Source organism: Lapidilactobacillus bayanensis, assembly GCF_003946695.1.
GTDB classification, from domain to species: domain Bacteria; phylum Bacillota; class Bacilli; order Lactobacillales; family Lactobacillaceae; genus Lapidilactobacillus; species Lapidilactobacillus bayanensis.
On record NZ_RHOX01000007.1, the window covers coordinates 1 to 57,671 of the forward strand.

The window sequence follows — 57,671 nt, forward strand, 5'->3', positions numbered from 1 at the left end:
CACAGCACGCCCCGTTTCGATCAAAGCCGAAACGGGGCGTGTTTACTTTCAATGACGGTCGATTATTAACTGCTTACCTATCATGGTAGTGCGTTACATAAAATCCCACCACACTCCGGTAGTAAAAAAGGATCGGCGCAAGAATTCTGCGCCAATCCCTTGAACTTATTATGATGTGCTCAACAGTCATTATGCTTGCAAAACCAGTTGGCGCGCGACAATCACACCGCGTTTGACTGTCAAACGAACTTGGTCTTGCTCACTAGCAATTAGGTCAACCAAGATGTGATCACCGCCAATTTTAATTTCTTGAGTTTCCTGACCATTTTGACTAATTGCTAAAACTGTCCCAACTTCTGTTTTAGCCGGATCAAGCTTAATCAACAATTTTTGATCGGCATGTGTTGACGTATATGTGTAAGAAACATACTCACCTTCATGCAACCGAATCTGATATTCGTCTAAATAAACATCAAACGTATAAGCTGATGGTCGCTTAGCCTCTGGTTCTAAGATCTCAATGTTCGTTCCTTGACGATACTTGGCAAAATTATTTCGAGTAACCGTTGCGTGATAACTAACGGGATCCGTGTCAAAACAAGTCGCCGATTCAGCAAACGGTGCTCGACGCAAGATGTGACAATCGACATCGTGATTTTGCTGACAGTTCGCAAATTTTAGATTCTCTAACAACTCTGCTAGAACTGCTTGAATCGTTTGTTGCTTTGGTTGATCACCTTTGACAACATAATCAACCAATAATTGCCAATTCTCGGGACGACGAATCGTCACACCACCATTATTCTTGCCCATTTTTTTATAAGGCCAGAAATGATAACTCACTTGATATTGCTCACAAAGCTTCGTCATGCCGGAATACCAAGTATTGATGTTCTCGCCAGTTTCGCCTAACCATAGCGGAACGTTGAACTGTTTTGAAACTTTCAAGAATTCAGCAAATGTCGCTTCACTCGGTAAAACACCATAGCGGTGGAAGTGAATCACATAGTTATCATCATACTGCTGATTGAAAACACTTGGATCACTGGCCCAATGATAACCTTCCAGTGAAAACATATGCCGAGTATCAACTTTTCGAATCATTGCAATTGCTTCAGTATAGAACTGACTCAGCTTGGGTAACAAGTAATCAAAATCCTGTAACGAACCAGTTCTAGGGCGAATCGGTTCATTTAATAAATCATAGCCCGCCACTGCAGGTTCATCTGCATAACGTTGCGCGATAAATTGCCATAAGTTAAGTGCTTGCCGCCAATATTCAGGAACCATATATAAGTTGGGCACGTCGCCGACGGAATCATCAATATTTGCACCAGTTTGACCACCAGGTGCACCATGCATATCGAGCCAAACATACAAGTCATGTTCCTTCGACCATTTAATTGCTCGATCTAACAAATAAAAGTTCGTCTCGTCAATCTGACCAGCCGCTGTTAAGAATAAGCGCGCATTAAACGGAATGCGAATCGAATTGTAACCTTGTTGATGAATATACTGAGCATCTGCTTCAGTGAAGTAATGTTCGCGATATTGTTTCCAGAATGATTCAGCGGCATCTGCACCAATTAATTCTGCAATCGTTTGTTCAATACGGCGTGGTCGATCAAACTTTTGACCATGCATCGTCCACATGTAACCTTCTGTTAAAAGCCAATTACCAATCCCCCAACCTTTCATGAGAATCGGTTGATCTTGTTCATTAACAATTTGTCGGCCCTTAGTGTGTAAAAAACTTGTGATCAAAATAGCACCTCCAACTTATGCTTTATGGAAAATCTGATATACGGCACCAATCAGACCAGCATTATTTAACAACTTCGCAGGTTTAACGGGGGCAATTGCCACATCTTTAACATCATGAATACTACGATGCCGCGTTTCCAAGTCTTGAATAGCAGCTTGCAAATTCGAGTTGAATTCATCATTCACACTAATACCGCCACCAATTAGAATCACTTCTGGATCAAAACTAGCCGTTAAATCTAAAATGCCGGTTGCCAAATCGTAATAGAAGCGATTTAAAATCGTATCTGCCAACAATTCACCTTGATGCGCAGCTTCAAAAATAACCCGGGCGTCTTTGATTGGTTCAAAAGTTGGCTCGACTTGTTGCTTTGCAAGCGTGTATTGGTGACAAAGACCACCGACAACTGCACTGGTTGCATTTAACGAACTTTCCTCAATATCACCCGTTAACTTATAATCCTTCGTTACCATCCAACCAAATTCGCCGGCCATACCATGAGCGCCACGATAAACCTGACCATTGATGATGATGCCACCGCCGAAACCAGTGCCAATGACTAAACATAAATAATTATCAATGCCAATTGCAGCACCTAGCCAATGTTCAGCAATTGCGGCAGCATTCGCGTCATTCTCGACAGAGACAACTAAATCTGTTCGTTTCTCTAACTCGTGCTTCAAATTAACACCATACATGCAACGAATGGCACCGGCCGTTAATAAGTAGCCATCCTTTTGAACAATTCCCGGCGTGCAGACGCCAATCGCTTCAATCGGATATAAATTCTGGTATTGTTTGACAACATCGGCCAGTAGATTGATAAACTGATCACGGTCTCTGGGTGTGTCAACTGCTGATTGAACAGCAATCTTACCAGTTTCGTCGACAACACCATGTTTAATTGTTGTCCCACCAATATCAAATCCAACGTAATATTTCATTATCCTATTTACTCCTTAGCCGAAGCTTCGTATTTATTAAAAACATATTTGAACATGTAACTATTAATCAATCCAGTAGCTCCAAAGGCAGTAAACAACCATAAGAAAAATAACTTAGGAATAAATACTGGAAAGAAGACAAGTAATGCAACTGTCACGATAAAAACGGCAATGCTGATTGCGGCATTATGGATGCTTAAGACAACGGCGTTTCTAAGATACTCAGACCAAGTGTTCTCGAAGCGAGCAATGAGTGGATATAAATACTCGGTTCCAAAAATCAGCACTGTCGCCAACCCTAAGACGATCCAAAGTCCCACGGTAAAATTCAAACGTTGAAAAGCAAAGGCTAGACCGAATACACTGGCAAACACAACCACAGTGATGCCATATATTTGAGTGGAAATCTTAAAGTTATTCTTAAACGCCCGTTTATAATCCGCCCATAAGAACACTTCATCGCCGTTTGCAATTTTTAAACAACAGCTATACATGGCGGTTAAGGAAGCCCCAATCGTAATGATGGGAATTGAACTGATCAAGAATAAAACATTAACGACAATCACCTGATAGATTGTGGTCATAAAAGCAAATACCGAACCGTTCATCGAAAATATATTCTTCATCGTTCAAACTCCCTTTATTCTTCATTGACTAAATCGTAATTACGAAGATAGCCAGAGACAACGCCTCTGGCTACATCGTGAGTCAGATCTCGCTAAAACAGTCTGACAATCTTTTAATTAATCTTGCCCTAACTTCTTCATGTTCGCTTTGATATTATCATTGCGAGTCTTGTTGATATCTGTAATATTGTTATCTTTTTGGAATTTCTTATATTTAGCAAGTGTATCATCAAATGACTTCTTGTCCTTTGAACGAATCAAGCTAACCATTGTTGTACTCCAGTTCGTTTGAATGGCGCTTAAAGCACGTGCTTCTTGTGTACCAGGATTTGGCGCAATATTTTCAATCTTGAATTGAGGCTTCAAGTACTTCTTACCCCAATCTTGCATTTGCCAAACTGCTTTAACATAAGAATCTTTGTTCAAAGCCTTGTAACGGTCATGACCGAAGAGAATGAATTCACCAATACGATACTTCTTGTTAAATTCTTGTGGGTGATTAAGTTGTAAGTCTTTAGCAAATGGTGTCCATTTAACCATACCATCAGCATCTTGAGTATACATCTTACCCTTTTCACCAAAGTTAGTTAACATTTGACCCTTATCGCTTAAGAGATATTCAAAGACTTGAATTGCTTTAGCAGGGTGCTTCGTCTTGTTAGAAATGTAGTTAATCAACCAACCAGAAATACCGGCTTGAGAAAGTGTTGGTTCGCGACCAACGGTACTTTGAATACCATCAATGGCAACATACTCACCTTTAGAATCTTTACTTGCCCAATCCTGTAAGTTAGTACCATGGTTAACATCAGAACCCATCATCATTGTTGCGTAGTTACCATTAGCAACTTTTTCGTTGAAGGTATCAGCATCATCAGTGAAGCTATCATCTGAAATATTACCAGCAGCATGTACTTGACGGAATGCGTCTAACCACTTGATGTAATCTGAGTCAGTATCACGATCATAATATTTATTTGCTTTAGTTGTGATCGGTACACCTAACATATCTTGAACAACGTTTTGTAATGAACTGTTACCACCACTGAAGTCATTGAAACCAAATGGTGTTAACTTAGGATATTTAGCTTTAATAGCAGCCATTCCTTTAACGAAACCTTCTGGCGTCGTAAAGTCCTGTTTGCCAATACCAGCTAAAACATCTTTACGGATGATGAAAGCATCACGAGGTAAAATCTTGCCACTGTTGTAATCTGCTGCAGTGTTTGAGTAGTTTGGATAAGCGTATGTCTTACCATCAATCTTGTACCAGTTCAAAGTATCTTTACGTGCAACTTTAAAGAAATATGGATCGTATTTATTAGCTAAATCTTGTAAAGGATAAGCCCATTGGTTAGCTGTCCGCGCAACTTTAGAGTTAGGATCGCCAATTGTAACCAAGTCTGGCATATTACCACTGGCAAAGTAAGTATTTAACTTCGTATCATCGCCGGTGACAAACTTGATATTAACGTTAAGGTCCTTTTTAATTTGCTTAGTAATCTCATCCTTACCAAATGACTTTTCCCACCAGTCGGCATTGACATACCAAGTTAAGGTCGTCATCTTAGTCTTATCTTTCTTCCAAGCTGGTGTATCCTTTGAAACTTTATACGTTGCTTTTGGCAAACCTGACTTGTCAGCTGAACCGCTGTCCTTTGAGCCGTTGCCACAGCCCGCTAATAATGCGACAGAACCCAGTGTAACTAATGCAGTCGCCAATCCTCTAAACATAGTGCCCTTCTTCATACTGTAACTCTCCCTTTCGTTTCCGAAGATTTTGAAACCTGTCACTGCCCTGAAAAAAAGTATTGCGTGTTACTATTTTTATTCCTTTACTGCACCAAGCATTGTTCCTGTAACGAAATACTTCTGCACAAAAGGATATAAAATCAAAATAGGAAGCATTGTAACGACGATTGTTGCCAATTGCACCCCCTTTGAAGTGGTTGTGATTGCAACTTGGGCGTTCAACCCATTTGATGCCGCAGCTTGAGCTTTAATGATGATGTCGTATAAACGCATCTGCAATGGATACAACGCTTCATTCGTGACATACAGTTTAGTTGTCATGAAGTCGTTCCACTGCCAAACACCATGGAATAATCCGATCGTTGCTAAAGATGGTTTAGATAATGGCACGATGATTGAGAAGAATACGCGCCAATCACTTGCACCGTCCATCTTAGCTGACTCTTCCAGTGAGTTTGGAATATCACGGAAGAAGTTCATCAAAATAACCATATCGTAATAACTAAACATTGCTGGTAGAATATAAACCCAAAATGAATTTAAGAGGCCTAATGATTTAATCAATAAGTAAGTTGGAATCATACCACCAGAGAAGAACATAGTGATGATGCCCATTGCTGAGTAAAGTTTACGTCCCTTCAAATCGCGTTTGCTCAATGCATAAGCAACGATTGAGCAAAGGAACAAGTGAAAGACAACGCCGACGACGGTTTTGGCAACAGAGATAAACATGGCTTGCCAAATTCCTTTATCACTAAAAACACTGATGTAGTTTGCTAGTGAAAGTTTGTTAGGCCAGAAAATGAATGGACCAGAATTCATGCCGGCAAATGATGAAATCACGACGTTCCACATCGGGATCAAAATGATTAGAGCGAACAGCGTCATTAGGACCACGTTGACAACGTCGAAAATCTTGTTGCCACGAGTTGACTTAACTTTTGTCGTTTTATTACTTGATTTTGAAATTTCCATTGTTCGACTCCCCTCCTACAATACCGATTGATTATCGTTTAATTTTTTAGTAATGGTGTTGGTGATGATCAACAAGATAACTGAAATGATCGAAACACCTAAACCAACGGCAGTTGCATAAGAGAAATCGCCTTGTGTCAAACCAACACGATAAACATATGAGTTAATAACCTCAGCTTTAGGTTGGTTTTGTGAGTTCATCAAAACTAATGTTTGATCCAAGTTAGAATTGAATAAGCCAGATACTGAAAGAATTAAGTTCAGTGAAATGATGCTGCTCATTTCTGGAATGGTAATGCTCCAGATTTGCCGGATTTTAGAAGCACCATCCATTTCAGCAGCTTCATAATAAGTTGGATCAATCTTAGACATCGTTGCCAGATATAAGATGGTGCCCCAACCTGCTTCCTTCCAAACATCGGACAGTGAAGCAATACTCCAATAACTTGATGCGTTTAAGATGTGGTTATCATTAGCGGCAATCCCAAAGAGACGCAAGACCTGATTTAACATACCGTTTGATGACAACCAAGTAATCAACATACCACCTAAAATAATCCAAGAAAGGAAATGGGGTAAGTAAGTAATCGTTTGGACTAATTTCTTAAATGGTGTCCACTTCAGTTCAAAAATTAAAATAGCTAAAATAATTGGTAAGAAGAATTCGATTGTTAATTTGATGGCACTAATACCAATCGTGTTTTGAACTGATTGCCAGAAATACTTATCTTTCATAATGATTTGGAAATTTTGTAAGCCGACCCAAGGTGATGAACTAATCGTGCTCGTAACTGAATAGCTCTTAAACGCCAAGGTCAAACCGTAAATAGGAATAAAGTTGAAAATAATCATTAGAATGATACCTGGCAAAACCATGGTTTGTAACTGCCATTGTCTTCCCCAAGCCTTGCCCCATTCTTTGATTCGCGTTCCTATCGGTAATTTCCGTGGTTTGTTAATCTCCATCTATGATCCCTCCACAATTTAAAAACGTTTTTATTTTTTAGTAAAACAACAAGTAAACATTAACTTGGAATGTTACTAGTTGATTTACGAATCACTAGTTCCCCCGGCAATACTTGACTCGGAATATCTTGTTCACCTTGCAATAAAGAAAGTAAGATCTCAACTGCACCGCGAGCCTGAGCCATGATTGGGTTGCGAATCGTTGTCAGTGGTGGATTGAAATACTCCGCGACATCAATATCATCGAACCCTACGACGCTAATATCTTCCGGCACATTTAAACCTTCGTGACGCAAAGCTTTAATTGCACCAATGGCACTCGTATCATTACCAGCAACAAAAGCAGTTGGTAACTCATATCCCCGTAAACGTGCTACTCGCAAGAATGATAGAATTGCATTATATGATGCTTCTTCCTCAAACATACCGGCCAAACGATTGTGTGGTTCAAATACTAGACCATGATCATTCAAGGCCTGTTTCAACCCGGCAAATCGTAACTCACTATCATAAACATCATCATAACCAGCAATATAAGCAATGTTACGGTGACCTAAGTTGATCAAATAATTACCAATCGCACGTCCAGCACCCTGAGAATCAAAGACAATGCTGCTTGTCGAACCATCGGAAATCTTACGATCAAGGAAAACACTAGAGATCCGTTCGTTGTTGAACTGCTCGATGTCATCATCATTAATAATTGTATCAAACAACAATGCCCCATCGACTAGCCGACCACGGATGGTATTCATGATTTTGTCACGATCACTAGAAATAAAAACGTTTAGACCATAACCATTCTTCTCACTGAAATTTGCTAAGGCATCAATCAAGATTGAAAAATAAGGACCAGTTACGCTAGAAGTAAAAAAACCAAGTGTCTGTGTTGAACCCGACTTCAATTGTTTACCCATCAAATTAGGTGAATAATCCAGTCTCTTTGCGGCTTCAAGGATTTTGTTCTTCGTTGTCTCCTTGACAACATCAACACCGTTTAACGCCTTGGAAACAGTCGCAATAGAGTAGCCTGATTCACGTGCAACATCTTTGATTGTAACTTTTGCCATGACGTCCTTCTTTCTGAAACGCTTTCATATATCTAAATTAACACATATTTTTTGAGAATGCAATACTTTTTTAAAAACGTTTTTATTTTTCTGCTTTTTCGTTTGAAACACGTTCGTTATCGTCATTTGCTGAGCCTAATCAACTCATTTCAGCAACGCAAAATATAGCGATAACTGAAGCCCAATTGTTGAATAAACATGTTGCCTTATTTAGCCAGATACGTGATTAACTCGGGCGACGCAATTGTGCACTAACAGCTTAAACCTTTCTCTTAAAATAATCCAAAATAAAAAGGAAACGAGATTTTTATCTCGATTCCTTTTTGATTAACTTAATTTATTTACTTACTTTAAAGACTAAAGTGAGTTAGAAGCACCACGGTAGATGACACCACGACGTGAATCAACGGTGATTAACTCGCCATCTTTAACAAGAGTAGTTGCATCAGCAGCGCCGACAACAACAGGAATTCCCATTGCAATACCAACAACTGCAGCATGTGATGTTAAGCCACCTGTTTCGACGACAATTGCACTTGCTTTTTCGATTGCTGGTAAGTAATCCTTATCAGTTGTCTTCACAACAAGAATACTGCCTTCAGTAGCTTTGTCAACTGCTTCTTTAGCACTATTAGCAACAACAGCCTTGCCGACAACAGTTTCATCGCCAACACCTTGACCTTGAACTAACTTAGAACCAATTAATTGGATCTTCATTAAGTTGGTTGTACCTGTTTCACCAACAGGAACACCAGCAACGATTAAGATCAAGTCGCCCTCTTTAGCGAAACCAAGATCTTGTGCTTTTTGCGCAGCAACTTCAAACATTTCGTCAGTTGATTCTGGCTTGTCAGCCAATACTGGTGTAACGCCCCAGTTAATTGTTAAGCTACGTTGTACTTTCTCATCGAAAGTAACAGCTAAGATGTTAGCATTAGGACGATATTTAGAAATCATGCGTGCTGAGTAGCCTGATGAAGTAGCAACAACGATTGCACTGACATGTAATTCTTCGGCAGTACGAACAACAGATTCGCCAATTGATTCAGTGGCATTGGAACCTTTATATTCTTCGAAACGTTGTAATGCTAATGTGTTGCGCTTCTTCATTTCTTCTTCAGTACGTTCGTCAATCAAGGCCATTGTCCGAACAGCTTCTACTGGGTAGTCGCCGTTTGCACTTTCGCCAGAAAGCATTGTTGCATCAGTACCATCTAAGACGGAGTTAGCAACGTCAGTAACTTCGGCACGTGTAGGACGTGGGTTTTCTTGCATTGAGTCAAGCATTTGTGTTGCAGTAATAACAGGCATGCCTAAAGCGTTGCACTTTTGGATCAAAGCTTTTTGAACAAAAGGAACGTTTTCGAATGGAATTTCGACACCCATGTCACCACGAGCAACCATCAAGCCATCAGAAACCTTAAGAATTTCATCGATATTGTCGATACCTTCTTGAGATTCGATCTTAGGGAAAATTTTAACGTTTGTTGAGTTCTTTTCTTCAAGGATTTCGCGAATATCGAGAACGTCTTGTGCCTTACGAACAAAACTTGCAGAAATGAAGTTAATGTCGTTATCACAGCCAAAACGAATATCGTCAGCGTCTTTTTCAGTGATACCTGGGAGACGAATTTCAACGCCAGGAGCGTTAACACCCTTCTTAGATCCAATTAGACCTTCGTTTTGAACTTCAGTAACTAATTCCTTGTTAGCTTCATCTTTGCCCGTGATCTTAAGGTCTACTAAACCATCATCGATCAAGACATGTCCACCAACATGTGTATCATCATAAAGGCCAGGATAAGTAACAGCAATCTTTTCTGGGTTACCAATTACAGTAGGGTCCATTGAAATGCGAACGACATCACCGATCTTGGCTTCAAACTTGCCGCCTTCTTGATCAGTTGTTCGGATTTCAGCACCTTTAGTATCAAGCACGATACCGACTAATTTGCCAGTAATCTTTTCAGCTTCGCGAACCATATTCATTCGGCCTAAATGTTCTTCATGATCACCATGAGAGAAGTTAAAGCGGAATACATTAGCGCCAGCCTCAATTAACTTAACGATAATATCTGTAGAATTACTTGCAGGTCCAAGTGTTGAAACAATCTTGGTCTTTTTCATGAAAAAAAACGCTCCTCACATATTTTTTTAAACGACAATTCAATGTCATTTTAACATAATAAAAACACAACAACTAGTTTTTAGTGGCTTAATCTTTTTGATTGAACTTATTGTTGATATCATAAAGACTTAAATCAGCATGATGTTTCTCATCGAATAAATCTTCCATTGCATGTTCAGTAACTTGGTTGTTCTCAATACCGATGGCCAAACCACCCTTACCTGCTAACAACAATTCGACGGCATAGTTACCCATCTTGCTTGCCATAACGCGATCACGAGCAGTTGGTGAACCACCACGTTGAACATGACCAATAGTTGTTGCACGTGAATCAAAATCACCATGCTTGTCTAATTCGGTCTTGAATTCTTGAGCACTCATCACACCTTCAGCAATGACGATAACAGCATTATCATGACCTGCTTCGCGATAAGCTTCGAGTTGTTTAGCAATCGCATCAATATCGTACTTCTTCTCAGGTACGATAATTGCTTCCGCACCGGTTGCAACGCCAGCCCACAAAGCTAAGTCACCAGCACCGCGACCCATCACTTCAACAACAAAGACGCGTTGATGACTGGTTGCCGTATCACGAATCTTATCGATGGCGTCAACAGCCGTTGTTAAAGCTGTGTCAAAGCCAATCGTGAAGTCAGTATAAGGAATATCATTATCAATCGTTCCTGGTAAACCGACGGCGTTGTAACCATGCTCTGTCAAACGCAAAGCACCATGATAAGAACCATCGCCACCAACAACAACCAATGCTTCGATACCAAACTTCTTCAGTTGTTCAATTCCCTTCAACTGTCCTTCAACTTGGGCAAATTCAGGGTAACGAGCAGAGTACAAGAATGTACCCCCACGCGAGATTTTGTCGGCCAAAATCTCACGCGTCAATGGAAAAATATCGCCTGCAACTAAGCCGGCATAACCATAATTAATCCCGTAAACTTCGAGACCTTCATCAAATGCACGTAGCGCAACGGCACGAACAGCAGCGTTCATACCTGGAGCATCGCCGCCACTTGTTAAAATACCGATCTTTTTCATTTTTTTCACCTCAGATTAATCATATCTCATTGTTAAGCACTACTCATAACCAACAGCTAACCAATAGCCGACAATAATCAACTAATCGTATTTTCTTTACTTTCATTGAGCTATACCAATTAAATTGTTCACTTAACTAACTCAACGTCGATAAGAGATGGCCTGTAACGGTTATGTGTCGGGCTCAACCTGACCATAACAATACTACCACCTTTACAGAAAATTGTCTGCTAATATTAACATTAAAAATAATTTTCAGAAAAAAACACAGTAAAATCACTGTTTTGCGACAACATTTTCAGAACCTAACAATGTCGCGAGTTGAGCAATCAACTCACCGTTCACCTGCACTTGATAACGCTGTGCTAATTTGATCGACCGTTGATCAGCCACAAAATGAATAATGACTGGTGAAAGACCCTGATGTGCCAGTAAAACAGTTTGCAGCTGTTCCTGAATTTTGGCTTGATCTTTCTCAGCGGTAATTTGCAAATATAAGGTTGCCACTTGTTGGTCCGGTTGTGCCGCCATAATCACATCGGCAATAAAACCCGGTTTCTGTCCCCGATCATGTCGTTGATCCAATTTACCCTTGACCAAAATCACCTTTCCTGCTTCTAACAATGACTGTGCTTGATGAAAGGTGCGCGGGAAAACAGTGATTTCAACCTCGTCGGTTAAATCCTCGGCGCTGACAAAAGCCATTTGCTCACCGCGCTTCGTTCGAATCACTTTGACATGGTGAAGATAGACTAATAAATTAGCTGGTTGTTGCGTCAAGCGCTGCACTGTGGTCACATGTTCACGATTGAAAGTTTGCTGATAACCAGAAAGCGGATGTCCAGAAACATAAGCACCTAATAATTCTTTCTCTAATTCTAAACGCTCTTGATTTGAATAGTCAGCGACTTGTTCGACTTTAGGTGCCAACACATCAAATAGTGGCACGCTATCGCCTGAAAGCTGTAGACTCTCAATTAAATTCTCCAGGTTAGCAACGACTTGCTTGCGATTCTCATCAAAACTGTCGAAGCAGCCCACTTTAGCCAGCGTGATTATCGGTTCTAATTTCAAAAAACGCGATGTTTGTCGCTTCAAAAAGTCATTCAGATTCTTGTAACGGCCGTTGGCTTGACGCTCATCAAGTAAAGCACGAACGAAATCGCGCCGGATCCCTTTAATGACCTCAAAGCCAAAACGAACCACATGATGATTCAATGTAAAAGTCGTTTGACTTAAATTAATATCAGGACCAGCAACTTCGATTTTACGATTACGTAACTCTTGCAAGTAAGCTGCGGTTTTACGCTCATTATTCAAATTAGCATTCAATAACGACAAGAAAAACTCAGCAGGAAAATGCACTTTTAAATAAGCCAACCAAAAGGCGATCATACTATAAGCAACTGCGTGCGATTTATTAAACCCATAATTAGCAAAGCGTTCAATATAATCATAAACAGTCATGGCAACGGATACGGAGTAACCTTGTTTTTGCGCACCAGCGATAAAACTTGCACGAGCATTATCAAGATCGGCTTTTTTCTTCTTACTAACAGCACGACGTAAAATATCGGCCTGACCCATCGAAAAGCCGCCCATCTCCACGGCTACTTGCATCACTTGCTCTTGATAAACAAGCACGCCATAGGTATCGCCTAATACATCCGCTAACTCAGGAATGGGGTAAGCAACTTTTCCCTGACCATTCTTACGCGCAATAAAGGTGGGAATATTCTCCATTGGGCCGGGACGGTATAAAGCATTCGTGGCCACAATATCGCGAAATTCAGTCGGTTTAAGCTTGATTAGCACATTGCGAATACCATCAGATTCGAATTGGAAGACACCATCTGTATCCCCTTTTTGGAACAATTGCAGCGTCTGCGAATCTTCCAAGTCAATCTTCCTCGGATCAAACGCCTTTAATTCGGGATAATGCGTTCGAATAGCTTGAACGGTTTGATCGAGAATGGTTAAATTACGCAAGCCCAAAAAGTCCATCTTCAACAGACCCAGTGCCTCAACATCGCCCTTGGGCAACTGAGTTAGTTTAATTCCCTCACCGCCATTTTGCATCGGAACAGTATCTGTGAGTGGTTTTTCGCCCAGAACAATTCCAGCAGCATGGGTTGAATAATGCCGTGGTAGTCCCTCAATCGCCAATGCCGTTTTGAAAAGTAATTGATTCAAATCACTAGCTGCAACCAGATTTTTAAGGCCTTCAGACTTCTGGTAAGCTTCTCGTAAGGTGATATTCAATTGGCTGGGAATGGCTTTCGACCAATCACTCATTTCATTCTGCATTAAATTAAACGTTCGTCCCACATCACGCAAGGCTTGTTTGGCTGCCATCGTGCCAAAAGTAATAATTTGGGCCATATGAGTGTCGCCATAACGTTCATGCATATACTGAATTAGTTCATCGCGCCGATTATCAGGAATATCTAAGTCAATATCCGGCATGCTAACGCGATCGGGATTTAAGAAACGTTCAAACAACAAGTGATATTTCAACGGGTCAACCTCAGTAATACCTAATGTATACGCAACTAACGAGCCCGCGGCCGAACCACGACCGGGACCAGTCATAATTTTTTGCTGATGTGCATAACGAATCACATCCCAAACAATCAGGAAATAGTCGGCAAAACCCATTGCACCGATCACTTTTAACTCGTAATCTAAGCGCTCCTGATATTCTGGTGTTGCTTGTCCTGCTAGGCGTCTCTTCAAACCGGCTTGAGCTAGACTCCGTAAATAAGCCGCTGCATTCGTTCCCTCAGGTACCGCAAAGTGCGGCAATTGAGCACGTTTGAATTCAAGTTCGACCTGGCACCGATCGGCAATCGTCGCCGTCAGCGCTGCAGCATCACTTAACCCTGCTCTGGCAAAGCGCTCCGAAACTTGCTCCGGTGTTTCCAAATAAAACGTGCCCTGTTGCTTAGCCCGCAGCTCTGGTGTGTCAATTTGGCTTCCCGAATCAATTGCTGCCAGAACTTCATTCGTAAAGGCATCGTCAGCATGCAAGTAACGCACATCATCTAGCGCCACCAACGCATAATCCAACTCGGTTGCTAGATCAGCGATTTGTTGCTGCAACGTTCGCGATGATTGACGAGTGGAAATACCCATGTAAAATTGCGGCGCGTCATCTGGCAGTTGTTGTTGTAATTTAACATGCCAAGCCTGACGTTCTGCAGCATCTGCCAATAAAAGTGCCGCCGTTTCGCCAGTTTTTGGTGGCATAATCACAATCAGATGCGCTAAAAGCGGCGCAACCTCCGACCAGCTTAATTGATCTTGCGTCATTTTTAGCGAAGAAATTCTGAACAAGTCATGATAACCTTGATTATCTTGAGCCAACAGAATCAGCTCGTACTGATGATCAGCAGCCATGAGTCCAGATAACTGCAACGTTAAACCAATAATTGGCTTAATCTGTGCGGCTTTTGCAGCACGATAGAAATGAACGACACCGTACATTGTGTTTAAATCCGTTAACGCTAAGGCGTCGTAACCCATTTCCTGTGCTTGTTTAACTAAATCGTCAATTTTATTCGAGCTTTGCAATAAGCTAAAACAACTGCGCACCTGCAAATTAACAAACGTCATGAACTCGCCTCCCCATATTATTTATTATAGCAGAAGCCGATTAACGACGGTTATTAAATACCTGCGAATCCCGATGAAGGAACCGATTTATTTTTGCAACATTATCAAAGTACACAATACTCCGTTAACCAGCAGAAGCAGGTTAACTTGCACAACCATCTCAATTCAAGATAATTAATTTTTTAACGCTGTTTAATCATTTACGATCCAGAGAAGCTCGTCAAAAGTTTTCAGTAAGTTTATTGGCTGTTCAATGGAATTTATGCTAAAATCATTGTGAATGTGAAAGAAGGTTTGACCGTGAAACGTGTAATTGTCGTAATTTGGGCGATCATTCTCGGAATCGTTGCCGGATTCATCGGTGCTAAATTGGATCAAAATGCAGTCAACATTGGTTTAAGTGTGGTTGTTTTTGCCATTTTTGGTTTAATTCTTAATTTCGTACCGGAAATCATGAGAGGCACTGAACCAGCTAGTCATGATCAGGATGAATCAAAGCAGCATTAAAATAAGTGCCAGATGTTGATAATAAACATCTAACACTTATTTTTTTACGCTCTTTCTATGGGTCATTTTGAATTGTGGTTCTTCGTGCCTACGGGAAATACGCTGATGGAACGCTACGAGTATTGATTTGAGCCGAATGAAATTTAGTTCGTCTTGAATGTGAGCTTCGCTATAAGTGCTAAGTCCCAAAACTGTTATCCTGTGGTCCTTCGTGCCTACGAGAAATACGCTGGTGGAACGCTGCGAGCTTGACCGCGATTTCCCTCCGGCACTGACGAAAGTGCGTTAGTACAACTAAACTTCAAATTTGTACTTCTCAAAATTAGAAGCAGTCCAACCACTCGTCAATTCAGCGCTTGCGCAAAGGTTGCCCTCTCGCTTGTTTAGTGGTGGAAAATAAATACCGCTCAGTAGTGACATTAATGTTGGCAATTTATTGCTTACATTAAGGCTCGTATTTAAGACGAATTGCGCTTCATTCGGCTTAAATCGACGCCCACTACGTTCCAGCGACAAGTATTTATTTCCCGCCACGATACCCCGCACGTTGCATCTGCAACCTTTGCGCAAGTGCGGAGAACAGCAACAAAACAGTTTTAGTAACCACTATCCTAATCAAACAGTGTCCACCACGTTCCAGCGACTAGTATTTATTTTCCACCACGGTACCCCGCACGTTTCGTATTCAACCTTTGCGCAAGCGCGAAGAACCACAACATAACAGTTTTTATAAGCTAGCACATTAAAGCAGGCCTAATTTAGCAAAGAGCACACAAAAACACCCATTCGTAAAAAATCGAATGGGTGTTTTCGTCGATTCAAATCAGTCATTCAACAAATTCAAATCAGTTTTATTTAATTGTTGCTTGTAAAACTTCTTCATCTGCGGCAACTTGACGACCAGCTTTTTCAGCCTTCAAATATGAAACAGCAGCCATATTGGTAATGACAACCAACATTGTTGGCATCTTGCCTGCGTCTCTAATTGCTGCCAAATCAACATCAGCTAAAGCGTCGCCATGTTCAACGACTTGGCCTTCAGTGACATGAAGATCAAATGGTTTGCCTTCAAGTTCAACGGTATCTAAGCCCATATGAACCAATACTTCTAAACCATTGCTTGTCTTAATACCTAAGGCATGCTTAGTTGGGAAGATTGTTGTGATTTCGCCACTAACTGGTGCCACAATTCGGCCGCTAGTTGGTTCAATTGCAAAACCATCACCGATCATCTTTTGAGCAAAAGTTGGATCGCTAACAGCTTCAATATCTAACAATTCACCATCAACCACGCTGTAGAATGTATCAATTGCACCGGAGTTAACATTAGCAACTGGTTCTGCAGGTGCAACAGGTGCACTAGTTTCATTACTTTCAGCGATTGGTGCTTTGGTTGTATATAATTTAGTCAAAGCATCGGCGGTGAATTGAACTTCAGTCCCAATGATAATTTGTAAATTAGTTGCATCTAAGACGTTCAAGCCAATTGCACCAGCAGCTTTAATCGCATTTTGATTGATTGTGCTAGTATCCTTTAATTGCAAACGTAAACGAGTTGTACAATTGTCAATATTTGTAATATTGTCACTACCACCAATTGCAGCATAAACCTTCTTGGCTTGGATCATATATTTGTCATCAGAAGCATCTGTAGCAATTTCAATATCATCAGCGCTGTTATCAGTATCTACTTCACGACCTGGTGTCATCAAGTGGAATTTCTTAATGGCAAAGTCGAAGCCGAAGTAGTAAATAACTGCCATCACTAAACCTTGAACAATTAACATGTAAGGTTGGTTGGCAATTGGATTCTTGAAGCTTAACGCGAAGTCAACTAAACCAGCACTAAATGCGAATCCGGCAGTCCAATGCATGAATGCTGCAAAGGCAAGTGATAAACCAGTGAAGAGTGCATGGATCACATAAAGTGGCCAAGCAACGAACATGAATGAGAATTCCAAAGGTTCAGTAACACCCGTGAAGAATGAAGCAAAAGCACCAGCTAACATCAATGAAGCCGTTACCTTCTTCTTATCAGGACGAGCATTGCGATAGATTGCATAAGCACCAGCTGGTAAACCGAACATCATGACTGGGAAGAAACCAGCTTGATACATACCAGTAACACCTTTAGGACCTTGAGAAGCAATAAACTTACCAATATCATTAATACCAGCAACATCAAACCAGAACACTGAGTTCAAAGCTTGGTGTAAACCTGTTGGAATCAATAAACGGTTGAAGAATCCATAGATACCAGCACCAACGGCACCCATACCAACGAAAGTCTTACCAAAAGCAACTAATGCTTCATAAACTGGCGGCCAAACGAACAACAAAATGATCGTAACGCCTAACATGACCAACGATGCCAAAATTGGCACTAAGCGCTTACCACTAAAGAATGAAAAGGCCATTGGTAATTTCGTTTCATGAAAGCGGTTATATAATGCTGCAGCAATTAAGCCAGCAATAATACCGATAAAAACATTTCCAGCAATATGACTAAATGCTGGATCAACTGCTGTTTCTTTGATTCCTTTCAAAGTAGCAACAGATGCAGGAGCTAAAATTGAAACAGGAACAAAGTAAGCAACGACACCAGCTAATGCAGCTGAGCCATCCTTGTCCTTAGACATGCCCAATGCTAAACCAACGGCGAACAATAAGGCTAATTGGCCCAGAATTGCGTTACCGCCTGCTTGTAAGAATGCAGAAACAGCATCTGGATGAGCTGAAGCCCACCAGTTACCAATACCTACAAGCAATGAGGCCGCAGGTAAAACTGCTACAGGAAGTTGCAAAGAACGTCCCATTCGTTGAAGATATGACTTCATTGTAGAAAACACCCCTATAAATATAATTTTATTGCCTAACAAATATACCGCTATAATAATCACAATGCAACTATATCAAGGGTTCCAGCGATTGGTCTATACTGATTTTGTCAATAGATAATGCGCTTTCTTGATTTAAATTTTTTTGGTCTAGTCAAAGGGTATAGACCAATTACAAGAGATCATGAGCTCAGCAAAAAAAAGCCTCAACATGTGCGTATAACCTGTGTTAATCCAATAATAACAGTCAATTATCAGATCAATCAGCATTCTCGCCTTGTTGAAACGTCTTTTATTTCAGAACAACATTACCTAAAGCACACCGCAATTCTTGCGCTATTTATTGACGCTTAATTATTTAACGACTTTAAAATTATTTTCTGTTTCAGCAGTAACAACCGGATGTTTTTGTAAGTAATCTGCAATAATCTCAGTCATATCTTCAGTCACTTCACGGACAATCTTGTCAGCGGTAAACATTTGATAATTACCACCACCAACTGCCCGATATTGATTAACGACAACTTCTAGCTCATCATCAGGTGCGATAGCACGACCTTGATAAGTTAATTCAGTAATTCGTTGACCTATAGGCTGCGAAACATTGATCACATAATTAATACCCGCATACATATCGTAGTTATAATGCTGCGGTTTAGGCTTTTCAAACTTAGGATTAACCCCAATGGCGCCACTAGCATCTAGCGTAAAATAATTAGCGGTTTGCTCCAAAGCGGCTCGTAAATCGGCGCCTGTCAGTTTGACAACAGCTAAGGTATTCGGATAAATATAATTAGTCAAAACAGATCTGAAGGTAATTGTTTGACCAAAACCTTGACCATCATTGTTAAACAAAGCGGTCCCAGAGATTTTGGTGTTTGTTGCGGCACGCTGCACATCTTGAACGAATTGAATATAAGGATGGGGCTTTGTTCTTACGACAAAAGGATCCGTGATTGTTAAATCACCCGTGGTTGTGCCTAATGGTTGATCCAACCAATCTTCAACATTTTCGTTATCCAGAACTAATGCTGGTGTTAAATCTTCATCAGGCGATGCTGCGGCAGTGCTCAACAACTCTGCACTAGCGGCCGTCACCTTTTTAGCGTCATCGAGCGTTAATGTCATCTTGCCCACGTAAGCAGCTTTAGAACCAGGCTGTGTTATAGGAATACCTTGATGGACGGTGGCAATTTCACGATGCTGATGCCCTGTCACTAACGCATCGATTCCCGGCACCATCGTTAAAAGCTCATAACCTTCGTTCTCACCAGTCAAAGCTTCAGTCGGCTGGCCACTCTCAATGTCCCGTTCAAAGCCACCATGATAAGCGACAACCACCACATCAGCCTGTTGCCGCAACTCAGGCACATACTTTTGCGCCGCTGCTAAGGCCGACGTGAATTTCAAACCGGCAAGATGTTCCGGCGACTCCCAATGCGGAATATATTGCGTCGTTAGACCTAAAACGGCAACGTTCAAGCCAGCTAAATTAATTATTTCGTAAGGCGCACCAAAGGCTGGCGTGCCATCCTCATTCAAAATATTGGCACACAAGAAATGCCGTGTGCTGTATTTAATCGCATTGGTTAAGTAATCTTTTCCGTAATTGAATTCATGGTTACCAACAATTCCCACTTGGTAAGGAATACTATTATAAACAGAAGTCATCCCGAAATATTGTTGGGCGATTTTAGCTTGATAGTACGCAAAAGCCGACCCTTGCAAAAAGTCGCCGTTCTCAATCATTAGAACTGGACCATCAGCCTGGGCTTGTTCAGTCTTTAAAATTGTGGCTGCTCTCGTCAAACCAAATTTAGCATTCAACTGGCGATCACGATAATCGGTTGGTAATAAATAACCGTGAGTATCGCTTGTAGATAAGATTGTTAATTTCAAAATTACCCCTCTTTTGTGTCTTGTTGTGTTTCTAATTTGGCCAATAATTTTAAGACAATAATCCGTTGGACAACAGTACTACAAGCGAGTTTAACCAAGTTACTTGCTTCGACAACCACATTGTCTTTTGTCGCTTGGCTAATCACAACTTCTTGTTGGAAATCACTAATGACATCATGAATGGTCTTCAAGAAAATCGTCACGAAATAGTCATAGCCCTGTCCTTTAGCCTTCGACTGCGTAATTAAAACAAAGGCCGCTTTAATATCAGAAATAGCGAAAACACTTTTCAAAATCGCAATCACGACTAAACTCGCAATCTGTTCTTGACCATATTTCTTCTTCGTCGGTGGCGCTAATAATCCCGACTTGACATAGTTGTTGATCATCGCTGGCGTCACTGCATCAAACTCTAATGGTTCCAACATCTGATTAATATAGCTCACCACTTGGTCCATATAAAGATCAAACTTAGGCAATTCACTCCAACGAGGCAATGATAAAAGTTGAATCTGCTTTAAATAGTCCGTAAATTGTTTGTTTTCCATTTGAGACACCTCACTATAAACATTGTAGCACATCATCAACAATACTAGATAAAGATAACTTATTTCTTTTTTGTGCTCGAAATGAGGCAATAATACAAGTCAATATGATAATCAGGCTTAATTGCAAAACTCCCGTGTTTTCTTAATGCTCATTGTAAAGCTGACTTTCTATGTGAACTCGTTGAAACGTGCTGCAAAGCAACTGCTGGTACGTAATTTAAGTGAAAATCTTGTTGCGTTGATACGCACCAATCTTTCCACTTAACTTAATACCAGCAACCCATTGCTTCTCCGCACTCTGAATTTGAAACGTGCTGCAAAAGTCTGACAATTCCGCTTAAGCCGACTTTCTCCGCGCTCTATTTTGAAACGTGCTCAAGGCAACTGGGTGTCATGTATTTAAGCGTGAATCTTGCTGCATTGACATGCATCAATCTTCCCGTTTAAATACAAACACCCAACCCGTTGCCTTTCGCACTCTGATTTGAAACATGCTGCAAAGCGCAGTTAGTTCCGGTTAAGTTAAGCCAGTTTAAATCTTAAAACCAAGATTTCAACTGGCTCGAACTTAATCCTCACTAACTACCCGCGCTTCTCCGCACTTTTTTGCCCACAAAAAAAGCTGAACAAAATGTTCAGCTCTCATTTGCGCAAATGAGATTAATCCGTTAGGTTATTTAGCTTCTTGTTCTTCTTCTTTTTTAAGAACTTGAGCACCCTTGTAAAAGCCCTTTGGTGAAACATGATGGCTCAAACGGTATTCGCCATTAGCAGCATCGAATTGCAAATTTGGTGTTTGTAATTTAATATGTCCGCGGCGTTGGCGTTTCTTTTGCTTTGAAGTACGACGTGCAGGTACAGCCATGTTAAAAACTCCTTTTCGAATAACTCGTTATTTCAGTTAACGCAACTTAAAAGCCCGAAAACTTTTTTGTTCACCTAACTATAATACTATCAATGCTTAGGTAACGCAAGGGAAATCTTTGTCATTCCGAGAATGACGATGACCAATTGGCCGAGAAAATCAGTTGTCTATCAAACCAGCTTACTTTGGCGTCTGATCATTTTGCAAGAGTGTTAATTTTTCTTGCAAATCACTGATTGTCTTTGACTGCGATTCAATCTGAGATTGAGTATCAGCTTTAACCTTGGCAACGGCCAGATCAACTTGTTCTTGTTGACTCTGAACGGCAGCATCTAAATCCTTTTGTAACTTTTTAGTTTGCCGTTTCAAACTGACTGTTGTTCCGGTTGACAATAAAGCCGCAATCACAGCACCTAAAACTAAGGAAATCAATAAAATTAAAATCAATGGTAATTCAACTTTGGTAAAACCAAAGTTAATTGCAATTGTCTCCACGTTCATAATGGCGAAGATAACCACGATCAAAGCCAAAACTAACCCTAATATGAAGCCCGTTTGCTTTTTCATTATTTGTCACCCCACTATTTTTGATTACCAATCGTACTAGCAAGAAAGTCACCGAGCTTCGGTGCAAGTGGATACAATCTAGCCGCTACTTCCATAAACCAAGGCGCGTTAATCTCACGGACTGATTGACCAAAACTGGCAACGATTCTAATCGCTAACTTTTCTGGATCCAGAGACAACCAAGCCATTTTTTGCAGATATTGAGCTCCAGAATCGGCAACATTAAAGAATTCCGTATTAACTGGTCCAGGATTAACCGTCGTCACCTTAACACCCAATGGCTTCAATTCCAATCGTAACGAATTCGAAAAAGCAATCACAGCCGCCTTAGTTGCTGCATATACAGCTGATTTGGGCGTCTGAATTTTACCAGCCATCGAGCCAATATTGACAATATGTCCCTTAGTTGCAAACAACATTGGTGCTAACATTCTGGTTAACAGCATCATACCAAAGACATTAACCCGAAACATTTGCTCGATGCGTTTAACCGGAATCTCGGCAAAAGTTTCAAAGTCGCCGAAACCAGCCGCATTAACTAACACATCAACTCGGTTTGTTTCTGCTTGGATCTGGGCAACAGCGTGCTCTAACTCGGCCATCTGACTCACGTCAACTTGAATGGCCGTGGCCTGCGCCAAAGACAGATTGGCACATTCCGTGCGAACTTCCTCTAATAATTCCAACCGGCGTGCTAGTAGAAATACTCGCGCACCACGACTAGCAGCTTCTAAGGCAATATCGCGACCAATTCCTGATGAAGCACCAGTAATGACCACTACCTTGCCTCTTAAAGTTCGATAATCATTTACCATGATTTTACTCACTCCTTAATTGCGTTAGGCAACGGAATCTCAACAACATCAAAGTCATTAACAACCCGACTATTAGGAAAAATTTCTTGTGCTTCTGTTTGTAATTGACGCGCAGCCCGACCGAGATAGCGAGCCGAGATATGGGTCATCAATAATAACTGACAATTGGCCAAGCGTGCGATTTGGGCAGCTTGAGTCGAAGTCGAATGATAATACTGACGAGCTAATTTACTTTCGTGCTGGCCAAAGGTACTCTCATGAACTAAGACATCCGCGTCTTGTGCCAGTTTAATCGTATTATCTGTCTTACGCGTATCACCCATAATGGCCACGATTCGACCAGGTCGACTAGGTGCAACGTAATCTGCTCCATGTAAAACACGGCCATCTGCCAAAGTGACATCGGCACCTGCCTTTAATTTACCATAGATTGGCCCAGAAGGAACCTGTTCAGCTAATAATTTATCAACTAATAATTCACCAGAAAAGTCAGCCTCTTGAATGCGATAACCATAACTATCAATTCGATGGTCCAATTTCAATTCAGTTACCGTCATGTTTTGATCTTTAAAAATCACACCAGGTTCGGTAATTTCGTGATAATTGATCCGATAACTTAACCGCGTCCCGGTCACTGACAAGGATGTTTGGACATACCTTTTAATCCCAACTGGTCCATATAGATCAATGGCAGTATCACCACCCTGATTAGAACGACTAGTCAAGAAACCAGGCAAACCAAAAATATGATCGCCATGCAAGTGGGTGATAAATATTTTGGTAACTTTACGTGGCTTGATCGTTGTGCGCAGAATTTGTTGTTGCGTGCCCTCACCACAATCAAATAACCAAATCTCGTTACGCTCTGCTAATAGTTTTAAGGCAATACTTGTTACGTTACGATTCCGTGCTGGTACGCCAGCGCCTGTTCCAAGAAATTCAATTTCCATTAACTGCTCTCACCTTCATCGTTAAATACATTAATGCTGATCTTTTAATAAGTCTGACAAAACCGCCTTAGCTACGAACGTTGTGTAATGTGGCGAACCCTTCGGATTAGGATGGACATGATCATTAGAAAACCAAGATGGATGTTTCTTAGCGTAGTGATACCAATCAATAACGGTCAAATTAGGATATTTCTTAGCCGCCGCCGCTAATTTCTGATTGACCTCATTTTGCCAAGAACGCGTTGGCACGTATGCATTAATCCAAAAGACCTTGCGTTTGGGTCCAAATTTAGCCATCATTTTAGCTAAATCACTTGCTGGAAAGTCGCCGTTCGTTCCTAAACCGACCAGAACGACATCCGCTAAAGCACCTTTATTAGCCGTCTGATCAATAATCGGTAGCGTTTGATATAACTGGCGACTCACATCTGCATCTAAATACATATTAGGAAAAATACGCTTATAACCTTCAGCACTGCCTAACATGACCGAATCACCAATACCGGTAATTGGTAAACTTTTAGCCAGCTTCAATTCATCATTAGTTAAACCTAGCTTACGTAAATCAGCATCACTGGAATCACTGCCAATTTGGGCATCTCGAATCGAATTAGAACGACTAATCGACAAGCTGTATGACTTATCCGACTTGGCCTTTGCACTTTGCGACTTAGCTGCCTTCATCTTGGCAATCAATTCTGAGTTTTGTTTGGCAGTTTTTTTCTTGTTAGCTTTAATTGTGGTGGCAACTCCAGATTTATTAGCATTATCGTTGGTCACGCCAAATGCCGTTAAAACGCCGACAGAGCCCGTTAAGAAAATTAGCACTAAGATGCCCACCATCACCCGATACTGCGTTAAAACCCAAGAATTTTTGCGTAAAAAGAGCCATTTAAACATGTCCTTAATATCTTGCCAACTTAAACGACCCAAATTCGTCTCAATGATTCGATAGGACAACTCACTAATTAATAGAATTAAAGCAACTTCAACAACTGGATAAAGAACCTGATGATCAGCGATATCCGTAAATCGAGTTTCAAAGAAAATCATGACCGGAAATTGATACAAATAAATCCCGTAACTCCGCGAACCTAACCACTTGAAAACTGGGTTGGTGAACAATCGATTCCAATCCGAACCCGGATGCGCCACAGCAGCGATTAAAAGCATCACAAAAACACTGAATAGCAACATACCGCCACGATACAAAAAGGCGGATTGGGCACTGGACACTAATAAAAGGATCAACATTCCTAATAAACCAACTACGCCCATCCCGTCAAGAAAGTAACGCACCTGTTGATTAACTGCCTGCTTAAGACGATTGCTGGGCCAAACAATGGCTAAGGCACACCCTAATAAGATCGAGAACATCCGCGTATCTGTACCGTAATAAATCCGACTCGGATCGGCATTAGGTGCATATAAAACGGCCATTAAAACTGCCGACAATACTGTTAATCCCAAAGTTACGCCTAACAAGGTGCCACGCTTACGCTTCAAACGAATCAACAAAATGAGCAACAAAGGCCACAATAAGTAGAATTGGCCTTCAATCGACAATGTCCACAAATGGGTAAATGGCGATTCGTTATTGGCAAAACGCTCAAAATAGGATTGACCGTTGGCAATTTGCCACCAATTATAGAGATAAAGTAAATTGGTTGCGACAATTTGTTGCAAATGATAGAGCAAATTACGTTGAAATAAGACAATGTAAGCTGACGTGGTCAATAACATCGTCAGTAAAGTTGGATAAAGACGCTTGATCCGCCTTAACCAAAAGCTTTTGTAGTCGAAAGTTCCTGTTTCAGTCTCATCAATCAGTAAATGATCCGTAATTAAATAGCCCGAAATGACCATAAAAATGGGGACACCAAGAAATCCACCTTTGAAAATACCAGGATTCAAATGATACAGAATCACCGCGATCACACCGATTGCTCGTAAGCCATCAAATCCAGTGATGTAACGTTTTTTTGTTCTTCCTTTAGTTTTAACTGGTTGTTGCATGATTTGCTCCCTGATTCTAACCGTTAATTAATTGCGGTATTATTCCACGAAGTCAAAGCTGAAATCAGCGATGACAATCGTATCCCCATTTTCAGCGCCGGCATCCCGTAATGCCGTTTCAATACCCCAGTTTTGTAATGCCCGAGCAAAGCGCATAATACCATCTTGGTGATCTAGATTGGTCATCTTAACGAACCGCTCAATTCGTTCACCAGTCACGGTAAATTCATGATCGTCAGTTTGACTAATCTCAAAGTCTTGATGTGACTCATCATAGTTATAAGTCACATCATCAGTGGCTACTGGCGTTGTTAAGACCGCCTTTGGTGTGCGATCAAGAACATCAGCGGTCTTCTGTAACAGCCCTTGCACGCCGTCGTGAGTCACGCTGGAAATTGGCAAAATCGTCACTTCATGATCCAGATTAGTGGTCACTTGCGCCTTAAACTCGGCCAAACGTTCAGCAGCACCATCAATGTCCATCTTCGTTGGCACAATAATTTCTGGACGCGTCAAAAGACCTTCGTCATATTGTTCCAATTCGTGACGAATTTGTTGATAATCATCCCATGGTTCACGCCCGTTCTCTGGATCCATATCGATTAAATGCAAGATAACTCGCGTCCGTTCAATATGACGCAAGAATTGAATTCCTAAACCGACACCTTGAGCAGCCCCAGTAATTAACCCTGGCAAATCAGCCATTACATAATCGCGACCATCATTTAACTGAACCATTCCTAAATTAGGAACTAAGGTTGTGAATTGATACGCGGCAATCTTAGGTTTTGCGGAAGTTGCCACAGATAATAAGGTTGATTTACCCACGGATGGGAAGCCAACTAAGCCAACATCTGCCAAAATTTTTAATTCTAGTTGTAACGTTAATTCTTGCCCGGGTTCACCGTTTTCAGCAATTTCTGGTGCCGTATTTCGTGAGGTTTTGAAATGAATATTACCCCGACCACCACGGCCACCATGTGCGACGATCAATTCTTGACCATCTTCCACTAAGTCACCTAGAAAGGCACCAGTTTCAAAATTAGTCACGCTGGTCCCGGTTGGCACTTTAATATACGTATTCTCCGCACCACGACCGTACATTCCTTTAATTTGTCCGTTTTGACCAGGATCGGCTTTAAAATGCCGCCGGTAACGGAAATCTAATAACGTTCGGACACCTTCATCGGCAACCAAAATAACATCGCCGCCGTGACCGCCATCACCGCCAGAAGGACCACCCATTGGCACGAACTTCTCATGACGAAAAGCAACCGAACCATCGCCGCCCTTACCAGATTTCACTTCAATTCTAATTTGATCGACAAACATTGTTGTCCTCCTGAATTTCTTCTTTATTCTCAAGTGTCTTTAATTGGATAAAATTTCTAAAAATTAAGTCATCATTCTGAAAAGTTCAAAAGTAAAAAGTTCATTCACTATGATAACAAATTTTCAGGTAAAAATCTTAAATTAACCTGTAATCAAACAAATAAGTTTTTACTAAGTGCTCATTAAGAAATTCAGAACACCAACTAAATTCTAACGCACTTCGTCAAAAAGCAGCGCTAAAAAATGAAGGTTTGAATTTAATTGACTGTTTTTGAAAGGTTATGATAGATTTTGCTTGTTTTTATTTTTGAGAGCGTTTATAATCATTGACGAGGTGAAGTAAATGTTAACTGCACAGCGTTATCAAATTATTTTGCAGGCCCTGAATCAAGAAGGAATTTGCAAACTCAATGAACTGGTGCACCTAACCGACGCATCAGAGTCAACGATTCGGCGCGACTTGGATGAGCTGGAAGCACAAGGACTGCTGGAACGAATTCACGGTGGTGCGCAATCAATCACACACTTAACCGTCGACTTAGCCCAGAACGATCGTGAACAACTCAATCGCAGTGAAAAAGAAATTATTGCTAAATATGCCGTCGAAAATTTCGTTAAAGATGAGCAAGTTATTTATTTAGACGCTGGAACGACTGTCCAAGAGATTATTCCCTATTTAAATCGTTTTCAAGATTTAAATCTGGTCACCAATAGTGTCACCACAGCTTTAAAACTCTCAGAACAAAATCTAAACGTCTTTTTACCAGCTGGCCATTTAAAAAGCACCACCAAAGCACTGGTCGGTTCAGCAACCATGGCAACTTTAGCTGGTTTTCATTTTGACCTCGCCTTCATTGGCACGAATGGTGTGGCCGCTTCAGGCGATCTAATGACGCCTGATATTGATGAAGCTAACATTAAACAGTGCGTGATCGCGCACAGCACGAAAAAAATTGTTCTCAGTGACGTCTCGAAGTTCCAACAAGTTGCTTTTGCCACGTTTAGTAACTTAACTCAAGTGGATTACTTGTTGACTGGGAAACTGACAACTAAATTAAAAATACATTTTAAGCAAACAAACATAAAGGAGTTGGACTGATGATTTATACGGTGACGGTTAATCCAGCAATTGATTACGTGGTGCAGATTGATCATTTGAACTTAGGTCGGGTTAATTACTTGCAGCACACGAACTTTATTGCAGGTGGTAAAGGCATCAACGTTTCCAAAATTTTGACTCAATTAGGTAGTGCTAACACAGCCTGGGGTTTTATTGGCGGCTTCACTGGTCAATTTCTTGAAACAACGTTACGCCAAGAACAGATTAAGTTCGATTTTACAAGCATCGCCGACAATACGCGCGTCAATGTCAAACTAAAAAGCGACCAAGAAACAGAAATGAATGCTGTTGGTCCTCGAGTCACAGCTACTGAATTAGCGGCTTTTAAAAAGCAGTTCGATCAAGTTCAAGCTGGCGATACCGTAATTTTCTCCGGTAGCTTGTTGCCTCAACTGACCAATGATTTCTATCTAGAATTAATTGATCTTGTTGTGGCTAAAGGCGCCGAATTCGCCATTGATACCACTGGTCAAGCGTTACTAGATACCCTTAATAAAAAACCGTTCGTCATCAAACCTAATCATCATGAATTAGCTGATTTATTTAATACGACGATCGAAAATGACCAGCAATTACTCACTTATGCTGCCAAATTGCAAGAATCAGGAGCTAAAAACGTTCTGATTTCGATGGCTGGTGCAGGTGCTTACTACTTGTCTCCTGAGCACATTTATCATTCAGTCGCACCAGTTGGTCAAGTTGTTAATTCTGTTGGTGCGGGTGATTCAATGCTTGCTGGTTTCATCGGTGAGTTTAGTCAACATCACGATCCAAAAATGGCTTTTAAATACGGGTTGGCATGCGGCAGTGCCACAGCTTTTACTGAAGACATCGCCAATATTGAGCAAATTAATGCCCTACTGCCCCAAATCAAGATTGATTTAATTAAATAACGATTGGATGGAGGTTTATTAATGAAAATTCAAGATTTATTGCTTAAAGATGCCATGATTATGGATCTACAGGCAACCACTAAAGACGTTGCCATTGATGAAATGATTGCACGCTATCACGAAGTTGGTGTTGTTGATGATGTTGACAACTACCGTGCGGCAATCCTCAAACGTGAAGCTGAATCAACTACCGGAATCGGCGACGGTATCGCCATGCCCCATGCTAAAGTCAGCTCTGTTACCAAAGCAGCAGTTTTGTTTGCTAAAAGCGATCAAGGTGTCGACTACAACGCATTAGATGGCCAACCCGTTCATTTATTCTTCATGATTGCTGCGCCAGAGGGTGCCAATAATGAACATTTACAAGCCCTCTCCGCATTATCATCACTTCTAATCAATCCCGATTTAGTCGCAGCCTTGAAAAAAACGCAAACGCCTGACGAAGTTCAACAACTCTTTAACGAGGCCCAGGCTAAAAAAGATATTGAAGAGCAAGCTCGTGAAGCACAAGCCGCGGCCGCCGCTGCAGCAAAAGCTCAAGATAAGCCAGCACTAACGGACCAACCGTATGTTGTCGCTGTGACTGCTTGTCCGACTGGTATCGCCCATACTTACATGGCTGAAGCCGCATTGATTGACGAAGCCAAGAAGATGAACGTTGAGATTAAGGTTGAAACGAACGGTTCTGAAGGTGTCAAGCATCAATTAACAGCCGACGAAATCAATCGTGCAGCCGGCGTCATTATTGCAGCGGACAAGAAAGTTGAAATGGCCCGCTTCAACGGCAAACCTCTGTTAAACCGGCCCGTAATTGACGGCATTAAAAAGCCACATGACTTAATTGAAACGGTTATTGCTGGTAAAGCGCCAATTTTTACGACTGATGAAACAGCCCCTAACAAGGCTGATGGCAACACCAAATCTGCTGGTAGTCAATTATATGGTCAGTTGATGAATGGCATTTCCAACATGCTACCGTTTGTCGTGGCTGGCGGAATTGTCATGGCAATTTCTTTCTTAATTGAACGTTTCGTCGGTGATCAATCAATCTGGTACACTTTCCCTAATCAAATCGGTAATGCTGCTTTTAGTTTCTTAATTCCCGTTTTATCTGCTTATATCGCCGAAGCCATTGGTGATCGTCCTGCTTTAATGCCCGGTTTTGTCGGTGGTTATATGGCGAGTCAAGCAACAATGAGCATCTTGCCTTCGAAGAGCCCTGCTGGTTTCTTAGGTGGTTTAGTTGCCGGTTTCCTAGCTGGTTACACCGTCATCTTAATGAAAAAAGTCTTCAAGAATTTACCTAAAACTTTTGATGGCTTGAAGCCGATTTTTATTTATCCCATTCTTGGTTTGTTAATTGTTGGTGCCTTGATGTACTTCTTGGTTGATCCAATCTTTGGCATGATTAATCACGGTATCACGGCTTTTCTAAATAATATGGGGACGACTAACGCCGTTGTTCTTGGCGCCTTGCTTGGTGGCATGATGGCCATTGATATGGGTGGTCCTTTCAACAAAGCAGCTTATGTTTTTGCCATTGGTGCTTTTGAAACCACTCAAAACGGTGCGTTAATGGCCGCTGTCATGGTTGGCGGAATGGTACCACCATTAGCAATCGCCATTGCCACTACTTTTTGGCCGAACAAATGGACCGCTCAAGAACGCAACTCTGGTTTAAGTAACTACTTGTTAGGTATCTCCTTTATTACTGAAGGTGCCATTCCTTTCGCTGCTGCAGATCCACTACACATCATTACTTCTAGTGTAATTGGTGCTGCCATTGGTGGTGGTTTGACTCAATTAATGCACGTTAATGTTCCGGCGCCCCATGGTGGTTTGTTCGTTATCTTCTTGGCTAACAATCCCTTTGGTTATCTTATCTCTGTCGTTGTCGGCGCCGTCATTGCCGGTGTCATTCTGGGTCTTTGGAAGAAACCATTAGCGCAAGTAACTGAATCCTAACTAAAATAAAAAAAGGAACTAGGACGAAAAAATCCTAGTTCCTTTATTTTAGTCTCGCCATGAATCAAAAGTTCAAATTTGCTAACTAACTCGACACTCGTGTCACCGTTGACCTTTTTTATTTTAAATCACTACTCGTCGATATTTACATTATTTCAAGAGTCTCATATACTTAAAAGTATTAAATTAACGAGGTAAAAATCAATGACAGACACAAATCACCAAAATTATACGGCATTGAACGCTGAAACAATTGATCATTGGGTTGAAGATGGCTGGGAATGGGGCGCGCCCATCACCCACGAAAACTTCGTTGCGGCGCAAAAAGGCAACCGGGAAATGGTCCTCACCCCAATTAAGCCTGTTCCCAAAAGCTGGTTTTTACCAGACTTTCATCATAAGAAAGTATTAGGTTTAGCTGCAGGTGGCGGCCAACAAATGCCCATTTTTGCTGCATTGGGTGCTGACTGCACGATTCTAGATTATTCTACCCGCCAACTTGCTAGTGAAAAACTGGTAGCCCAGCGCGAAGGCTACACAATCAAAACAATTCGCGCCGATATGACGCAACCATTACCTTTTGCCGATGAAAGTTTTGACTTCATTATCAATCCTGTCTCAAACTGTTATATTGAATCAGTTTTGCCAGTATGGCAAGAATGTTACCGGGTTTTGAAAGCAGGCGGACACTTCATCGCTGGTTTAGACAACGGTCTGAATTTCATCGTCAGCGATGATGAACAGCGAATTGTCAATCACTTACCCTACAATCCGCTCACACAACCGGAAATCATGGCTAAACTCGATACCCAAGAAAATGGCATCCAATTCTCTCACACCCTTGAAGAACAAATTCGCGGGCAATTACAGGCCGGCTTTCAATTGGTAGATTTATACGAAGATACCAACGGCGAAGGTTATTTGCACGAATTGAATATTCCGTCATTTTGGGCAACACATGTTATTAAGTAAGTTGGATAAAACTAAAAGATTTGAATCCTAAAACTTTACTGATTGTGGTTCTTCATATCGGTGGGAAATATCAAGCCTCGAAACTATTATAATCGCGGTTCTTCATGCCTCCAGAAAATACGCTGGTGGAACGCTGTGGGCACGACTTGGAACCAATCAAAGATTGTTTCCAAGCTCGGCCTTGTCGTAAATACTAAAGCATTAACGACAATTTCACAGCTGACCGCGATTTTCTTCCGACACTGACAAAAGTGCGTTGGTGCTGTTAAACTGCAAATTTTTGCCGCTAAAATATTCGTTGCATTTGCTGCTAAAACGAATGAATTATGGGATTATTTGTTATCTTTGCCTGAAGTAGAACGTGTCAAAAAGGTGACTGCCATTTTACAACTACTTAAATGACACCAGAGTCACGACAATTTTAAAATATCATTTGTTTCGTGCTTTTTAGATTTATTAATAACTATTAGTCCGACAGCTTAAAGAGACAAAAAAGTTCCACTCAACTTGATGATATAGTTGAGTGGAACTTTTTTTGTTATTTAAAATACGTTTTTAGTCGAGGATTTCATTATCAGTTTTGCCGTTTTTCATTTTTTTCTCAAAGAAACGTAAAGCTAATGACAGAATTAAAGTTAAGACGAAGTAAATCAGTGAGGCAATCACTAATGGCAAGAATGGCTTGAAGCTTGATCCTTGTACTACACTGGTCTGGAACATCAACTCACCGACGCCGATGACGCTGACAATTGCTGATTCCTTCAGTAAGGAAATAAACTCGTTACCTAACGCTGGCAAAATTGTTTTGACGGCTTGCGGTAAAACGACTAAGCGCATCGTTTGCTTGCTAGATAAGCCTAAAGACCGCGCTGCTTCAGATTGCCCTTTAGCAACTGATTGAATACCAGAACGAATGACTTCGGACACATAAGCGCCAGAGTTTAAGGATAGCGCTAATGCCGCTGAAACGAAGGCAGAAACATTCAAATGGACTACTTGGGTGCCGAAATAAATCATAAAGACTTGGACAAGTAATGGCGTGCCCCGGAAATATTGAATGTAAACAACGGCAATCGCCTTAAGAACTTTATTTTTAGCCCGTTTCATTAATGCCAACAACGTCCCTAATAAACTACCGAAGAAGACGCCGATGATGGTTAAGATGATCGTAATGCCGGTACCTTTTAGGAAATAGCTACCATAGGCTTGCCAGAAATTTTGTTTGGAGAACATTAAAGTATTGGCGTTTTTCTGCCATTTAGCAAACTGACCATTCTTTTTAACAGTCTTAATAGTTTGGTTAACACTTGCTAAGTATGCTGGTGCACCCTTAGCAACGGCGACGGCACAACCATAGTCAGCGTTAGTAAATTTGATTTTAGCTAACGTCAATGCTTGGTTCGTTTGTACATAAGCATTAGCAACTGGCGCTTCGACAACGACCGCATTTAATTTCTTCTGCTGCAGGTTCAAGATCAAATCAGTCACTTTTTCCAAGGAAACAACTTGAGCACCGCTCATTTCATCTTTAGCGGTTTGTTCCTGCGTGGTTTGCTTCTGCACGCCGACCTTTTGGCCCTTGAAATCCATCACACTACGATATTTATTCTCTTCACCTTTACGAACAACAACCTTCTGAGCGACGGTTAAATATGAGGTAGAGAAAGCAACTTCTTTTTCTCGTTCCGGCGTTGGCGTCATGGCAGAAACAATCATATCAACTTTACCAGTCTTTAAACTGCCTAACAATGAATCGAAACCAAGTTCCTTGATCCGCAATTCAACACCGATATCTTTAGCAATCTGCCGTGCTAAATCAATGTCAAAGCCAACAATCTTATCTTCGCCGTTAATGGTTTTATGGAATTCATATGGCGGATAATCGGCAGAAACACCTAATACCATATAACCACGCTTTTTAATTTCAGTTAACTTAGCATCTGTTTTTGGTGCTGCCTGACTACTTGCTAAGGGGGCAATGGCGATACTACTAAAAATCAAAGCCAAACAGATCATTGCCCAAACGATAAAGTGACGTTTTTTTGTTTTCATAATCATAACTTCCCCTAAAAATATAATAAAAGTAGTATACAACATATTTTATATTTATGCACGCTTTTTCTTTAAATAGTTATTTTTATTCATTATTATTTTATTGGCGTATAAAAATAGACGTTAAATCCTGATTGGGGATTCAACATCTACTTTTAAACAGGGCGTTAATTAATTGTCAGAACAACTTCAATTAAGCAAGTGTTTCTGGCACGACTTTTAGCTGTATGTGTTAACACAATTTTTATTACTGAATTGATAATTTAATTGTTTGCGCGATTGTTTTAGAAACGCCTAAAGCTTCAATTTCTTCAATCGAAGCATCTTTAATTTTCTTCAATGAACCAAACTGTTTTAATAATTTCGTGCGCGTCTTTGGTCCGACGCCTTGAATAGTTTCTAAACGGGATGACAAACTGTTTTTGTTATGAGTTTGACGATGGAAGGTAATGGCAAAGCGATGGACTTCATCTTGAATGCGCTGCAACAAATAGAAACCCTGTGACTTCGGATCCAATTGTACCGGTGTTCCTGCAGCCCCATAAATTAGCTGAGCGGTTTTATGCTTATCATTTTTGACCATTCCAGCCACTGGTACTTGCAAATTTAATTCATTCTCCAAAACATCTTTGGCGGTATTCATTTCAATAATGCCACCATCCATTAGAATCAAATCTGGCATTGGCCGCTTCTCTTTCAGCAGACGTGTGAAACGCCGCCGAATAACTTCACGCGTATTAGCCGCCTCGTCAGCACCCTCTTGATGTTCGACTTCACCCTTTAGCTTATACTTACGATAATTGGCTTTATCTGGACGACCATCAAAGAAACTTACCATCGCTGAAACAGGATCAGCACCTTGAATATGCGAATGGTCAAAAGCAACCAAAACGTGACCGTCTGGTAATCCTAAGGCATTTAGGATTTCGTTTTGCGCACCAATCGTCTGACGTTCATCTAATTCCAGCAGACGGAATTTCTCATCAAGCACTAACTTAGCATTTTTATTCGCGAGTTCTAATAATTCTCGCTTTTGACCACGACTTGGCGTGCGCACCGGTACATTTAAAATGGCTGCCAAATCATCTTTTTCAATACTTTTCGGGACTAGAATTTCTTTGGGGAGTACATTATTTTTACGATTATAAAACTGTAAAATGAAGGTGGCCAACTCTTCTTCGGGCGTACTAACAATCGGAATCATCCGCTTCTCGCGCTTCATTAAGCGAGCTTGCCGAATAAAGAAGATCTGAACTGACAGCCAACCTTTATCCATGTAATAACCAATAATATCCCGGGGCGTGTTATCATTCGAAATAATCTTCTGCTTCTCAACTGTTGCCTTAATATAATTCAATTGATCACGCAATTCAGCGGCCCGTTCGAACTTTAATTCTTTAGCAGCAGTGTTCATTTCAACTGTTAGCTTCCGTTTGATCGCACCAACATGTCCGTTTAAGAAGCGTTTAATTTTTTCGATTTGTTGCTGATACTCCGCTTCAGGAACCTCTTTGAAACAAGCACCCAAGCATTGCCCCATATGATAATACAAACAAGGCCGGCCTAAATGACCTGAGCAACGCCGTAAAGGATAAACCTTCTGAATAAAATGCATTGTTTCCTCAGCAGCGTAGACATTGGTATAAGGACCGAAGTAATAGGCGCCATCCTTTTTAATTTGACCCGTAATTTGAATCACAGGATCGCGTTCATTAGTTATTTTAATATAAGGGTAACCAGTCCCCTGCTTCAAACGAATATTGTAATAGGGCTGATGCTTTTGAATTAACGTAATTTCAAGCAAGAAAGCCTCTTTATTCGTACTCGTAATAATCGTTTCAAAGTCCACAATTTCGGAAACGAGGCGCGCGGTTTTACCCGTATGACTACTCTTGAAATACGAGCGCACACGGTTTTTTAAATTCTTTGCTTTACCAACATAAATAATTTGTGCGTTGATATTTTTCATCAAATAACAACCAGGTAAATCTGGCAGCAGGGCCAATTTATGCTCAATATGTTCAGATGCCAAAATTAGCCTCCTCTTTTTGATCATTGGTATTGATTTAATGCATGATGATATTTATATACTGTCACTGAGTTAATATTCTAGATACTAAAACTATTATTTGGTACTTCTTCACACTTATACGAACGTGCGAGGTGCCGTGGTGGAAAACAAATACTTGGCGCTGGAACGTAGTGGGCATTGCTTGAAGCCAATTTTTACAAAATTGTCTCCAAGACAAGCCTTATTGTAACAGCTAAAGCTGCAACAATAATATCACTACTGAGCGGTATTTATTTCCCACCACTAAGTTAACATGCTAGATACTAAAACTACTATTTAGTGTTCCTTCATGCTTACACAAACTCGCTCATGGAACGTGGTGAACACCGACTAACAGACATTAGTAAACTTCCATTTCTGTTCTCAAGACTTACTATGAAGCTGATTGATAAAATTGTTTTATTCGTTTTCTTTCTCCAACCACTCATACATAATCTTTGACTTTTGGAGCGCATAAACTAATAAACTGATTGGGACTGATGTCGTTACTAAAGCTGCCAGAAGTCCAATAATAATTTTTAACATGTCGGTATTAGATTTATAAACTAAGAAATAGGCGAATAAAAAGCCAAAAATAACCGTTCCGATACAAAGCCTTTTATAAAATTTTATATACTCATGGATTCTTTCATAATTATCTTGATTTCGGTTACCATGAAGATTAGCGTAATATTTGATTGTCTCCCCCATTAACTTATCAACTTCTTCTTGATCAGAGTTTATTTTTTTAATTTTATGACCTCTTAAAAAAGATACGGTCATTAATGTCCACCAATAAATTGAAAAAACTATTGTTGTTATTAGAGCAAGCTCTAGGAATTGAACTCCTGTAATATATTCACTAAGGTTGACCTCTTGATCACTCCCATTTAATGCAATTACAATTCCTGGCAGAAAAGGAGCAACATAAAAAATAAGCTTCAGCGTCAATGTGTCTTTCAGGGGAATATTATATAAAGCATATTCTTTTTTTGAGATATCGTAAAACAAGCGAATATTTTTTTCAAAATCGTCATACATATATACTTTCATGGCTTCCTCACTACATATCACTTTATCAGTGCTTGAATTAACAAAATCACCTGCCAATAGCAACTTTACACCAGCACTGAATTGGTGAGTGGTTGAATCACTTCTAATTTTCAGGAGTACAAACTTGCTGTTAAACCACACCATATCATTTCTTTAGTCAGTGCCGGAGGGAAATCGCGGTCAGCCGCGTCATTCTTGTTAATGGTTTACCATTTACAAGAAAGCTCGTATTTAAGACGAATTGGTTTTTATTCGGCTTAAATCGACGCTCGCAGCGTTCCACCAGCGCATTTCCCGCAGGCACGGAGAACTACAACATCACAGTTCTAGGATCTGATATTTTATAACAGCGTTTGTATTTGAATTGAATTACTTCTCAAATCAGACAAAAAAGCTACAATACACTCATAGTATTGTAGCTTAGAACTAAGGAAATATAAACTATTGTGAACCGATTAACTGACTAAAATTTTGGACAAGAAGTCTTTGGTCCGCTCTTCTTGAGGATGATCGAAAATCTGCTCAGGCGTCCCTTTTTCTAGCAGTTGGCCTTGATCCATAAACCATACTTGGTCGGCCACATTCTTCGCAAAACCCATTTCATGTGTCACAATAACCATGGTCATTCCGGTTTGTGCTAAGTCTTTGATGACGTTCAAAACTTCGCCGACCATTTCTGGATCAAGTGCGGAAGTCGGTTCGTCAAATAGCATCACGTCAGGGTGCATTGCTAGAGCGCGCGCGATAGCAACCCTTTGTTGTTGACCACCCGATAAACTAGCTGGTTGTGCATCTGCTTTATCTGCTAAACCTACTTGTGCTAATAAGGCTTTACTTTGTTCTGTTGCAGCGGCTTCAGACATACCTTGAACATTCATTGGTGCCAGATTAAGATTCTGTAAAACTGAATAATTAGCAAATAGATTGAATGATTGGAAAACCATCCCCATTTTTTCACGAATCTTATCTAATTGTACTTCTGCAAGTTGATTGACAATCTGGCCTTCAAATTCAATCTCACCACTAGTTGGCGTTTCAAGTGAATTTAGGCAGCGCAGATACGTACTTTTACCACTACCAGAAGGACCAATGACGACGATCACTTCGCCCTTATCAATTTTTGAATCAATGCCTTTTAAGACATGATTATTACCATAACTTTTTGTCAATTTCTTTGTTTCTAGAATTGTTGTCATATTATCACCCACATTGTTAATGAAAAAATTGTACCACACACTTTATAAATATACAAATAAAATTACGATTAAGTTATTATTTTGCATATTTATACTTAAAAATGTAAACGATAAGTAACAGATTTTGGCAAATAAATTAAAATATGTTAAAATACACTCAAAAGATAGGCAGGTGAAATCCATGGCCCTTACAATTAAACGCGACGATAAATTAACTAGTCTCTTCGATAAATTCGCAACTTTGCCCGATGACAAGAAGGAATCCGAAATACTTGATACCGTTAATCAGACGGCAACTAAAAAAGAGCAAGCTAGCAAGAAAAAAGTAGAAAAATAAAGACAATCAGTAAGAACAATCAAATTATAAAAAATGACGAATCAATGTCATGAATTCAAGTATCAAGCTTACTACAGACGTTTCAAATTTAAATTCACTGGCATTAGTTATTCTTGAACATTTTGTAGAACACAAAAATGGCTCCTCATTTACCGAATAATCGGTACTGAGAGGCCATTTTCTATTGAACGAACTTAATCAATTTTTGTCTGGCTGATTTCAGAAATCCAGCGCCAAATTTCCTCGCCACCCTCACCGGTCATCGCGCTGAAGGGAATTAGTGGTGCGTCGTTAGGCATTTGTAGAACCTTTTGGATACGCTGAAGATTGCCAGCACGGTGATTCCGTGTTACTTTATCGATTTTGGTTGCAACAACTAGAATTGGAATATCGTAATAATCAACATAATGATACATTGATTCGTCATCTGTACTAGGATCATGACGTGCATCAACCAGAATCACGGCACCCTTAAGCTCCTGACGGTTCGTTAAATAATGTTCGATAATTTGGCCGAACTGTTCGCGTTGCTTCTTAGAAACCTTCGCATAGCCATAACCAGGCACATCGACTAAGTTCAACTTTTGATTGACCTGATAGAAATTCAATGTTTGCGTTTTACCAGGTGAACTAGAGGTGCGTGCTAAACTTTTGCGATTTAACAGTTTATTGATTAGCGAAGATTTCCCAACATTAGAACGTCCGGATAAAACAATTTCTGGTAAACCAGCGCTTGGATATTGCTTCTCATCAACCGCACTGATCAATATTTGTGCATCCGTAATTTTCATGATCTACCTCATTCATTAAAGTCGTGCTTTAGAAAAAAAGTTGGGGCGACGATCATTGAGCCCCAACTTTTTAAAATGAACTTATGATGCTTTTTCGTTCTTATCACAAATCAACTCTGGCTTTTTGCGGCCGTCAACAACTGGTTTAGTGATAATCACTTTTTCGACATTTTCCTTCTCAGGTAATTCAAACATCGTATCTTCCATGACACTTTCCATGATGGAACGCAAGCCACGGGCACCGGTATCACGTTCAATTGCTTCGTGAGCAATGGCGTGTAAGGCGCCTTCAGTGAACTCAAGTTTGACCCCGTCAAGTGAAATTAACTTCTGATATTGTTTCACTAAAGCATTCTTCGGCTTCGTCAGAATTTGTACTAAATCAGATTCAGTCAACTTATTTAAAGCAGAAATAATTGGGATACGGCCAATGAATTCAGGAATAATCCCGAATTTCATTAAATCTTCAGGGATGATTTGTTGCATCACATGCTCAGCATTAAACTGTTCTTGACGATTCTCGGCCGAACCAAAGCCAATAACCTGTTCGCCTAAGCGATTACGCACAATATTCTCGATGCCATCAAATGCACCACCGACAATGAATAAAATATTGGTTGTGTCGATCTGAATGAATTCTTGTTGGGGATGTTTACGACCGCCCTGAGGTGGCACGTTGGCAATTGTGCCTTCAAGAATTTTCAAGAGCGCTTGTTGAACACCTTCACCCGAAACATCACGGGTAATAGAAACGTTCTCGCTCTTCTTAGCAATTTTATCGATTTCGTCGATATAAACAATTCCGCGTTGAGCGCGTTCAACATCGTAATCAGCATTCTGCAATAACTTTAAGAGAATATTCTCAACATCTTCACCAACATAGCCAGCTTCGGTCAAAGTCGTGGCATCAGCGATAGCAAACGGCACGTTTAAAATCCGTGCTAAACTTTGGGCCAAGAAGGTTTTACCTGAACCAGTTGGTCCGATTAATGCGATATTACTCTTCTGTAATTCCGTGTCGCCTTCTTCAGCAATAGCCATTTGATTAACCCGCTTGTAATGATTATAAACGGCAACTGACAAAGCTTTTTTAGCAGCATTTTGACCAATAACATATTCATTTAAGAAATCAAGAATCTCGCGAGGCTTAGGAACTTTAACATTTTGTTCAACTGCGTCTGCACGCAATTCGTCATCTAGAATATCTTGGCATAATACAATACATTCGTTACAAATATAAACCCCAGGCCCAGCAATGATCTTCTGAACTTGATCTTGTGTTTTACCACAAAAAGAACATTTAACTGTACCAGTGGTCTGGATATTATCAAACATTTTTTGTCCACCTTTACTGAACATAATTTATGAGTAAGATAGCACAGCTTTTAATCGCTGTAAAGCAATTGAATTCGCGCTAATTGCGTGGTTGACAATGCCACTTCTGGCAATTGATCACTGTTTCTATCATACCAACAACTATCCATAATGAACAGAAAAAGGATTGGCATCAATTGCTTGCTACCAATCCCTTCTTGTTTTCCATTAAGAATCAATTGAAAGATAACTATTCTTGAACAGCTGAATTAGTAATGATATCGATGGCTTTTTTGATGCCAATATCATGCTTCAACATATCATCAGTCAAAGCTTTACGAACGGCGTCTTTTTCCATGTTGTAATCAGAAGCTAATGTCTCAACTTCGTGATCGACTTCTTCTTCTGTTGGTTCGATACCTTCTGCTTTAACAACTGCATTAAGCACTAGGTCAGTCCGAACACGTTGGTCAGCATCGCTTTCGAATTGCTTATGCAAATCGTCTTCAGTTGTACCAGTTAATTGATAGTACATCTTAGGATCGATTCCTTGACGTTGCATGTTTCCTAAGTATTGATCCATCTGGTTGTGTACTTCAGATTCGATCATAACTTGTGGCAAGTCTTTGATCTCGGAATTAGCAACAGCTTTGTCGATTGCGGCTTCTTGAACAGCTGCTTCTGCTTCATCCTTCTTGCTCTTAGCAAGTTGTTCCTTAATCTTGGCCTTTAATTCGATTAAAGTATCGACTTCTTCATCAATATCTTTAGCGAAATCATCGTCAAGTTCAGGCAATTGCTTGGTCTTAACTTCATGCATCGTTGTTGCAAAGTGTGCTTCTTTACCAGCAAGCTCCTTAGCTTGGTAATCTTCTGGGAAGGTAACAACAACATCGAATTCGTCACCAGCTTTGTGATCAACTAATTGATCTTCAAAGCCAGGGATGAATGTGTTAGAGCCAATTTCGATTGAATGGTTCTCAGCAGCACCACCGTTAAATTCTTCACCATCAATAGTCCCTTTATAATCGATGGTGACGGTGTCGCCTTTTTCACTAGCGCCATCTTCTTTAAGTACTAATTCTGCTTGTTGTTCGCGGCGTTTCTCTAATTCTGCATCAACATCAGCATCAGTGACTTCTGTGCTTTGCTTAGGAACAGTTAAGCCTTTATAGTCGCCTAAAACAACTTCTGGTTTAACTGTAACCTTAGCTTTAAGTACCCAAGGTTCGTTAGGATCCATCTTTTCAACACTAATCTCAGGTTGATCAACAGGTTCAATCCCAGCTTCGTCAACTGCAGCATCATAAACATCTGGTAAAACAATGTTTAAGGCGTCTTCGTATAATGAAGCCTCACCATACATCTTGTTGAATACTTGACGTGAAACCTTGCCTTTACGGAAGCCAGGTACGCTTAAGTTCTTCTTAACACGTGCAAAAGCAGCATCTAAACCTTCGTTAATTTTGTTAATTGAAATTTCAAATGTAAGTTCACCATCGTTGGTGCCCTTCTTTTCCCATTTGGCAGACATTAATATACCTCCGATATCTTGTATCGTTCTCTTTTTACATACCAATTTATCTTATCGTATTTAGGTTTAAATGTAAATAATACACCTTTAAAAAAGAACGTTTAATCAAGTTTATTCGTTATTTTGGTGACAAACTGGCTACTAAATAATGACGTGTTTAAATTTAAGCCGCAAATCACTGACTGTACACTTGGATCAACTCGATGAATAGCACGACAAGATAAAATAAAAGGAACCAGAAGTTTGTTCTGATTCCTTCAATCATTAATTTAGCTTGTTTCAAAAATAAGTTACCAGCGTGGCTGATTACATCATGCCGCCCATGCCAGCACCTGGTGCAGCTGGTGCTTCAGGTTTTTCTGGTTCTGGCTTATCAGCAACAACTGCTTCAGTCGTCAACATTAAGGCAGCAACACTTGCGGCATTTTGTAAAGCTGAGCGTGTCACTTTAGTTGGGTCGATAATCCCGGCTTCAACCATGTTTTCCCACTTGTCAGTAGCGGCGTTGTAGCCAACTTCAACTTTTTCACCTTTCAAGCGGTTAACAATAACTGAACCTTCAAGGCCAGCATTTTCAGCAATTTGACGAACTGGTTCTTCAAGAGAACGTAAGACAATGTTAATACCAGTCTGAACGTCGCCTTCCTCGCTTAACTTAGCAACAGCAGGAATGACATCGACTAATGCGGTACCACCACCAGCAACGTAGCCTTCTTCGACAGCGGCGCGAGTTGCGTTCAAAGCATCTTCGATACGATACTTACGTTCTTTCAATTCGGTTTCAGTCGCAGCACCAACGTTAATAACTGCAACGCCACCAGCTAATTTAGCCAAACGTTCTTGTAACTTCTCCCGATCAAAATCAGAAGTTGTATCAGCAATTTGTTTCTTGATTAACTCAACTCGTTCGCTAATGGTATCTTTAGCGCCAGCACCTTCAACAATTGTTGTATTGTCTTTAGTGATGGTTACTTTACCAGCTTGGCCTAATTGCTCAAGCTTCGTATCCTTCAATTCAAGACCTAAGTCGCTAGTAATCACGGTAGCGCCAGTCAAAACAGCGATATCTTCCAATTGAGCTTTACGACGATCACCAAAGCCAGGCGCCTTAACAGCAACTACATTGAAGGTACCACGAATCTTGTTCAAGACAAGTGTTGGTAAAGCTTCACCGTCAACATCATCAGCGATGATCAATAATGACTTACCTTGTTGTACGATTTCTTGCAACATTGGTAAAATTTCTTGAATGTTAGAAATCTTCTTGTCTGTAATCAAGATATATGGATTGTCCAAGTCGGCTTCCATCTTGTCGTTGTCAGTAACCATGTATTGTGACAAGTAACCACGATCGAATTGCATACCTTCAACAACACTTAAGTCAGTATCAATCCCTTTTGATTCCTCAATTGTGATCACACCATCATGACCAACTTTTTCCATAGCGTCAGCAATCAACTTACCAACTTCAGCGCTTGATGAAGAAACGGAAGCAACTTGAGCAATTTGTGCTTTGTCATTAACTTTATGAGAAATCTTGTGCAATTCGTCAACGGCAGCATTAGTTGCTAATTCAATCCCCCGACGAATGCCAACAGGATTAGCACCGGCGGTAACGTTCTTCATACCTTCACGAATAATTGATTGTGCTAAGACTGTAGCGGTTGTCGTACCATCGCCAGCAATGTCATTAGTCTTTGAAGCAACTTCGGCAACTAATTTAGCACCCATATTCTCGAAATGATCTTCTAATTCGATATCTTTGGCAATAGTAACACCATCATTAGTGATTTCTGGTGAACCGTATGATTTTTCAAGGACAACATTGCGGCCTTTAGGTCCTAATGTTGTTTTAACTGTATTTGCTAATTGATCAACACCACGTAACATTGCGGAACGTGCGTCTTCAGAAAATTTAACTTCTTTTGCCATGATAAAACCCACCTCGTTATGAAATTTAGGCAACCGCAACAAGCGTCGGTTGCTTTTATTTTTGTACTATCGTGAAACAGAAAGCTTGTGCTGAACTAACTTGTTAACAGTGCCACTCGATACGAATAAAGCATTAAATCGAACAACGCAGCAATTAAACGCCATCTAGCTTTCATTTGTTTAATTTCGACATTATAAGCACTCAAACCGATTAAATAATCAGCAATTAAATTAGTACGAGTAAACCTGATCATTAATTAATTACAATCAAATCAACTCATTATTAGTCACTCGTAAACTAACTTAAATTAGTCAACGATTGCCATTAAATCTTTATCGTGCAGTACTAAGTAATCTTCGCCTTCATACTTCACTTGAGAGCCGGCGAATTTATCAAACATCACTGTTTGACCTTCTTTAACTGATACAGGAATCTGCTTGCCATCGTCAGTTGTCTTCCCAGCACCAACAGCAACAACTGTACCTGTTTGTGGCTTTTCCTTTGCATTGCTGGCTAAGACAATCCCACCAACGGTTTCTTCTTCCTGTTTAGCAACAGTTACGATAACACGATCTCCTAAAGGTTTTAACATAGAAAATCCCTCCGTTAACATTTAATTTATTTTTTAATTTAGCACTCTTAATGTTCAAGTGCTAACCACAAGAAATATCATAACATTATTCGAAATGAATGCAAGTATTTAACTCTTGATTTCAATATTTTTATTCAGTCTGCAGCTTTACGTGATTTCAATGGCTCAGGGTGCTTTTTAATTGCCGCAAAAATTGATATGATAAGGATATGTTTTTTAGAAAGGAACGCTTATGAACAATAAAAATGCACTCTCAAAAATCATCTACATGTTGATCACTTATCTGATTATTATGTTTCTCCCTTCGCTCGTTATTCAACTCTTCGGCTTAAAGGGCGTCACAGCTATTAATTGGCAAGTTGGGATTACCTTTGTTGGCGTCATTGCCATGCTCTGGGTCGATCACACTTCCGATATTAAGGCTAACCTAGAACCAGATAAGAAATTATCACTAGCCGACACAAGCTTGTACGGTCTTGGCGGTATGTTATTAATGTATGCTACTGAAATTGCCGCTTCATTGATTATCATCCTCCTATTTGGTCAGCCGACAGCTTCGCAAAATACACAAATGATTCTCACAATTGTGCGTCGCGCACCATTATTTATTGTTTATGGCGTCGTCCTCGCACCAATCATGGAAGAATTAGTTTTTCGCAAAACGATTTATGGTGTTGGTCGACAATTAATTAATCCGACTGGCGCGATGGTAATTTCGGCCCTATTGTTTGGCCTTGCTCATAACGATAATCAGTACTTGCTAGTTTATTCTTCACTTGGTTTAATGCTTTGCTGGTTATATAAGCGCACTGGTTCAATCAGGATTAATATGATTGCTCATGGTTTATTCAATGGCATTACTATGGCGTTAGCTTTATTAGCTTTTAAATAAATAAGTGCAACGATTTCTGTTGACTGAACTCATTAATCAAATTGCTAAAATTTAGCCACAAATTTAGCCACAAAAAAAGAATGGCACTTAAGCCATTCTCATTATTTCAACTTGTTTAATTATTCAAATTTGGTGTTGCGGTTAAGTTCTCTTTAGCCATCGGATTAATTAAACTACCGTCTTCTTTGAAATTATCCAAGAAGTAAATCAAAGTTTGTAATTCATTAGCAAGATCAACATTATGAACACGAATGTCGTCAGGAACACTAACACGTAACGGCGTAAAGTTCAAGATGCCGCGAATGCCGATTTTAACCAATTCATCGGTAATCTCTTGAGCGTGTTCCATTGGGACAGATAAGATGACGATGTCAATTTGTTGTTGCTGTAATTGCTCCTTTAACTCAGCCATCTTATAGATAGGCACACCGCTTTGAATCGTACCCGTAATTTCAGGATCAATGTCAAATGCAGCGCTAATGCGAATATTATTCGTTTGACGGAAGTTATAGTTCAATAGCGCATGACCTAAATTACCAACACCGATTAGCGCAACGTTAGTCAAATGATCTTGATTCAATAAGCGCTTAAAGAACGCCAATAATGATTCAACATCATAACCATAACCACGTTTGCCTAATGCACCGAAATAAGAGAAATCACGCCGAATTGTGGCGCTATCTACTTTCACTGCCTCAGACAGGTCCGCAGAAGAGAATTTAGTTTTTTCACTATCGTGTAAGAATTGTAAATAACGATAGTATAATGGTAACCGTCTAGCGGTTGCCTTAGGAATCTTTACTTCAGCCATTGCTGAAACACCTCAGACTTTCAAACAATTTAGTTGATACGATGATTCTTGTCAATTATCATTATGAATTATTCCACAATTTTGCTAAATAAACAACAATATTTATGCTATGTATCATAGTCAATTCGTGAATTTTTTTCAAGCAAGTTGCCTCATTGCCTAACTGACGCAATTACGTGGCTTGCAAATGACTTAATAAAAATAATTAAGTTTTCATTAATTTAGATTATCCGTTTTTGGAGGTTATTATGATTATTTTACAAGCACAGCAAGTCGCCCGTTTCTTCGGTGCTGAAGTGCTCTTTGACAAAGTAAATCTTGAAATTCAAGATCATGCACGAATTGGATTAGTCGGCGTTAACGGCGCGGGTAAATCAACCCTACTGCGGATTATTGCTGGGATTGATCCACCTGATCAAGGGCAGATCGTCATTAATAAAGGGACGACTTTGGGTTATTTGGCTCAGAATAGTGGCCTGGATTCCACCAAAACAATCTTCGCGGAAATGTTGACGGTTTTCACAAATTTACAACATATGGCCCAACAACTTAAAGCAATCGAGCAACAATTAATTGAGCGCCCCACTGATACTAACCTACTGGCAAACTACGACACGCTACAAACTGCTTTTAAAGCACAAAACGGCTACAGTTATGAGACGGAAATTAAAACAGTCTTAAACGGGTTTCAATTTCCCGAGACAACTTACGAGATGTCGGTTGCTTCATTATCCGGTGGTGAACGTTCTCGACTCGCCTTGGCCAAAATTTTGCTGCAAAAGCCCGATATTTTGATCCTAGACGAGCCCACCAACCATTTGGATATTGAGACCCTCAACTGGTTGGAAACGTACTTACAAGGTTATCCAGGCGCTTTACTGACCGTTTCTCATGATCAGTACTTCTTGGATCACGTTGCCAAGGAAATCTACGCGCTTTCGCGGCATCAATTGAAACATTATCGTGGTAATTATACCAACTATTTGGAACAAGCCGCCGCTGAACAAAAGCATGCAGAAAAAGAATACGAATTACAACAAACTGAAATTAAAAAATTACAAACTTTCGTTGATAAAAATTTAACGCGCGCTTCAACAACGAAACGCGCCCAAGCCCGGCAAAAGCAATTGGACAAGATGGTGCGATTAGACAAGCCCCAGAGTAGCGAACAATCAGCGCATTTTCGTTTTGAAATTACCGAAGAAACGGGTAAAGAAGTTTTATTCGTCAAAGATTTGGCTGTTGGTTATGATAGCGTCATGTCTACTCCCATTACTTTTGACGTGCGCAAGCAGCAACGTGTTGCGATTATTGGTGCCAATGGCATTGGTAAATCAACCCTCGTTAAGACGCTGCTCGATGAAATTCCCGCATTGGCTGGTACCTTCAAATTTGGCGCTAATGTTGCGATTGGTTACTACGATCAGAACCAAGATCAGCTAGACCCTAAGAAAACCGTTTTAGACACGATCTGGGATGAACATCCCCTATTGCCGGAACAACAAATTCGCAATGTCTTGGGCAGCTTTCTCTTTCGTGGCGAAGATGTTAAAAAGATGGTACACCAACTTTCTGGCGGTGAAAAAGCCCGCTTATTATTAACTAAGTTAGCAATGGAAAAGCGTAACGTTCTAATTATGGATGAACCGACGAACCATTTAGACATTCAAAGTAAGGAAGTTTTAGAAGATGCTCTCGCAAATTTTGCAGGCACTTTGATTTTTGTTTCGCATGACCGTTATTTCATCAACAGTTTAGCCGACACGATCGTTGAAATTGACACACAAGGAAGTCATCTTTACCAAGGCAATTATGATTTTTATTTAGAAAAACGCGCCGGTGAAACGACTGTTGTTGAACAAAAAGCCGCCGAACCAATTAGTGATAACCAAGCCGCCTTCATTGCTGACAAAAATAAACAAAAAGAGGTGCGCAGAATTAAGCGTGCCATTGAAAATGTAGAACAACAATTACAAGAACTTGATAGTGAAAACCAACGAATTCAACAAGCGATGACTGCCCCTGAAATTTTAAATGATTTTCAAAAGCTAGCCGATTTGCAGTCCGACTTGGAAAGAAACGAACAACAACAAGAAACAACCGAAGCCCTCTGGTTGCAAGCATCGGAAGAGTTAGAGCAAATGAGTGATTAATCGTTGCTATAGCCGTGATTGCGCATCAGAACATAGGCGCGTACTAAATAGTAATCATAAAAATCCTAGAACCGTTATGTTGAGCTTCTTCGCGCCTACGGAAAATACGCTGGTGGAACGCTGCGAGTATTGATTTGAGCCAAATCAAAGCCCAATTTGTCTCAAATGCAAACTTTCTTGTAAGTGGTAAACCACTAACAAGAATGCCGCGGCTGACCGCGATTTTCCTCCGGCACTGACAAACGAGATGTGGTGTGATTTAATCGTAAATTTATGCTTCTAAAAATTAGAAGGTAATTCAACCACTCGTCAACTCTGCGCTTGCGCAAAGGTTGCCACCTTGTTTGTTTAGTGAGGGAAAATAAATGCCGCTCAGTGGTGAGATTGTTGTTGCAGCTTTAGCTGTTACTACAAGACCTGTCTTGGAGACAATTTTGCAAAAATTGGCTTCAAGCAGTGTCCACCACGTTCCAGCGAAAGTATTTATTTTCTCTCACGGTACTCACTATGCTTCGTATGCAACCTTTGCGCAAGCACGAAGAAGGACTAGATAGCAGTTTTAGTTTCTACTATTTCGCATTGCAACGTGCACGTTCCATAAGCAGCCCTTGTGCAAGTGTAGAGAACCACAACAAAACAGTTTTAGCATCTAGCACCCAAACTAAAAACAGACAAAAAGAGAGCAAAATCAAATGATTACTTTGATTCCGCTCTCTTTTATTTAGGATAATTTTAAATTTAGTTGCCCATCAACTTTTCAGCTTGAGCAAGTACTGTTGCACCGTCCATCATGCCATAAGCACGCATGTCGATAACTGCGACAGGAATATTCTTGTCAGCAAGCTTCTGTTGGAATTGGCTCAACATGAAACGAACTTGTGGTCCAAGCAACATAACATTAACATCATTAGATGCTAATGCGTTGTCAGCATCGCCTGCAGCTGTAGCAAAGATTTTTGCTTCAATACCTTTTGCCTCTGCAGCTTTTTGCATTTTTGTAACAAGTAGACTAGTTGACATACCAGCACTACATACTAACATAATCGTTTTTTCAGCCATTGTAAAAACGCTCCTTTAATGTTTACATGAAAGTATTAATCGCTTTCAATATAGGAAAAGCATATCCCAAATTGCTGATGCTGTCAATCATTTATCATCATAAATGAGAACGTTCCCTCAAGATTAAACAAACTGACCAACGCCAAGAAAGGGCGTGTTGCACGTCTGTCAAACTTAGTGTAACTTTTTTCTATACTAAATCCAAACTTGGAACGGCATTTAAAGCTAAGTCGGCAAATGGTACGTCAGTCGCTAGTTGAACAGAGGCTGCCGCGCCGATCATTGCAGCATTATCACCACATAAGCGTAGCGGTGGAATAATCAAAGTCATTTCAGGATGCTCAGCAGCCAAAGTTGCGGTTAACCGTTCACGCAAACCTTGATTAGCTGCAACACCACCGGCGACAACCAATTGTTGAACCGGATGGTCTGCAAGTGCACGCAGCGTTTTACCAACTAAGACATCACAAACACTCGCTTGAAAACTTGCCGCTAAATCTGCGCGGTTCAATGTTTCACCAAGCTGATCAGCGTGATGAACGGTATTGATAAAAGCACTCTTTAACCCACTGAAACTGAAGTCAAGATTGTCTTCATCAAGCATTGCCCGTGGAAATTTGAAGGTATCCTGACCTTGATGCGCGAGCGCGTCAACTTCTTTGCCAGCAGGATAATTAATGCCGAGAACCCGGCCGATTTTGTCATAGGCTTCACCAGCTGCATCGTCGCGCGTTTCCCCTAATAATTGATACTGATTAGGTGCACTGACTAAAACAAGTTCTGTATGACCACCAGATACCACTAGCACCATAAATGGGTACGTTAGCGGCGTAATAAGCTGGGCCGCATAAATATGCCCAGCCAGATGATTAACAGGGATCAGTGGCAAATGGTGGGCAAATGAGATAGCTTTCGCTGCACAGATGCCAATTAATAATGAACCGACTAATCCGGGACCATAAGTGACGGCCACTGCTGTCAAATCATCATAATCAACCCCAGCTTCCTGCAGCGCTAAACCAGTGCAATTCAAAATCTGTTCGACATGATGACGGCTGGCAACTTCCGGAACGACCCCACCAAACCGCTGGTGACTTTTAATTTGGGTGGCAATGATATTACTCAGAATTTTGTTGCCATTCTCGATGACTGCCACACTAGTCTCATCACAACTACTTTCAAACGCTAAAATAAGTTCACGTTGCTTGTTTATCAATATTTTTCACTCTACTTTTTGAATACGCCAATTAATCGACCAAGAGGAGTTCCATCGAAACAGCATCCTCGTGATCAGCGATATAATAATTTTTTTTAATTTTACGATCAACAAAGCCTAACTGGTGATACAGGTGTTTAGCAGCGTCATTGGACACTTTTGCCTCTAAAGTCACGAATGAACAGTTAGTCTGCTTCGCTTGGTCGATCATAAATAACATGAGCTGCTTACCTAAACCCAAGTTTTGCCAATGTCGCACAATGGCCACATTGGTAATATGCAATTCTAAATCACTGTACCAGGCGCCAATAAAACCGATTAATTCATCACTCGGCGTAAATAAACCAACATACAAGTGACGCTCGCGCTTATTAACCTCATTTAGAAAAACCAGACGATTCCAAGGTGTTTGTCCTTGATAAACATCGCGCTGAATAGCCAATAATTGATCCATATTGGCTGATTTTAAGCGTCGCAAATGATAGGTCAATCCCTGATGATTAAACGTCACTTCAGTGAACTGATCGACACTATCTGCTTCTTTAGTAACGGGTTGAAAGAGATGCTTAAACTTGTTCAACATAATGATCAGATTCCTCGTGGGGATGTTGCGCCAACCAGTTAACTTCCGCCTCGGTTTTCCGTAAATAAGTGGGTGCAAAACGATTCAGATCAGCAACTGGTTGTTGATCTTGAATTAACAGATCAAACTCACTAGCACGCGGTAAAGTCGCCTCACCGTCAGCAAAAAGGCAGGTGAACTCGGGTAATTGTTCTGTGAAAAAGGCCTGCTGATCAGCATCAACCTGACCACCAAAACAAACCTGTTGTACACCACTCGCTTTAATTTGGTCAACAATTTCAGTTCGATCTAGATAGGCATCAGCTGCCAATTGTTGCAGCTTGCCCTTTTGCCACTGGTAACAGCCAGCAAAGAAGTGCGCTCGTCGTGCATCAATCAACGGGATAATTAAGGCTTCGTTATTTTGACGCCAAGGCAACGTCAACGCTCTTAAACTAGAAATTGCATAAACTGGCTTGTTCAACGTCCAAGCTAATGTTTTAGCTGTTGTCACGGCAATGCGAACACCAGTATAGGAGCCCGGTCCAGCTGCGACAATCAATTGATCGACCGCTTCAATTTCAACTTGAGCAAGTTTCAGCACTTCCGCGATTGCTGGCATCAAAGTCACGCTATGATTTTTGGGCCAGGAAGTTTGGATGGTTGCCAGTGGTTGATGATTGTTAATGACGGCAACACTCAAAGGTATTGCGGATGTATCAAGTGCGAGGGTTAACAACAACAACGCCTCTTTTCATTAAGATAATAAAAACATTCTACCACAAAATAAAAAATCGCGTACGCTAGAAAACGGACACGACTTGAATTTGGAATTTTAATTTTCATTGACATGACGAATATGCGTTACCTCAGTCAATCGGCGCCATATTGAGCTGGCTAAGACAGTCGATCGGTCAAATGCAGGCGATCGCTGATTTGTAAAATATAATAAATCCCAAAAAAGTAAATCGGAATCATGATTAATTCTTTCGGCAGTCTGGTCATCAATAAAGGCCAGAATGGTGTCTGATACATCCAATAAAGCAATAACGTATTTAGAACTAAGTTAATTCCCAAATTTACCAACAAGGCCAGTGCTAAGACGCGCCATTTCTTAATCACCGGCATCGTTCGATGATCCAACAACCAGCCATACAAGATACCACTCAGAATGGCAACCACAGTAAACGCGGGATTAAATGGACCATTGGGGAATAACGAAGCACTTAAGACGTCACTAATTGCCCCAGCAATCCCCGCATAAAACGGGCCATACCAATAACCGATCAACGCGCTAATTAGAAACGTCGCGCTTAGCTGCAAATAACTTGTCCCAAAAGCAAAACGTCCCACGACCAACCGGACGGCAATGAGAATTGCCAGATAAACCAATCGTGTTAACCGTACTTGATACTTTGTCATACTATTCATTTCGACCACTCCTTTTTTGGAGCGCCACAAAAACTACAATGCGGCGAATGCGGCAACTAAATCGCGGGTCTCCCCTTTTTGTCCGATGTTCACATTCCGTTCCATCAGCACTTAACGCTTAGTCGCCTACTCCGAATAGTAAAAATAATATTACATTTGTTATTCAAGTACAAGTCATTTATTTTAATTCTACATTATTGCCAAGTAATAACTGCTTCTGCTGCTAGTTGTGTCCCATTTAAAATCTGATGGTGACTCGTTAGATCGGTCAATTGCGCGCGACTGATAATTTCGTCGCCATAAGTTACTTCATTGTCATACTTAATCGACATTGACTTCACCGTATGTGACTTTAAGAATGTCAAAGGCAAACTATCCAACATCCAATCGAAATAATGCGCGTTATTGACATGATGATTCGTGTCAATATCAAAATAACGAACTCGAAAAATTTTGTTCAACTCGGACGTTTCAGCCCAATCAACTTTAGGAATTCTTGGGAAGCGTACGACTTCAGGTTTAAATTCCGAAGAAATTTTGTTCGTTAATTCTTCAGGTAGATGCACCATTTTACGCGTAGCATAGCTAATCACCACCCAAATACTACGGACAAAAGCCAACTCGTTATTTTGATCGTCATATAACCAAAAATCACGGTAACAGAAAAATTTATTATATTGTGTAGCTCGTGTGACCACGCGGACCTTTTGATGAAGTTGTGGCAGACGTGTAATCTCAATTTGGTATTGCGTTGTCACCCAACCCATGCCCAAACTCAACATGAATTCCGGCCCAGCATCCAAAGAAGTCAACTGTTGCTCTGAACAAAGCACTAAATGATTCATTAATGCTGACAAATGCAAAGTTCCTGCCGGATCACATTCGTAAAATGGTACCGTGAAAGTTTCTGAATAATCTTCTGCTGCCATGTTAAAACTCCTCTATTGATTTGGTGATTTTGAGACTTAAAAATACGTGGTATTGATTATTTTGATGGTGTGATTTTGAAACGTGCTTAAGGCAACTGCCGGTACGAAATTTAAGTGTAAATCTTGCTGCGTTGACACGCATCAATCTTTCCATTTAAATTTGAACCAGCAACCCGTTGCCTTGCACACTCTGATCTGAAACGTGCTTAAGGCAACTGGCGACAATGAATTTAAGTGTGAATCTTGCTGCGTTGGCACGCATCAATCTTTCCATTTAAATTTGGACCAGCAACCCGTTGTTTTGAGCACTCTGATCTGAAACGTGCTCATAACAACTGGCGGAAGTGATTTTAAGCGTGAATCTCCTTGCGTTAACACGCAATGATCTTCCCGTTTAAAATCATACCGCCAACCCGTTGTTTTGAGCACTCTATAATTCGTGATAGATGCGGTAAATTTCTTGGCGGGGCATTTGTAGTTCTTGCGCTACGCTTTTGATGGCGGCATTGGGTTTATTACCTTGGGCGATGGCGGTGTCGACTTTAGCGACGATGTCGACGGTTGTTAGTTTGCTTGAATCGATTTGTTTTGCGACACGGCCGCTCACAATCAGAACGTACTCACCACGCGGATCATGTTCGTTGTACCAATCGATTAATTCACCGATTGTTCCTCGTTCGAAGGATTCGTGTAACTTCGTTAATTCCCGGCCTAAACAAATGTTGCGGTCGGCACCAAATGCGCCGGCCAAGTCAGTCAGCGTTCGTTGTAAATGATGTGGTGATTCATAAAGAATAACTGTCTCAAGACGTTGGGCTAATTGCTGCAAGACACTGTTTAACTCTTTATTTTTGCGTGGTAAAAAGCCATAAAAATAAAACGGTTGCGGTGAAATTCCTGACGCAATCAATGCGGTCAAACCGGCGTTGGCACCTGGCAATGGCACAACGGCGATCCCAGCAGCCACTGCAGCTTTAACTAACTCTTTACCCGGATCAGATATCGAAGGCAAACCGGCGTCAGAAACTTGGGCGATTGATACCCCAGCGGCTAGTTTTGCTAATAATTCTGGTATACGTTGTTGCGTATTATGCTCGTGAAAACTAATTTGTGGTGTTTCAATGTTGAAATACGCCAATAACTTTCCAGTATTGCGTGTATCTTCTGCTGCGATCAAATCAGCTTCCTGCAAAGTTTTGATTGATCGCATCGTCATATCGTCAAGATTACCAATCGGTGTCGGCACCAAAAAAAGAGTGCCTTGATCAGTAGTTGCAAAACTCTTCTGAATTTGCAACGAACAGGCCCCCTTTATACTCGTGAACTCGTGCGATCGCCATTGCCATAAATAATGCTCGTACAAAAAGCACAAGGTTCATTATTTTCACGACGCGCACCGTACATTTCATTACAGATATGAAACCCAGAATCGTATAATTTTTCCAAATTACGACGAGACGGCAACATTTCTGGCTTATCAATTTGTTTATTTGGACCAGATAATTGGTCTAAACGTCCACGTAAATGCTTATTTTCAATAGTTAACTCAGCATTTTGCTCTAACACCCGATTTAATTCTTGGCGAAAGGCATTCAATTCGCGAGCCAGATTATCTGCCTGCGTTGCTAACCGTTGAAAATCTGTAAACGGATCTTGATTCATGCGCAATTTACCTCTTTAAAGCGAATCTAAAAATCGACAAATTATTAATCTTTTTAACACAATCAATTGCAAAGCAGTGCTGGAACCGCCAACTTTCATTAGCACTTCAATCTAAGACAGCCAGCAATTGTAACGTGGTATGCTCCAAGACATTTTGAAAACTAACGTTTGCTTCCTGCATTCGCCGCATCTGCAAAACAATTTCCAACAATTCGGTGACTTGTTGAGCCGAAAGTTGATTGGCAAATTGCTGTAAGTTATCCTGTTGGTTGGTCCAATTCAACGGACGCGCCAAGGCAAACTTAACGGCAAATAAATCACTTAACCCTGCCAGCAATAGGTCTGGCAATAGTTGTTGTAATTTTTGCTCTTTAAAATTCGGAATTAATTGTGTTTGTACTAGCGCAAATGCCAAATCTTTGTGCGTCAAAATTTGTTGCAACCACCGCCAGAAAATTTGTTGCAATTCTGTCAAGTCAGTTTGTTCCATCCAACTCTGAATCTCGTCTAGAGAAAACTGTGTTGCACTTAAAACATGACTAAAAGTCGAATCCACACCTAATTGTTGAATTTCTTGTTCGCGCACAGCTAATTCCGGCGCTTGCAACGTCACAATTTGTAACCGCGACTGAATTGTCGGTAAAATTCGAGCCAGGCGCGTCGTTGTTAAGATAATGACCACTTGACTGGCTGGCTCTTCCAAGAATTTCAATAAAGAATTCGCGGCTGCTGGCGTCATTTTATCGGCATCTTGAATGACAAATACCCGTTGACGACCTTCCAAACCGCTTTTAGACAATTCTTGTTTCAAACCGCGAATTTCATCGACACCGATTGTACGGGTGTCACGACTAATAACTAAATAATCGGGATTATTTCCTTCTACAATCCGCCGACATTCAGCGCATTGACCACAAGGTTGACCGTTTTGCAGGTTAGTACAAAATAGACGTTGGGCTAACCATTGCGCCAACGCCATTTTTCCTGAATTAGTCGGACCAACAAATAAATAAGCATGACTTAATTCGTTGGCCGCAACTACCGTGGCAAAATGTTGTTCTAGTGTTTGTAAACTTGCTTTCAAAATTCAGGCGCCCTTAGAAATGATGGAATTCATCAACAGGCATGACGAAAACTGTTGCGCCGCCGACTTGAACTTCAATTGGATAAGGCATGGTACTATCACCCATTGGATCAAGATTAGCTGGTGGCGTAATAAATTGTTGACGTGCGTGAGACGTTTGCTTGATGATCGCCATGACTTCTTCAACACGATCATCTTCAATCCCAATAATAAAGGTTGTATTACCAGACTTCAAGAAACCACCAGTCGTCGATAGTTTTGTGGCCCGAATATTAGCATCAATAAACTCGTTACTTAAAATATTAGCGTCTTTATCTTGAACGATTGCGAGAATTAATTTCATAATCAGTACCTCCTTATCTTTATTTTACCAGTTGTTGAATTTTTGCGAAACATTTAGCCACGACAACTTCAACTGGTTGCGTTGCATCAACTAATTGAATGCGATTTTCATTTTGCTCAACAAGTTTTAAATATGACTCACGAACCCGTTGATGAAAGGCCAAGGCTTGACCCTCAAGCCGATCAAAACCAGCACCTAACTTCTTAACCCGTTGAAGACCAACTTCCACCGGAACGTCCAAATATAGCGTTAATTGTGGCAATTCACCTTGAATGGCGAAATCATTTAATTGACGAACTTTGTCCATTCCCAGTTCACGACCGCCACCTTGATAAGCGATTGAACTGTCAACATAACGATCGCACATCACAATCTTATTAGCGGTCAGTGCTGGTTCAATCACCTCAATTAAATGTTGACGCCGCGAAGCAGCATATAGCAACGCCTCAGTCCAATCATCCATCTCAGTATGTTTAGGATCAAGAATCAATTGCCGA

At 40.6% G+C, this 57,671-nt stretch carries 49 protein-coding genes and 1 riboswitch (1 of these 50 running past the window's edge); of the genes, 8 read left to right on the plus strand and 41 right to left on the minus strand.

The features are described from left to right. Nucleotides 1-189: 189 nt before the first annotated feature. From EKM65_RS03700 to dnaE, 10 genes are all read right to left on the minus strand, one after another. Entirely contained in the window at nucleotides 190-1,764 is a 1,575-nt protein-coding gene (locus tag EKM65_RS03700; RefSeq protein WP_125605618.1) for a glycoside hydrolase family 5 protein, read from the minus strand. A 15-nt stretch (nucleotides 1,765-1,779) separates the two neighbouring features. Continuing rightward, a complete protein-coding gene (locus tag EKM65_RS03705; protein WP_125605620.1) occupies nucleotides 1,780-2,709 on the minus strand; it encodes an ROK family protein in 930 nt (309 codons plus the stop codon). 8 nt (nucleotides 2,710-2,717) lie between these two features. Beyond that, a complete protein-coding gene (locus EKM65_RS03710; protein WP_125605622.1) occupies nucleotides 2,718-3,335 on the minus strand; it encodes a YesL family protein in 618 nt (205 codons plus the stop codon). A 117-nt stretch (nucleotides 3,336-3,452) separates the two neighbouring features. After that, nucleotides 3,453-5,084, minus strand: a complete 1,632-nt coding sequence (locus EKM65_RS03715) for a type 2 periplasmic-binding domain-containing protein (RefSeq protein ID WP_125605624.1) — start codon at nucleotides 5,082-5,084, stop codon at nucleotides 3,453-3,455. A 78-nt stretch (nucleotides 5,085-5,162) separates the two neighbouring features. Then, nucleotides 5,163-6,062, minus strand: coding sequence for a carbohydrate ABC transporter permease (locus EKM65_RS03720; RefSeq protein ID WP_125605626.1), 900 nt, complete (start codon nucleotides 6,060-6,062; stop codon nucleotides 5,163-5,165). 15 nt (nucleotides 6,063-6,077) lie between these two features. Next, entirely contained in the window at nucleotides 6,078-6,938 is an 861-nt protein-coding gene (locus tag EKM65_RS03725; protein WP_225420392.1) for an ABC transporter permease, read from the minus strand. Nucleotides 6,939-7,087: 149 nt separating this feature from the next. Next, nucleotides 7,088-8,098, minus strand: coding sequence for a LacI family DNA-binding transcriptional regulator (locus EKM65_RS03730; RefSeq protein ID WP_125605630.1), 1,011 nt, complete (start codon nucleotides 8,096-8,098; stop codon nucleotides 7,088-7,090). Between the two features lie 357 nt (nucleotides 8,099-8,455). Continuing rightward, on the minus strand, nucleotides 8,456-10,225 hold the full coding sequence (gene pyk, locus EKM65_RS03735) for a pyruvate kinase (RefSeq protein ID WP_125605632.1): 1,770 nt from the start codon (nucleotides 10,223-10,225) through the stop codon (nucleotides 8,456-8,458). An 88-nt stretch (nucleotides 10,226-10,313) separates the two neighbouring features. Continuing rightward, complete coding sequence (gene pfkA, locus EKM65_RS03740; protein WP_125605634.1) at nucleotides 10,314-11,279, minus strand: 6-phosphofructokinase; 966 nt, start codon at nucleotides 11,277-11,279, stop codon at nucleotides 10,314-10,316. A 276-nt stretch (nucleotides 11,280-11,555) separates the two neighbouring features. Further along, a complete protein-coding gene (dnaE, locus tag EKM65_RS03745; RefSeq protein ID WP_125605636.1) occupies nucleotides 11,556-14,894 on the minus strand; it encodes a DNA polymerase III subunit alpha in 3,339 nt (1,112 codons plus the stop codon). Between the two features lie 300 nt (nucleotides 14,895-15,194). Here dnaE and EKM65_RS03750 point away from each other — a divergent pair, with 300 nt between their 5' ends. Next, entirely contained in the window at nucleotides 15,195-15,401 is a 207-nt protein-coding gene (locus tag EKM65_RS03750) for a DUF2929 family protein (RefSeq protein ID WP_164506803.1), read from the plus strand. Nucleotides 15,402-15,695: 294 nt separating this feature from the next. Here the strand turns inward: EKM65_RS03750 and EKM65_RS03755 are convergent, their stop codons facing one another. From EKM65_RS03755 to obgE, 10 genes are all read right to left on the minus strand, one after another. Further along, on the minus strand, nucleotides 15,696-15,935 hold the full coding sequence (locus EKM65_RS03755; protein WP_125605639.1) for a hypothetical protein: 240 nt from the start codon (nucleotides 15,933-15,935) through the stop codon (nucleotides 15,696-15,698). Nucleotides 15,936-16,252: 317 nt separating this feature from the next. Beyond that, nucleotides 16,253-18,238, minus strand: coding sequence for an N-acetylglucosamine-specific PTS transporter subunit IIBC (nagE, locus tag EKM65_RS03760; protein WP_125605641.1), 1,986 nt, complete (start codon nucleotides 18,236-18,238; stop codon nucleotides 16,253-16,255). 354 nt (nucleotides 18,239-18,592) lie between these two features. Continuing rightward, nucleotides 18,593-20,137, minus strand: coding sequence for a bifunctional metallophosphatase/5'-nucleotidase (locus tag EKM65_RS03765; RefSeq protein WP_125605643.1), 1,545 nt, complete (start codon nucleotides 20,135-20,137; stop codon nucleotides 18,593-18,595). Nucleotides 20,138-20,139: 2 nt separating this feature from the next. Continuing rightward, complete coding sequence (locus EKM65_RS03770) at nucleotides 20,140-20,685, minus strand: DUF1836 domain-containing protein (RefSeq protein WP_164506804.1); 546 nt, start codon at nucleotides 20,683-20,685, stop codon at nucleotides 20,140-20,142. Nucleotides 20,686-21,358: 673 nt separating this feature from the next. Next, nucleotides 21,359-21,550: a 50S ribosomal protein L32 gene (gene rpmF, locus EKM65_RS03775; RefSeq protein ID WP_125605646.1), complete on the minus strand. Its 192-nt coding sequence runs from the start codon at nucleotides 21,548-21,550 to the stop codon at nucleotides 21,359-21,361. Nucleotides 21,551-21,730: 180 nt separating this feature from the next. Then, nucleotides 21,731-22,117 carry a LapA family protein gene (locus EKM65_RS03780; RefSeq protein ID WP_125605647.1) on the minus strand — a complete coding sequence of 129 codons (387 nt, stop codon included), beginning with the start codon at nucleotides 22,115-22,117 and terminating at the stop codon, nucleotides 21,731-21,733. A gap of 14 nt (nucleotides 22,118-22,131) precedes the next feature. After that, the gene (locus EKM65_RS03785; RefSeq protein WP_125605649.1) at nucleotides 22,132-22,932 is read right to left on the minus strand and encodes an SDR family NAD(P)-dependent oxidoreductase; all 801 of its coding nucleotides are present in this window, start codon (nucleotides 22,930-22,932) and stop codon (nucleotides 22,132-22,134) included. 8 nt (nucleotides 22,933-22,940) lie between these two features. Then, a complete protein-coding gene (rnz, locus tag EKM65_RS03790) occupies nucleotides 22,941-23,882 on the minus strand; it encodes a ribonuclease Z (protein ID WP_125605651.1) in 942 nt (313 codons plus the stop codon). Between the two features lie 30 nt (nucleotides 23,883-23,912). Next, nucleotides 23,913-25,898 carry an acyltransferase family protein gene (locus EKM65_RS03795; protein WP_125605653.1) on the minus strand — a complete coding sequence of 662 codons (1,986 nt, stop codon included), beginning with the start codon at nucleotides 25,896-25,898 and terminating at the stop codon, nucleotides 23,913-23,915. A 39-nt stretch (nucleotides 25,899-25,937) separates the two neighbouring features. Then, nucleotides 25,938-27,230 (minus strand): GTPase ObgE, encoded by a 1,293-nt coding sequence (obgE, locus tag EKM65_RS03800; protein WP_125605655.1) that lies wholly within the window; start codon nucleotides 27,228-27,230, stop codon nucleotides 25,938-25,940. A 343-nt stretch (nucleotides 27,231-27,573) separates the two neighbouring features. Between obgE and EKM65_RS03805 the strand changes: the two genes are divergently transcribed. The 4 genes from EKM65_RS03805 to EKM65_RS03820 all read left to right on the plus strand — a co-directional run bounded on the left by EKM65_RS03805 (nucleotide 27,574) and on the right by EKM65_RS03820 (nucleotide 32,180). Then, nucleotides 27,574-28,329, plus strand: coding sequence for a DeoR/GlpR family DNA-binding transcription regulator (locus EKM65_RS03805; RefSeq protein WP_125605657.1), 756 nt, complete (start codon nucleotides 27,574-27,576; stop codon nucleotides 28,327-28,329). Further along, on the plus strand, nucleotides 28,329-29,243 hold the full coding sequence (gene pfkB / locus EKM65_RS03810; RefSeq protein ID WP_125605659.1) for a 1-phosphofructokinase: 915 nt from the start codon (nucleotides 28,329-28,331) through the stop codon (nucleotides 29,241-29,243). Before EKM65_RS03805 ends, pfkB begins: the two co-directional genes overlap by 1 nt. A 21-nt stretch (nucleotides 29,244-29,264) precedes the next feature. After that, nucleotides 29,265-31,208, plus strand: coding sequence for a PTS fructose transporter subunit IIABC (locus EKM65_RS03815; protein WP_125605661.1), 1,944 nt, complete (start codon nucleotides 29,265-29,267; stop codon nucleotides 31,206-31,208). Nucleotides 31,209-31,412: 204 nt separating this feature from the next. After that, complete coding sequence (locus EKM65_RS03820; RefSeq protein WP_125605663.1) at nucleotides 31,413-32,180, plus strand: class I SAM-dependent methyltransferase; 768 nt, start codon at nucleotides 31,413-31,415, stop codon at nucleotides 32,178-32,180. A gap of 555 nt (nucleotides 32,181-32,735) precedes the next feature. Here the strand turns inward: EKM65_RS03820 and EKM65_RS03825 are convergent. From EKM65_RS03825 to EKM65_RS03840, 4 genes are all read right to left on the minus strand, one after another. After that, the gene (locus EKM65_RS03825; protein WP_125605665.1) at nucleotides 32,736-34,232 is read right to left on the minus strand and encodes an ABC transporter substrate-binding protein/permease; all 1,497 of its coding nucleotides are present in this window, start codon (nucleotides 34,230-34,232) and stop codon (nucleotides 32,736-32,738) included. A gap of 247 nt (nucleotides 34,233-34,479) precedes the next feature. Beyond that, a complete protein-coding gene (uvrC, locus tag EKM65_RS03830) occupies nucleotides 34,480-36,264 on the minus strand; it encodes an excinuclease ABC subunit UvrC (RefSeq protein ID WP_125605667.1) in 1,785 nt (594 codons plus the stop codon). 438 nt (nucleotides 36,265-36,702) lie between these two features. Next, nucleotides 36,703-37,392 (minus strand): hypothetical protein, encoded by a 690-nt coding sequence (locus EKM65_RS03835; protein WP_125605669.1) that lies wholly within the window; start codon nucleotides 37,390-37,392, stop codon nucleotides 36,703-36,705. A 398-nt stretch (nucleotides 37,393-37,790) separates the two neighbouring features. After that, nucleotides 37,791-38,531: an amino acid ABC transporter ATP-binding protein gene (locus EKM65_RS03840; RefSeq protein ID WP_125605671.1), complete on the minus strand. Its 741-nt coding sequence runs from the start codon at nucleotides 38,529-38,531 to the stop codon at nucleotides 37,791-37,793. A gap of 181 nt (nucleotides 38,532-38,712) precedes the next feature. On the opposite strand from EKM65_RS03840, the gene EKM65_RS11175 reads away from it, so the two are divergent. After that, the gene (locus EKM65_RS11175; RefSeq protein ID WP_164506802.1) at nucleotides 38,713-38,868 is read left to right on the plus strand and encodes an SPJ_0845 family protein; all 156 of its coding nucleotides are present in this window, start codon (nucleotides 38,713-38,715) and stop codon (nucleotides 38,866-38,868) included. A 194-nt stretch (nucleotides 38,869-39,062) separates the two neighbouring features. On the opposite strand, the gene yihA is transcribed toward EKM65_RS11175, so the two are convergent. From yihA to groES, 5 genes are all read right to left on the minus strand, one after another. Continuing rightward, nucleotides 39,063-39,659: a ribosome biogenesis GTP-binding protein YihA/YsxC gene (gene yihA / locus EKM65_RS03845; protein ID WP_125605673.1), complete on the minus strand. Its 597-nt coding sequence runs from the start codon at nucleotides 39,657-39,659 to the stop codon at nucleotides 39,063-39,065. Between the two features lie 81 nt (nucleotides 39,660-39,740). Then, nucleotides 39,741-40,994 (minus strand): ATP-dependent Clp protease ATP-binding subunit ClpX, encoded by a 1,254-nt coding sequence (gene clpX / locus EKM65_RS03850; protein WP_125605675.1) that lies wholly within the window; start codon nucleotides 40,992-40,994, stop codon nucleotides 39,741-39,743. A 229-nt stretch (nucleotides 40,995-41,223) separates the two neighbouring features. Further along, complete coding sequence (gene tig, locus EKM65_RS03855) at nucleotides 41,224-42,507, minus strand: trigger factor (protein ID WP_125605677.1); 1,284 nt, start codon at nucleotides 42,505-42,507, stop codon at nucleotides 41,224-41,226. A 306-nt stretch (nucleotides 42,508-42,813) separates the two neighbouring features. Continuing rightward, nucleotides 42,814-44,439, minus strand: coding sequence for a chaperonin GroEL (gene groL, locus EKM65_RS03860; protein ID WP_125605679.1), 1,626 nt, complete (start codon nucleotides 44,437-44,439; stop codon nucleotides 42,814-42,816). Nucleotides 44,440-44,747: 308 nt separating this feature from the next. Continuing rightward, nucleotides 44,748-45,032, minus strand: a complete 285-nt coding sequence (groES, locus tag EKM65_RS03865; RefSeq protein WP_125605681.1) for a co-chaperone GroES — start codon at nucleotides 45,030-45,032, stop codon at nucleotides 44,748-44,750. A 232-nt stretch (nucleotides 45,033-45,264) separates the two neighbouring features. On the opposite strand from groES, the gene EKM65_RS03870 reads away from it, so the two are divergent. Next, nucleotides 45,265-45,924: a CPBP family intramembrane glutamic endopeptidase gene (locus EKM65_RS03870; protein ID WP_125605683.1), complete on the plus strand. Its 660-nt coding sequence runs from the start codon at nucleotides 45,265-45,267 to the stop codon at nucleotides 45,922-45,924. A gap of 115 nt (nucleotides 45,925-46,039) precedes the next feature. Here EKM65_RS03870 and EKM65_RS03875 read toward each other — a convergent pair whose 3' ends face one another. After that, nucleotides 46,040-46,735: a redox-sensing transcriptional repressor Rex gene (locus EKM65_RS03875; protein WP_125605685.1), complete on the minus strand. Its 696-nt coding sequence runs from the start codon at nucleotides 46,733-46,735 to the stop codon at nucleotides 46,040-46,042. Nucleotides 46,736-46,983: 248 nt separating this feature from the next. Between EKM65_RS03875 and EKM65_RS03880 the strand changes: the two genes are divergently transcribed. Next, complete coding sequence (locus tag EKM65_RS03880) at nucleotides 46,984-48,888, plus strand: ABC-F family ATP-binding cassette domain-containing protein (RefSeq protein WP_125605687.1); 1,905 nt, start codon at nucleotides 46,984-46,986, stop codon at nucleotides 48,886-48,888. A 738-nt stretch (nucleotides 48,889-49,626) separates the two neighbouring features. On the opposite strand, the gene EKM65_RS03885 is transcribed toward EKM65_RS03880, so the two are convergent. The 11 genes from EKM65_RS03885 to tmk all read right to left on the minus strand — a co-directional run. Next, nucleotides 49,627-49,947: a PTS sugar transporter subunit IIB gene (locus EKM65_RS03885; protein ID WP_125605689.1), complete on the minus strand. Its 321-nt coding sequence runs from the start codon at nucleotides 49,945-49,947 to the stop codon at nucleotides 49,627-49,629. Between the two features lie 190 nt (nucleotides 49,948-50,137). Then, complete coding sequence (tsaD, locus tag EKM65_RS03890; RefSeq protein ID WP_125605794.1) at nucleotides 50,138-51,160, minus strand: tRNA (adenosine(37)-N6)-threonylcarbamoyltransferase complex transferase subunit TsaD; 1,023 nt, start codon at nucleotides 51,158-51,160, stop codon at nucleotides 50,138-50,140. 34 nt (nucleotides 51,161-51,194) lie between these two features. Further along, nucleotides 51,195-51,746: a ribosomal protein S18-alanine N-acetyltransferase gene (rimI, locus tag EKM65_RS03895; protein WP_125605691.1), complete on the minus strand. Its 552-nt coding sequence runs from the start codon at nucleotides 51,744-51,746 to the stop codon at nucleotides 51,195-51,197. Continuing rightward, a complete protein-coding gene (gene tsaB, locus EKM65_RS03900) occupies nucleotides 51,730-52,464 on the minus strand; it encodes a tRNA (adenosine(37)-N6)-threonylcarbamoyltransferase complex dimerization subunit type 1 TsaB (protein ID WP_164506805.1) in 735 nt (244 codons plus the stop codon). The genes rimI and tsaB overlap by 17 nt, the downstream gene beginning before the upstream one ends. Before the next feature lie 158 nt (nucleotides 52,465-52,622). Further along, nucleotides 52,623-53,156: a folate family ECF transporter S component gene (locus EKM65_RS03905; protein ID WP_125605695.1), complete on the minus strand. Its 534-nt coding sequence runs from the start codon at nucleotides 53,154-53,156 to the stop codon at nucleotides 52,623-52,625. Nucleotides 53,157-53,195: 39 nt separating this feature from the next. After that, a riboswitch (THF riboswitch) is annotated at nucleotides 53,196-53,292 on the minus strand. Between the two features lie 58 nt (nucleotides 53,293-53,350). Further along, complete coding sequence (locus tag EKM65_RS03910; RefSeq protein ID WP_125605697.1) at nucleotides 53,351-54,085, minus strand: acyl-[acyl-carrier-protein] thioesterase; 735 nt, start codon at nucleotides 54,083-54,085, stop codon at nucleotides 53,351-53,353. 430 nt (nucleotides 54,086-54,515) lie between these two features. Further along, nucleotides 54,516-55,382 (minus strand): 16S rRNA (cytidine(1402)-2'-O)-methyltransferase, encoded by an 867-nt coding sequence (rsmI, locus tag EKM65_RS03915; protein WP_125605699.1) that lies wholly within the window; start codon nucleotides 55,380-55,382, stop codon nucleotides 54,516-54,518. 14 nt (nucleotides 55,383-55,396) lie between these two features. Continuing rightward, nucleotides 55,397-55,747, minus strand: coding sequence for a DNA replication initiation control protein YabA (locus tag EKM65_RS03920; RefSeq protein WP_125605701.1), 351 nt, complete (start codon nucleotides 55,745-55,747; stop codon nucleotides 55,397-55,399). A gap of 106 nt (nucleotides 55,748-55,853) precedes the next feature. Next, complete coding sequence (holB, locus tag EKM65_RS03925) at nucleotides 55,854-56,831, minus strand: DNA polymerase III subunit delta' (RefSeq protein WP_164506806.1); 978 nt, start codon at nucleotides 56,829-56,831, stop codon at nucleotides 55,854-55,856. Between the two features lie 13 nt (nucleotides 56,832-56,844). Then, on the minus strand, nucleotides 56,845-57,174 hold the full coding sequence (locus EKM65_RS03930) for a cyclic-di-AMP receptor (protein WP_125605705.1): 330 nt from the start codon (nucleotides 57,172-57,174) through the stop codon (nucleotides 56,845-56,847). 19 nt (nucleotides 57,175-57,193) lie between these two features. Beyond that, on the minus strand, nucleotides 57,194-57,671 hold the 3' portion of the coding sequence (gene tmk / locus EKM65_RS03935) for a dTMP kinase (RefSeq protein WP_125605707.1). The gene runs 149 nt beyond the window's last position; only the last 478 of its 627 coding nucleotides appear in the window; its start codon lies beyond the right edge, outside the window; its stop codon occupies nucleotides 57,194-57,196.

Bases quoted from the DNA above. Each gene is read 5' to 3' on its own strand.
- EKM65_RS03705 (WP_125605620.1), bottom strand. From the start codon at position 2,709: ATGAAATATTACGTTGGATTTGATATTGGTGGGACAACAATTAAACAT.
- EKM65_RS03710 (WP_125605622.1), bottom strand. From the start codon at position 3,335: ATGAAGAATATATTTTCGATGAACGGTTCGGTATTTGCTTTTATGACC.
- EKM65_RS03715 (WP_125605624.1), bottom strand. From the start codon at position 5,084: ATGAAGAAGGGCACTATGTTTAGAGGATTGGCGACTGCATTAGTTACA.
- EKM65_RS03720 (WP_125605626.1), bottom strand. From the start codon at position 6,062: ATGGAAATTTCAAAATCAAGTAATAAAACGACAAAAGTTAAGTCAACT.
- EKM65_RS03725 (WP_225420392.1), bottom strand. From the start codon at position 6,938: ATGGTTTTGCCAGGTATCATTCTAATGATTATTTTCAACTTTATTCCT.
- EKM65_RS03730 (WP_125605630.1), bottom strand. From the start codon at position 8,098: ATGGCAAAAGTTACAATCAAAGATGTTGCACGTGAATCAGGCTACTCT.
- pyk (WP_125605632.1), bottom strand. From the start codon at position 10,225: ATGAAAAAGACCAAGATTGTTTCAACACTTGGACCTGCAAGTAATTCT.
- pfkA (WP_125605634.1), bottom strand. From the start codon at position 11,279: ATGAAAAAGATCGGTATTTTAACAAGTGGCGGCGATGCTCCAGGTATG.
- dnaE (WP_125605636.1), bottom strand. From the start codon at position 14,894: ATGACGTTTGTTAATTTGCAGGTGCGCAGTTGTTTTAGCTTATTGCAA.
- nagE (WP_125605641.1), bottom strand. From the start codon at position 18,238: ATGAAGTCATATCTTCAACGAATGGGACGTTCTTTGCAACTTCCTGTA.
- EKM65_RS03770 (WP_164506804.1), bottom strand. From the start codon at position 20,685: ATGGAAAACAAACAATTTACGGACTATTTAAAGCAGATTCAACTTTTA.
- rpmF (WP_125605646.1), bottom strand. From the start codon at position 21,550: ATGGCTGTACCTGCACGTCGTACTTCAAAGCAAAAGAAACGCCAACGC.
- EKM65_RS03780 (WP_125605647.1), bottom strand. From the start codon at position 22,117: ATGAAAAAGCAAACGGGCTTCATATTAGGGTTAGTTTTGGCTTTGATC.
- EKM65_RS03785 (WP_125605649.1), bottom strand. From the start codon at position 22,932: ATGGTAAATGATTATCGAACTTTAAGAGGCAAGGTAGTGGTCATTACT.
- rnz (WP_125605651.1), bottom strand. From the start codon at position 23,882: ATGGAAATTGAATTTCTTGGAACAGGCGCTGGCGTACCAGCACGGAAT.
- EKM65_RS03795 (WP_125605653.1), bottom strand. From the start codon at position 25,898: ATGCAACAACCAGTTAAAACTAAAGGAAGAACAAAAAAACGTTACATC.
- obgE (WP_125605655.1), bottom strand. From the start codon at position 27,230: ATGTTTGTCGATCAAATTAGAATTGAAGTGAAATCTGGTAAGGGCGGC.
- EKM65_RS03805 (WP_125605657.1), top strand. From the start codon at position 27,574: ATGTTAACTGCACAGCGTTATCAAATTATTTTGCAGGCCCTGAATCAA.
- pfkB (WP_125605659.1), top strand. From the start codon at position 28,329: ATGATTTATACGGTGACGGTTAATCCAGCAATTGATTACGTGGTGCAG.
- EKM65_RS03815 (WP_125605661.1), top strand. From the start codon at position 29,265: ATGAAAATTCAAGATTTATTGCTTAAAGATGCCATGATTATGGATCTA.
- EKM65_RS03820 (WP_125605663.1), top strand. From the start codon at position 31,413: ATGACAGACACAAATCACCAAAATTATACGGCATTGAACGCTGAAACA.
- EKM65_RS03825 (WP_125605665.1), bottom strand. From the start codon at position 34,232: ATGAAAACAAAAAAACGTCACTTTATCGTTTGGGCAATGATCTGTTTG.
- EKM65_RS03840 (WP_125605671.1), bottom strand. From the start codon at position 38,531: ATGACAACAATTCTAGAAACAAAGAAATTGACAAAAAGTTATGGTAAT.
- EKM65_RS11175 (WP_164506802.1), top strand. From the start codon at position 38,713: ATGGCCCTTACAATTAAACGCGACGATAAATTAACTAGTCTCTTCGAT.
- yihA (WP_125605673.1), bottom strand. From the start codon at position 39,659: ATGAAAATTACGGATGCACAAATATTGATCAGTGCGGTTGATGAGAAG.
- clpX (WP_125605675.1), bottom strand. From the start codon at position 40,994: ATGTTTGATAATATCCAGACCACTGGTACAGTTAAATGTTCTTTTTGT.
- tig (WP_125605677.1), bottom strand. From the start codon at position 42,507: ATGTCTGCCAAATGGGAAAAGAAGGGCACCAACGATGGTGAACTTACA.
- groL (WP_125605679.1), bottom strand. From the start codon at position 44,439: ATGGCAAAAGAAGTTAAATTTTCTGAAGACGCACGTTCCGCAATGTTA.
- groES (WP_125605681.1), bottom strand. From the start codon at position 45,032: ATGTTAAAACCTTTAGGAGATCGTGTTATCGTAACTGTTGCTAAACAG.
- EKM65_RS03870 (WP_125605683.1), top strand. From the start codon at position 45,265: ATGAACAATAAAAATGCACTCTCAAAAATCATCTACATGTTGATCACT.
- EKM65_RS03875 (WP_125605685.1), bottom strand. From the start codon at position 46,735: ATGGCTGAAGTAAAGATTCCTAAGGCAACCGCTAGACGGTTACCATTA.
- EKM65_RS03880 (WP_125605687.1), top strand. From the start codon at position 46,984: ATGATTATTTTACAAGCACAGCAAGTCGCCCGTTTCTTCGGTGCTGAA.
- EKM65_RS03885 (WP_125605689.1), bottom strand. From the start codon at position 49,947: ATGGCTGAAAAAACGATTATGTTAGTATGTAGTGCTGGTATGTCAACT.
- rimI (WP_125605691.1), bottom strand. From the start codon at position 51,746: ATGTTGAACAAGTTTAAGCATCTCTTTCAACCCGTTACTAAAGAAGCA.
- EKM65_RS03905 (WP_125605695.1), bottom strand. From the start codon at position 53,156: ATGAATAGTATGACAAAGTATCAAGTACGGTTAACACGATTGGTTTAT.
- EKM65_RS03910 (WP_125605697.1), bottom strand. From the start codon at position 54,085: ATGGCAGCAGAAGATTATTCAGAAACTTTCACGGTACCATTTTACGAA.
- EKM65_RS03920 (WP_125605701.1), bottom strand. From the start codon at position 55,747: ATGAATCAAGATCCGTTTACAGATTTTCAACGGTTAGCAACGCAGGCA.
- EKM65_RS03930 (WP_125605705.1), bottom strand. From the start codon at position 57,174: ATGAAATTAATTCTCGCAATCGTTCAAGATAAAGACGCTAATATTTTA.